Source organism: Ancylomarina subtilis (genome assembly GCF_004217115.1).
Taxonomy (GTDB): Bacteria; Bacteroidota; Bacteroidia; order Bacteroidales; family Marinifilaceae; genus Ancylomarina; species Ancylomarina subtilis.
On record NZ_SHKN01000002.1, the window covers coordinates 57,672 to 115,342 of the forward strand.

Genomic DNA, 57,671 nt, shown 5'->3' on the forward strand with positions numbered 1-57,671 from the left:
TAATTTGTTTAACCAAGCCTTTTCGAAAGGAATGTGACCGATTTTTAAATACAAGGATGATTGAGACATTTCCTGCATTTGTTTCGGAGTTGGCTCATAGCTAGCCGGACTTGCTCCTGGAGGAATAAGTACATTTACTTTGAAATCTTCTCCGGCAATACGTTCTATAAAGTATTTTTGAGGAAGAATACTGACCGAAATCAGCTTATTATCAACTTTGTTTTGTTTAGAATTACAAGCCTGAAATCCCAAAGAAATCCCCAGGCATAGTATTAGTAGAGTGATTTTGTTCATTTGATTTTGATTCTTCAATTTAGAATAGTTTCAAATAACAAATGTAAAATATTTTACTCAATTAGCAATCGCAGAATCTAATTAAAGCAACTCTTCCTTAAGAAATTTTGCTGTAAAGGATTCTTTGCATTTTACGACTTTCTCCGGAGTGCCGTAACACAAGACTTGACCTCCATTTCGACCGCCTTCGGGTCCAATATCAATAAGGTGATCTGCGACCTTAATTACATCCATATTGTGCTCAATGACGATTACTGTATTGCCTTTGTTTACTAAGCGATCAAGGACCTCAAGCAGGACACGTATGTCTTCAAAATGCAAACCCGTTGTGGGTTCATCCAGAATATAAAGGGTCTGACCTGTATCGCGTTTTGCAAGTTCAGTGGCAAGTTTAACGCGTTGTGATTCGCCACCGGATAGAGTTGTAGATGGTTGTCCTAATGTGATATAGCCCAGGCCAACGTCCTGCAAAACTTTTAGTTTAGGCAGAATAGCCGGAATGTTTTCAAAGAATTTAACCGCTTGATTGATGGTCATATCTAAAACATCGCCAATTGATTTTCCTTTGTATCTGACTTCAAGGGTTTCGCGGTTGTAGCGTTTTCCGTTACACTCATCACAATGAACGTAAACATCAGGCAGGAAATTCATTTCGATGGCACGAACGCCAGCTCCCTGACAAGTTTCGCAACGTCCACCTTTTACATTAAATGAAAATCGACCCGCTTTATAGCCTCGAATTTGAGACTCGGGTAGTTTCTCGAAAAGCTTACGAATATCACCAAAAACATTGGTGTAGGTTGCCGGATTTGAACGCGGGGTTTTCCCCAATGGCGCCTGATTCACTTCCACAACCTTGTCGATATGCTCTATCCCTTTAATTTTCTCGTAGCTTAAAGGATCTTTAACTGATCGGTAAAAATGCTGAGAAAGAATAGGTTGCAGGGTACCATTAATTAAACTCGATTTTCCACTTCCCGAAACACCTGTAACACAGATGAATTGTCCCAGTGGGAAACTAACATCCACATTTTTTAGGTTATTTCCTTTACAACCCATTAGTTTGATGGCTTTACCGTTTCCTTTTCTACGCTCTGTCGGAACCTGAATTTCTTTTTCACCGTTGATGTATTGCGATGTTAAGCTATTTCCTTTTAGCATTTTATCAGGCGTACCGGCAAAAACAACTTCTCCGCCATGTTTTCCCGCAAATGGCCCCATGTCCACAACATAGTCTGCGGATTGAATCATATCCTTATCGTGCTCAACCACGACAACAGAATTCCCGGAATCACGCAGTTGGCGTAGGGATTGAATCAATTTTTGATTGTCCCTCTGGTGTAAACCAATACTGGGTTCATCGAGAATATAAAGAACATTTACCAGTTGGGAACCGATTTGTGTTGCCAGTCGGATTCGTTGTGATTCACCTCCCGAAAGGCTTATTGAACTTCGGTTTAGTGATAAATACTCCAAGCCGACATCAAGAAGGAACTCCAGTCGATCGCGGATTTCTTTTAAAACTTCACTCGCTATTTTGAGTTGTTTGCTACTTAAGTGTGCTTCTACTTCAGAAAACCATTCGCTCAAAAGACTCAGATCCATTTGAGCCAAATCGGTAATGTTCTTATCGTGTATTCTGAAATAAAGCGATTCTTTCTTTAAACGTTGCCCTTCACAAGTTGGACAAAGGGTATTCTTTATGAATTGTTCGGCCCACTTTTTTGCCTTTTTCGAAGTGGTACTGCTTTCCTGATTTGAGATATATTTCAGAACCCCATCAAAACTTAAAAAGTAGTTTGAAGAACTTCCCAGAGGTGTATTTTCAAGCTTGAATGTTTCACTTGAACCATCAAGAATAATGCTTAAAGCTTCTTCAGGAATATCTTTGATTGCGGTTTTTAAATCGAAATTGTACTTGCGGGCAATGGCTTCAATTTGCCAAAATATCAAGCTATTCTTGTATTTTCCCAATGGAACAATTCCGCCTGAATGGATGCTGATACTGTCATCTGGAATGATTTTTTCAATATCGATGGCACTAATTCGACCCAGGCCCTTACATTTTGGGCATGCTCCGTGTGGGGAATTGAAAGAAAAACTGTGTGGTGCAGGCGTGTTGTATGAAAGTCCTGTGCTTGGGCACATCAGTAAGCGGCTGTAATATTTAACTTCTTCACTATCCTTGTCCATGATCATGGTAATGCCTTTACCATGTTTCATAGCTGTCTGGATCGATTCTTTCAGACGCTTGTCACCAACTTCATCCACCACCAATTTGTCAATTAGAATTTCAATGGTGTGGCTTTTATAGCGATCCACTTTAAAACCGTGAAGCAATTCCACGATTTCGCCATCGACACGAGCATATAGAAATCCTTTTTTTCTAATTTGCTCGAACAGTTCTTTGTAGTGACCTTTTCGTCCCTTAACAATCGGGGCCAGAATATAAATACGTTTTTCGTTGAATTTATTGTAGATCAGGTCGATGATTTGCTCATCGGTATACTTGACCATTTTCTCGCCTGTTTCGTACGAATAGGCAACACTGGCTCTGGCAAAAAGTAATCGAAGAAAGTCGTAAAGCTCCGTGATGGTACCGACTGTAGAGCGTGGGTTTTTGTTTGTCGTTTTTTGTTCGATGGCGATAACAGGACTCAGCCCCGTTATTTTATCCACATCCGGGCGTTCCATTCCACCAAGGAACTGACGCGCATAAGCCGAGAAGGTTTCGATGTATCGGCGTTGGCCTTCTGCATAAATTGTATCGAAAGCCAATGATGATTTTCCACTACCGCTTAAACCGGTAATAACCGATAATTGGTTACGTGGAATGCTAACATCAATATCTTTAAGATTATGAACTCTGGCTCCAAGAACATCAATGTTCTCTGTTTCCAAAATTTCATTTGAAACGGTTTGCTTAGCTTTATCTTTCAATCTACAATCTCCTTATGCTTTATATGGTCTCAATTCTCTCAAGGCTAGGTAAACTCCATTGGGTCTAAATTGCCACCCTCTAGTTCTTTTTTTCTTGAGACGTTTTGTATTCAGAAAATGCAAAATTAATATATCCTTTGGCAGGAAGTGTAATTTCGTACTCTTTTTTATATTTATTTGTGAGATAGGGCTTTCTAAGCCAGGGATTAAAGAATTTCAAAAGTTTGTAATTGACCCCATTTTCTTTAGCAAAAAGAGCAAAATCCTTAATCCCGGTTTTAATTTTAAGCTTGCGGGTCGGAATATTTGGGTATAGATCACACTCGCGAAACTTGAAGCCGAAATTCTGAGGATTTTCCATAATGAGTTTTGCAGCTACAATTCGGAACATGTAACGAGCCGATTCCTCGCCTAGTAATAAATCGTAATAATTTCCTGCATCCTGAAGTTTCATTTGTGATAAAATATGCGAACGTCCTGCATTATAGGAGGCCGCAACCAAAGACCATGAACCGAATTTTTCGTAAGAATCTTTTAAATATTTACAAGCAGCATAGGTTGATTTCTCAATATTGTAACGTTCGTCAATTTCTTTGTTCACTTCCAGTTTATAGTCTTTAGCCGTTGGAGCCATAAATTGCCACACACCAACAGCGCCAGCTGGAGAAACAACTGTAGGTATTAAGCCACTTTCAATTAAGGCTAGATATTTAAAATCGTCGGGAACATTTTCTTTTTTAAGAATGGGTTCTATTATTGGGAAATAGCGGTTGGCTCGTTTTAAAAACAGTAGGGTTTGCGATTGCCAATAGGTGTTTACGAGTAATTCTCTATCAAGGGATTCTTTTACATCCCAGCGATCAAGAGGAACTTCTTCCTCTGCAAACTGAAGCTGGTTGGGAATTTGGATCGCATAGACATTATACTTGTCCATATATTCAGTTCCAATATGTTCGTTATTGTCATCTGACAATATTGAGTAATTAAACAACTGAGCCACGACATAACCACAGGCCAGCAGGGCAAGGGTAAGTAATATATTTTTTGTGATATTATTTTTGAACATGGTTTGATTTTTTAAGGAGTTTGTCAGAAAATCTGCTTTAATATTGGTCTAGAATTGATCGAAATATTGTTTGAATTTATCAGGGGCTACCGATACGCAAATTCGTGCGTATTGGGCTGCTTCTTCCTTTTTGTATCTCGTAAAATAACTTAGCGATACAGATCCAATTCTTTTTTCTAAGAGTTCCTCCTCAGATTTGTTTAAAATGACAAAGATGCCAATTGCCTCGCTTTCATTATAAAATTCAGATGCGAGGAGTCCTTTCTTTTTTAGATAATCTATATTCTGACGGATGCCGTCAACTGTAACTTGTTTGAAATTTTTGCTGGCCAGTTTGCCTTTTTCGGATGTCAATAGGCTTGCGACCAGAAGTTGTGAAAAGGCATTGATCCCATTGGTTGCATACATTAAACGAATGCTAAGTTCGGTGTTGAATTCCGAATTTGTAGAATGAACAAAGCCCAATCTCTGACCACTCAGACCTAGAGATTTGCTAAAGCTTTCAACAATGATTACATTTTTAAAGGCCAGTAATTCCTGATAGAATTCGTCTTCCTTATCACAGAAAATTCTTCGGTAAGGACAATCGATAATAACAGTTGTTCCATTTTCATTAAGAATTCTGATGATTCGAATGAGTTCAGAATCTTCAATTTTATTCCCAATAGGGTTATTGGGATCACAGATAATGACGGCAGAATTTTTAATTTGGCTTAAGCGATCCTCTAAATCGTTAAAATCGCTATAACTTCCAGCCTGCATTCCACGAATGGTCATCACCTGAAAGTAAGATCCCCAATAATACTCGGGTAAAAGGATTTGATCAACCTCAAGTGTCTGGAATGTTAGATCTAGAGCTGACATACCTCCACCGCTAATGCTGATATTTGAAAGTTGACTTTTGTTGTCAAAATAGTGTTGATTGATCGCCTCCCGTAATTCTACGCGGCCTTGGGCGGGCGGATAAACCTGCATGGCATTGCTGTTAAAATCCATATCCTCAACAACAGAGCTTAAATCGATATTGCAAACTGCATTGACACCACGATTGAGCAGTAAATATTCTTTCCCAGTCTCAATACTCTTATTTCTAATCTTCTCTCCAATGCCAACTATGGCCGAATATTTGGCTCCGCTCTTTCGTATTTGCATGATTTTGTTTGTGTATATAGGTTTTTCTTAAGGCTTATTTAGAATAATTCAAAGATAAGAATATCTGTGAATCTGATCATGAGATCGCTGGTAATTTAGACGAAGAAATCGGAATAATTTGATACCCGAATTCAGAAGTCTGATACGTTAATGTTCTATATGCTTTAGAACGAAAAGCGCCCCAAAACATTGTTTTGGGGCGCTGGATAAATTGTATGTTGTGATTTGAAATTAAGATTCAAACCATTTTATTAGAACATATAGTCCCAAACAGGTAGTTGAATTGGCTTGCTGTCAAGAGCTTTGATAGCCTTTTCGTTTAGGTACTTTTTGTTGATAACTACACGGAACATGTATTCACTAAACCATTCATCAGTGAAAGTGATGTAACCATTGTGTCCTGAACTTGTTCCCCATGAGTTTTCGAATTCCCATTTTACGGGCACTTCGTTTTCATCCACATCCACTCCAATCAGAGTCATAGCGTGAGACGAACCTGATTGACGAGTTAAGACACGTGCTTTTTTATCCATATCGAATTTAACACCAAATAAAGAAGCGTAATCGTAGGTGTTGATATCCATCACACCTGCTTTGCGATTATGCTGTTTCCCAACATCGCAAGATGCATACATGGCCTGGTTGTTCTTGATAGAAGCCATGGCAAATGTTTTGATATCATCATTTGGCAAGTTAAGATAGGTCCAATTCACCCCTTCGGTAAGATTACGGTAGTTTTTAATTTCGTAAACTTTATAATATTCACGAGTTGGATCGTTCATGATCATCACCATTTCGTCTTTTGCAAAATCAGGTGCTACCAGATTCATAAATTCAAGGGGAGTGTATTTTTTAGCCTCGCTTACTTTTCCATCCGCATCTTTGTATCTCCAGGTGAAATCAACAGGAGGTTGACCAAGAGAAAGAGCTAGAATTCGATAAACGTCCTTTAGAACCTCTACTTTAGCATTCTGAACTTTTTTGCTGTTCCCTTTTTTAGCTGCTAATTGGCGAATTTTGTAGGCTTCACCTCTTAGTTTTTCTTTAAGGATACGGTTAAGTTGTCCGGTATTATTAGAAATTGCTGTTTCAGGCATAATTTCAGTTGGAACAACGCCATATTTTTTAGCTACATTAAAAAATGAATTCCAAACACCACCATCATCAACAGGGCTTTTGAAGTATTGAACCACTTCACGATCCCCCATATCTTTATCAGCTGTTGCGATAATATTTTCAAGGAACAAGTTTGATTTTTCGAAAAGATCCCAGAAGTAGTTGTAGTTGTGAGAAAAGTCGAATGAGCTTAAATTAAGATCTTTAATAACATTTGGACGAATGGTGTTCATTGAGGTGAACATCCAGCAACGCCCCGAACTTTTCTGGTTGGTAATCCCTTTTACATCTACTCTGTATTTAAAGAAATGGTCAGTTTGGCCAATCTTTGAGCGGTTAAGTGCCAGCTCACGAATGCTTTTACTGTTTGTAATTGCATTTTGCAAGGCTTGAGTTGAAGCATCAGCATTGAAACTGCTGCGTATTTCATTAAGCGTTTTGCTGTCGATAGCACCTTGAGTTTGTGCCATGCTTGAACCTGCAAAAGCTAAAGCCAGAACAGGAAGCATTAAAAATTTAAAATTCATGTGTTGTGTTTTTAGTTTGTCATTACTAATGAGCACAAACATAAGAAAAGTATGGGAGTTTGGCTAAAAGGATTGCCTATTAGAGAACAGAAAACCCGAAACAGATTTATGATTTAAATCATAAATCTGTTTCAGTTAGGGTTTGATTTTTTTTTCTTTTTGTACCAATCTGAGGCTTTCGAAAAAGTCGACCAGTTTTCTAAGTAAGTCAGCCCAAAGCATTCCAAATAGGAGGGCAGTCCCTATCCAAATAACAAGGAGATTGAACCAATAGGTGTCGATATAAAAGTTTCCAATCCTTTTTACAGGGGCATAAAAGTGAGCTCGCCCAAATCGTGAGTCCGGATACATGAAGATGGGATCTTTCTTTTGAATGAGTCTCTGATCAACTTCAATCATTTTGTTGACTTCTGTTCGGTTCAAAACCAAGTCAGCTAATGCTTGATTGTAAAAACTTTGTTTGAAATCGTAAACCCCGTTACGTCCCAACGAGTCTACAAGCTGTGAATACTGGAAGTCTTTTTTGTAACTCGATTCACTACTTAGCCCCATAAAATAAAGCTTAATTCCATCGAGATATTGTCTGGTTTGTTCAAGTATATTTAGGTTAAAATCCAGCATATTTAACTTGTGCAGACTTTCGAAAGGCTTAAATCCGGCCTCTTCGGATAATTCAGAAATTTCGTTTCTAAGAAGGTGGAAATGGTTTCTAGTTTCCTCTGAGTTTTTTTCGAATTCGATATTCCTTTCACAATCGATTAGAATTGATTCAATTTTAGGAATTAGGAAAGAGCTTTTGAAAGCTGCATCGCTCACTCCTTTTTCAAAATCAAAGAAATATTTTTCAAATTGATTATCCTTGAATTGAGTGACTGCCATAGCTTCGTAGGCCCAGCGAGTTGTCATTAAGTCACCAATAACAGGAACATATATCTTATTCGTGATTCCACTGTGTAAGTCATCGAATTTTATCATGGCTCCTCCTAAAAGCAACTGAGGAACCAAAATCAGAGGAATAAGGATGTATATTGTAATAACAGAATTCAGTCCGGAAGAAATATTCAATCCAACCATGTTTGAAAAACAGGATGTTGTGAATAAAACGAGCCAAAAAGAGAGTGTCATCCCCTGAACCTCGAGCACATAGTTTCCCAATAGGACAAAGCTTAAGGTTTGTATGGCTGAGAGTAAAAATAAGAAGGTTATCTTTGAAAAGAGATAGGCATTTCTTGAAAGGTTTAGAAACTTTTCTCTCTGAAGAATCTTTTTATCACGAATGATTTCCTCAGCACTCACACTCAGTCCAATAAACATTGAAACAACAACCGCCATAAATAGAAAGACGGGGTAGTTCTTATTCTCACCAAACACGTAACCTGATGCAGAAGTGTACTTGGTGAAATAACCCAGAATGAAAGCTAAAAGTGGTGCTTCAAACAGGTTGATGATTAAATATTGCTTATTGGTTAGTTTAGAAAGAAGGTTTCTGATCCAAAAGATTGAGAATTGTTTTATTCGATTAGGAATCTTAAAGTCACTCTTTGGTAAACTGCTTTCTGATTTGACGGGTTCAACAGGCGCATCAATATTTTTTCGATATTTTTCGTTCCATTGCTTAGGACTTGTTCTTCTTTCACGAGTTGGCTTTCCGTTTTCATCAATCTTTCGGGTCTCAACAATTTGAAGAATCTGTTCCGGATTGACATTACCACAAGTCACACACTCACTTTCTGAAGCGTTAACCTGAGAGTTTTGTGTCTTAAAATAAACAATAGAATCAATTGGGTTTCCCGTGTAAATAGGGTAGCCTCCCTTATCCATAATCCAGAGCTTATCGAACATTTTAAAAATCTCCGATGAGGGCTGATGGATGTTGGCTATAACGAGTTTTCCCTTAAGTGTCTGCTGTTTGAGCAGATTCATGATCATTTCAGAATCCGTAGATGATAAGCCCGATGTGGGTTCGTCAACCAAAAGAATCGCAGGTTCACGCATCAGTTCCAAGCCAATATTCAGGCGTTTACGCTGGCCTCCACTGATGAATTTGTTTAGCGGATTACCCACTTTTAGATTTCTAACCTCGTAAAGAGCCAAATCGTGAAGTAGGGTATGAACGGTTTTTAGAATTTGACGTTGGGTATATTCTTTAAAGCAAAGTTTAGCGTTGTAATAGAGGTTTTGTAATACCGTTAATTCTTCTATCAAAAGGTCGTCTTGTGGCACAAAACCTATAAGCCCCTGAATGGCTGATTTGTTGCGATGTATTTCAAAATCATTAATGAAAATCTCACCCCTGTTCAGAGGCAGATTGCCATTAAGGACATTGAGAAGGGTGGATTTACCAACACCACTACCTCCCATAATTCCAATAAGCTGTCCACTTTTTTCGGAGATATTGAAATTATGAATCCCATTGTTTGAATTTCTAAATCTGAACATGACATCTTTTACCGTAAAAACGATATTTTCCTGATTGTCTTCTTTTAGAAAGATGCTGGCCAGATCGGAATAATAGATGGAATTAATATTGGGACCTTTAATAATTGAACCGTGTTTCAATCGGTAGCTTTGGCCTTTTATAATTTTGTTTCCTTCAAGGTAAAGATTTAATTCGCCAAGATATCTGAATACGATAAGGTTGGCAGAAGGAAAATAAAGTGCGATTAATTTCCCATATAAATTTTCGCAATAGAGATGTTTTGTTTGATCGTGATTGGTTTTCTGATCTTTTTTCATGAACCAGGAAAGGTTCTCTGACCATTCGGTAATCTGATTGTTGATAATCAGAAATTTGTTTTTGTCATATTTATCCAGGAAATCTTCGCCTATAATAAAGACAATCGCATTCTGAAATTCATTTCGTTTGATGTTGAAATTTTCAGCAACAATGCTAATGAATTCAAATTCTCCTTCGCTTACGATTCCATCTTCGTAGATAAATTCCAATAGGCGTATCAGAACGATAAGTCGTTCCTCCTGAATGAGTTCTGATCGGATTTTGACACAAACGCTGGCCGCCTCAGATAGGGAAATTATATTGGTGGTTTTGTCATGAACATTGGCTTGATATTCCATCTCTCTATGGTAGAACTCATAGTAGTTTAGGAATAAATTCATGTACTCTTCTTCATCTTGTGCACTCACATATCGCTTCAGGAAATTATCAACAATATCTTTCCCTTTGGTGGAAACACCTTCTTCTTTGGCATTGGCTACTATGGCAAAAAGGTGCATCAATGCATTTAAGATAGATTCTCCCATTTTAAGCGTTGAGTTTTTTTAGATTTGATTTTAGAGTAAAAGGTTTTAATTGTGATTTTCGCACAGATTTAAAAATACAATTTATTTGTCAGAAATTTTAAAAGGCATGCAAAAACAAAGCATAAAAAAACTGCAATTCGTTTGAATTGCAGTTTTGAATTTATTCTGAAGATTTTAAACCGAAATGGTTTATTTTACAATCGCTTCTCTAAGTTTAACAATACTTGCTGTAATTTCTTCAAGCTGAGGCTTAGTCATGCTTCCTTCAATTTTATCGTAACTTGCTTTTAAACCATTGAAATCATTAATCAATGAAGCAATATTTGGGTCCTGAGACTCAGGCTGAAGAACTTTTAGTAAACGTTCCAATGAATCTTTTTGATCGTAAATCACTTTTACAATTTCAGGATTGGTAAATGTGTTGTCTGAAATATGAGTTGCGATATACAAGCCCTCAATAAAACTACCACTTACAACAAAAAGGGATAAGTTCGCTTTGCCATTCTTGTTTAAGAAAGCATAAGTGTCGTAAAATGAGTTGGTGATAATTTTGATCAACTCTTCCTTCTTGTCCAGATTTTTCTCAACATCACTAACTAAAGTTTCGTTGTATGCAGAGGTGATTTCCAGGTTGTCAATTATTTTTTTAGATGCTTTTAGAAACAACATGGTTTCTTGTTTTCTGTGGTATGTACTTGCATAACTCAAGTCTGCACTGTAAATACCAAGATTTAGCGCTCTTGATTTTTCAGTAAAATATTTGTCTGCGTTTTCAGTTGAATTTGAAATGCCAATAATGTAATCTGCTCCAATTCTATTCAGCATTGAAGTTAATTCAAAGGTAGTTGGAAGTGGATAAACCACATCCTTCACCTCTTTTGCGATGGCTTTCTTAAGCAAAGGTTTCTCTGTTTGAGTTTCTTTTGTAGCTTTTTTGTCTACAGGCTTACAACCTGTGATATTAATTGCGAATATTAATCCTAAGATTACTAGGCTATAAGGAGATGTTGTTAGTCGTTTCATTTAGTTACAATTTTATAGATCAATATATATTCAAGTTTTCAGTCTAAATTTAGCAAAAAGCCTGTAAATACGAACTGAATTTGAATTATATTTTTTTGAGGTTTGTTGACTGGCACAAGTCTGTTTAAAGACTTATGAGTTCGATTCTTTTTATGTTTTATTAAGATGATTCCAGAAGCATCAAATTAGCCCATGTGGATTTTTTGTAGGAATCCTTGTTTGTAGTTGTTGCCAATGGGTAAGCTGTTATTTGTCATATGAACCATATTACCTTCTATTGATTTTATTTTAGCTAAAGCAACAATGTAGGATTTGTGTACGCGGTAAAATTTTTGAGTTGGCAATAATTTTTCAATCCCCTTTAAAGACTGATAGGTAACGATGTGTTCTGAATCGGTATAGATTTTCACATAATCGCCAAGGGCTTCGATGTATTGAATACGATCTAAACTTACATTTATTGTTTTTTTATTGGCTTTTACAAAGATGTATTCCATATCACCCCTAACTTCTTCCTGTTGCTCAGTTAGTTTCATTCGTTCTTCTGCTTTCTGAATGGCCTGTAGAAAACGCTGAAAAGCAAAGGGTTTTTTAAGGTAATCGAGCACATTAAGTTCGTAGCTTTCTACCGCATACTCGGTATAAGCACTTGTGATGATGGTTAGTGGCGGATTTTTATATGTTTTAAGAAAGTTGATTCCGTTCAATCTAGGCATATTGATATCTAAAAAGATTAAATCGATTTCTTCTTTTTTGAGTACTTCCATCGCCTCAAGAGCATCGCTGCACTTTCCAACCAAATCCAATCCTGATAGTTCAGCAATGTATTTTTCTAACACACGTTGTGCTAAGGGTTCATCATCAATTATTAAGCATTTTAGTTTCATGTCAATCTCTTTTTCTATCTAAGACTTAGTGGTTAGTCTTAATGTGATGGGAATAGCTTACCAAATTAGTCATTTTTTCCAACAATCAGGAGAGTTCAATATTTAGACTGATTTTGAATGTCTTTTCACCTTTTTCAATATCTAATTTATGCTTCTGAGGATAAATGAGTTCAAGACGTCTGACGACATTCTCAATACCAATTCCTCCACTTTTCTTTTTAGTTTGATCCCAATTGGGATCGTAACTGTTTTCAATCACAAGCTCCATTTGATCATTTTCATCAAAGTTGAAAGTGATGTTTATGAAACTATCCAGGTCCTTTCCGTATAAGCCATGCTTGAAGGCATTCTCGATAAAGGGTTCGAATAGGAGAGGAGCTATCTTGTGTCCATCAAAATGACCATTAACGATAAAATTGATGGGGGTGGTTTCATCCAACCTAATTTTATGTAGGCTGATATAGTTTCGGGTGAAGTCAAGTTCTTTGTTAATATCGACTAGCCTTTCATTGCAATCGTAAAGAATGTAGCGCATTAAATCGGATAGTTGCAGGACGACAGTTGCTGTATCATCTGATTTATCAAGAGCTAAAGAATAGATGTTGTTTAGGGAATTGAATAAAAAATGGGGTTTGATTTGTGTTTTTAGCACTTTAAGTTCCGCTTCGAGCTTTTCTTTTTCAATATCTTTTAATTGACTTGATATTTTTTGTAGAATAAACCATTCGCGGGTTAGAGAGAATATACTTGTGACTCCCACGTAAATAAATGAAAAGAAGGCAAAGTTTATCCAATCAGTAAAAACAAATGATTTGAATCCATCATTTTCTGTCAGAAAACTATTTAACGGATAGATGAGTAGAAATTGAATTAAAAGTGCTGAAAGCCCTACCGTTATAAAAAGAGATAGAAAGAATAGGAAAAAGGCCTTTTTTTTGAAAAAAGCTGGTATTAATATTCTTAGGTTTGTATATACTGCGGCTGCAAAACAAATATTGAAAGCTATTGCTAATGAAATGATTTGGTAAGTGAGGACATTTTTGTATTCACTCGCCAGAAACAATGAAAATAGCCAAAAAAGGACTGAGACAAACCAAAATATAATGTGGTAGATGTTTTTGCTTCGTGTCATTAGTATTGGAGTTGCCATATAGATAATTTCAAATTGCTGCATGAAAATAAAAAACAATATGCAGTATACGAAACAATTGTCTAAATAAGATTGATTATGGCTTTGGAGCAGGCTGTTTTGTTCGATTTTTTGTAGCTTCGTTAGAGTCTAACTAATCAATTGATATGTTTAAAAAAGAGCTTTTGTTTTGGAATGTGGATACGCAGTTCGATTTTATGAATCCAGCGGGGAAATTATATGTGCCGGGTTCTGAGGTGATTTTACCCCTGTTGGAGCGTTTGACATTATTGGCAAAAGAGTGTAATATTCAGGTTGTTAATACAGCTGATCATCATTTCCCGGATGCAAAAGAGTTGTCAGAAACGCCTGATTTTATTACAACTTTCCCACCGCATTGCATGGCCAACTCTAGGGGTGCTAACTATGTTGAAGAAACACAACCTGATACACCTGAGTTTGTTCATTGGGATAGGGTTTATTCCGAAGCTGAGATTCGTAATCTGACAGCTTCTCGAAATATTGTTGTTTTAAAAGATGTGTTCGATGTGTTTGAGGGGAATCCTAATACGCAAAAACTGGTGAAGGCATTAGCACCCAGGAAAGTTTTTGTTTATGGGGTGACTACTAATGTTTGTGTTGATTGTGCTGTTTGTGGATTGGCTAAGCAGAATATTCAGGTTTTCGTAATCGAAGATGCTATAAAGGAGCTACCCAATATCCCACTTCCTTTCGAAAAATGGGATGCTTTAGGTGTTCAGCGAATTAAATATGCTGATATTACAAGTTATATGTAAGGCTTGATAGGAGTTTTGGAATGTTATGCATTCCAAAGTTCTTTAACCTTTTCGATTTTCTCTTCGAGTGGCATAAAACCATCCAACCAATGGATTTCGAATCCGCTGCGTTCCATTTTTCTAAACCAGGTCATTTGGCGTTTGGCAAACTGATGAATGGCAATTTCCAATTGAGAGAACATTTCGTCGTAAGTCAATTCTCCAATCACGTATTTGGTTAAAAATTTATATTCCAATCCGTAGTAAATCAGATCTTCGGGACTAACACCCGATTTGATAAGGCCTTCAACTTCTTCAATCATCCCAGATTCGAGTCTCTCTTTTAAACGAAGAGAAATGCGATTGCGTCGTTCTTCTCGGTCAAATTTGATTCCAATAAGCAATGGTTTTAGCTCAGGATGTTTCATCTCAATTTCTGGATGTGAAGCGTAATAGCGTTCAATCTCAATGGCTCTTATGGCACGTTTCTTTGTTTCCAGATCGGAATTGTTGTGAACTGTTTTGTACGATCGAAGGATCTCTCCAAGTTCATCAAGACTCTTATCCAGAAGCGTATCCCGAAATTCCTGATCTTTAGGAACCGCAATGAGTTTATAACCTTTAAGGCAGGCTTCAAGGTACATACCAGTGCCACCACAAACAAGAGGTAAATTGTTTCGTTTCTGAATGGCTTCGAAAGCATCTACAAAATCTCGCTGGAATTCATACACATTGTATTTGTATCCGGCATCAGCAATATCAATCAGATGATGAGGGATTTCCTGTCCGTCAATCGTATATTCTTCAATGTCTTTACCCGTCCCGAGGTCCATACCACGATAGATTTGTCTGGAATCAGCGCTTATGATTTCCCCGTTTAAGGATTTTGCCAAATTGACAGCTAAAGTTGTTTTGCCCGTTGCAGTGGCACCTAATACGACTAATAGATTGTATTGCATAAGATTTGCTTTGTAGTTGAATCGCTACAAAATTACTCTAAGTTTTCAGAATAATAAAAATCATTGTCTATTTTTGATTTTCCATTTAAGATGTAGGTGAAATGATTTGCTTTGTGACTAAGGCAATAACTGTTCGTTAATTAATACTAACTTTGCGGGTAATAAAATACGAGCTTGTTGTTTATCGAAACAGTAGGGTGTTTTCCAATTGGTATTGGGACGGAGTTTAAATAGAATAGAAAATGCAAAAAATCAACATAAGAAATAAGCGTGCCAGTTTTGAATATGAATTTATTGAGAAATTTGTTGCCGGCATTCAGTTGTTTGGAACAGAAATAAAATCGATTCGCGCAGGGAAAGCCAGTTTGGTCGATTCGTATTGTTATTTTACGAACAGTGAATTGTATGTGAAAGGCATGCATATTGCCGAATACAGATTTGGTAGCTATTACAATCATGAAGAAAAACGTGAACGTAAGCTGTTGCTTAATCGAAAAGAGCTTGATAAGTTGGAAAGAAAAACGAAAGAGTCTGGTCTTTCTATTGTTCCCGTAAGCTTATTTATTACTCAAAAAGGCTTTGCAAAGCTTGAAATTGCACTATGTAGAGGTAAAAAGAACTACGATAAACGTGAAAGTTTAAAACAAAAAGATCATAAACGTGATATTGATCGATTGATGAAGAGGTAGTTAGGCTGGAAGGCCCATTTTTATTGAAAAAATGGATCTTTTCAAGTCGGTTTTTAAACGAATTAGTCTATATTTGCAGTCCCGTTTTCGTCAGGAAGCGGGATTTTTCATCTCCAATAATTTAGTAAAAGTCAAACAAAATAAAAATTGACTTACAGACTGGATATTAACAAGATATCAACAATGTTGATAAATTGTTAATAACTTTCAGGTACCCCTGTTTTACTAGCTTTAGACTGTTGATAACTCAAAAATACGTTTTGTATTGGGAGACTTATTAACAATTCCGGACTGCCTACTTATCAACGATTCAAAAACTTATCAACATTTCTAATTTAGAATAGGATTGAGTTTATTCAGGTTAACTTATTATTTGTAAGTGATTATAAATGTGCCGTTCTGTTTTGTGAAATCACTTTGTTTTCAGGTGTTTGAGTTTTTAGTATGTGAGAAATCTTTTTGAAAGAATGAGTTATTAAATAAAAATATCAGTAATTGATGCCTACTCATTCAGGTATCGATTCAATACTCGGAAATGAAAATGCGACCATAAATTGATATTTATGATCGCATAGTATGAGCAGGATAATCACTTAGTATTCGAAAGTACTCCCGCCTAGAAATTCCCTCATGAGTGAATTTTTTGGAATTTCATTATCAGCAATAGGAATGAAATAGCTGAAGAATTTCAATAATCTATTTGCTTCGGAATATTCAGGTTGATTGGGTTGTACTTGTCTCAATATGGGTTCGGCATGGCTTTTAAGTACGCCGAGTTCATAGGGTAAGGCTGAATTAAACATCACATCAGCATTTTCCTGATAAGGAAAAATATTTCTCTCTTCTCCATTTCTCACACTTGGCCAACGTTTGATTGTATTCAGAGCTGAATAACTTCGGTAACGATAATCGCGAATGATTCTGCGAATCAGTCGATTATCAGTCGAATGAATTCGGTTGTGACCATCAATCGAGATAGATGTTAGGGCTGAGATATAGATTTTAAATTTGACTTCATCAGAGATTAAAGACGTTAGTTTGGGATTTAAGGCATGAATACCTTCAATGACCAATACATTTTTCCCATTAATCTTTAGTTTATCTCCATTGTAAGTTCGTTTCCCTTTTTCGAATGAAAATTTGGGGAGTTGGATTTCTTTACCATCCAGGAGTTCCTGAAGGTTTTGATTGAACAGTTTGACATCCAGTGCTTCAATGGATTCAAAATCGTATTCTCCATTTTCATCCAGAGGGGTGTGCTCCCGGTCCACAAAATAATTGTCCAGAGACAGGTTTATGGGTTCAATACCAGCTACTTTGAGTTGGATGGCTAATCTTTTTCCAAAGGTTGTTTTTCCTGATGAGGAAGGACCTGCAATTAAAATGATTTTAATTTTTTTCCATTTTTTGCGAATGCGATCTGCAATTTGCGAGATTTTTTTCTCGTGCATGGCTTCATAGATCTTAATAAGCTCTGAGATCTTTTTTTCTTCCACACTTCGATTTAAATCGCCGACATTTGAGATTTTTAGAATTTTTCCCCAACGCTTATACTCACTAAAGATTTGCAACATTTTTTCTTGTTGCAGAATTTGCTTGGCTTCATTTGGATTCTTCTTATCCGGAGGCAACAGCAACATGCCGTTGTAATAATGTTGCAGATCAAAGACCTCTAATAATCCGGTACGTGGAAGTAAGAATCCGTAGAAATAATCAACCGTTGTGTCAAGTTTGTAAACCGATGTGTAAATATTTCCCCGGGTTAGAAGCAGATTTGTTTTCTCATGCAAACCTTGAGATTCAAATAGCTCAATGGCTTTTTCGGTTTCCATTTCCTGTCTTTCGAAAGGGATGTCTGCCCTTACAATCTCAAGCATTCTGAGCTTTATTTTTGCAATGTTTTCCTGGGTTAGTATTGTGTTTTTGTCTTTGATTCTGCAATACAAACCATTCGAAATAGAATGCTCAACTCTAAAACCAACATTGGGTAATACGTCCTGAATCGCTTTGTAAAGAATGAAAGTAAGCGAACGCATATACATTCTTTTACCAGCAGGATCTGTGTAGTCTATAAATTTAACATTCTTGGGTTTGTATATTTCGTAGGTCAGTTCTTTAAGTTTATTATTGACGATCGCTCCTAAAACCGTCATGTTGAGTTGTGACGAAACGTCATCTAAGATGGTCTGCAAACTGGTTCCCAAGGGATAAAATCTTTTTTCGTCCAGATCCTCTATGTATATGCTTATTAGTTTTCCCATAAATTAGATATTTGTTCTTTTTCGAACTTTTAGTCTATCTAAAGATAGTATTTATCAGTTTTGAGAAAACGATTTTGTTGTTAAATAAAATCAAAAAAATAATTGAGGATGCGCGATGACCTAATTGTTATATTTCAATAAGAAGATTAATTTTTAGTCTTTTTCTTGTTAAAATAGTTTAGCATCAAGAGACTAATAGCGATGACGGTCATCCCCAGGATTGAAATAAGATCCGGATTTTCGTTGGGTAAAACCAACCAGCTGATACAGGCTCCAAATATGGGAATTATAAATTTCCATGTGTTTAAGTTGGAGACTTTAACACCCTCACGCCCCAAAAGGCCAAACCAGATGGTAATTGCCATTGCAGATACGATTGCTAACCATCCTAAAGCATAATAATACTCATTGGGGTGAATTTCCCACTTGGGATGTTCCACAGGAATAGAAATTAGAATCAGCATGAGACCGCCCAGTATCATTGAAAATGAAGCGAGGATTCGTGGAGGAATGTCTCGGGTGTCACGGGCAACAATCACATTTCCCATACTACCAACAATGTTGTTGAGGACTAAAATTCCAACACCTAGTGGAATGGTGGTGGTTAGTATAAAATCGGCTCGTCCCAGACTGATGATACAAACGCCCAGCATGCCCAAAAGAATAGATGAGACTTTAGATAAAGTCATCTTATCATTTTTCATCATCAAATGTGCCATGATAGCGGCAAATAGGGGTTGTGCTCCAATCAGCATAGCACCTAAAGCTCCCGGCAGGTAATTGATTCCTGTATAAAACAAGCCGTAGAGAAATGTTGTTTGTAGAAGAGCTACCTGAATAATCAATTTCCAGGATTTGGGACTTAAAGTCCGAAGTTTTGTTCGGAATTCAGGGATGAAAGGCAGAATTAACAGACCGGAAATAAAGAAGCGAATTCCTGCAAAGTTCAGAGGAGTTGTGTATTTCAATCCAATTTTGATGGCAGCAAATGGTGTTGCCCAAAGCAGACAAGCCAGTATGGCTAAAAATGGGATTGAAAGAAGATACTTTTTCATTCGTAACTTTATTTTGATCTATAAAAAATCCCTTCGTGATGAAGGGATTTATTGATTTGTATATCTTGAAAAACGGATTGATGAAACAATTAGCTTCTTAGAAATACATTATTCTTTTTTTCGTGTCCGATAGTCGTAATAGGACCATGACCAGGATGTACTGTGACATCATCATCCATAACCAGAAGTTTGGTTTTGATACCTGTGATAAGATCTTCGAAATTACCATAGGGTAAATCGGTTCGGCCAATACTTTCGCGGAATAAGACATCACCAGCAATCACAAATTTTTGGGCTTCGTTATAGAAAACAACATGTCCTGGTGAGTGACCTGGAACGTGAAGGACTTTCAGTTCAGAGTTTCCAAATCGGATGATATCCCCCTCTTTAATGGCATCTCCCATTGCTGGTGGTTCAACAACATTTTCAAGGCCTAAGCGAACGCCGTAGTTTGGAGCTTCTGCCAATAAAAATTCATCAGCTTTATGTGCTTTGGTTGTTAGGCCGAATTGATCTTTCATGAATTGATTTCCAAAAACATGGTCGATATGGAGATGTGTATTCAATAAATGAACCAGTTTAAGTCCCTTTTTTTCAATGATATTAATAAGTTTTTTTCCCTCTTCCTGATAAAAAACGCCACAGTCAATAAGGACCGCTTCTCCTGTCTCATCGTATAATAAATAGGTGTTTTCTTGCCACTGATTAAACACCAAAGTTTCTATTGTAATCATATCTTTAAATTTAGTCATTCAAGTTTCAAATTTAAGTTTAAAGCTTTAATCGACAAAAGAAATATCTGACTTTGCATGAATTAGAAATATGATTTTATTTTGATATGTCTTTTTTGTTGAATATTTAGTGGAAATAAGCCTGTTCTCGTTTCGTAAAAAACCGCTATAATGCTTATCTTTATTCTTGTTGATTCGTCATAAAAATAGGACGATTTACGATTCAGAGATTAAGACAAAAAAACAAAATAATTAATTGACTTTGCTATGAACACAAATAAGAAAATTGCAGTGGTATTATCAGGTTCGGGTGTGTATGATGGATCTGAAATTCATGAGGCGACACTTTCATTGTACGCAATTTCTAAGAATGGGGGAGAATATCAAATTTTTGCTCCCAATATCGATCAGCATCATGTTGTGAATCATCTTACGGGTGAAGAGATGAGCGAAACCAGAAATGTTTTGGTTGAATCGGCAAGAATTGCCAGAGGTCAGATTAAAGATTTAACAGAATTTGATGCCAATGATTTTGATGCGATTTTATTCCCCGGGGGATATGGTGCGGCTAAAAATTTGTGTTCCTTAGCTTTTGACGGGGCTGATTGTAAGGTGAATTCAGGCGTTGAAAAAGTTTTAAAGGCCATGCATGCAGCCTCAAAACCAATTGCAGCCCTTTGTATTGCTCCGGCTTTAATTGCAAAAGTGATTACTGGTGCCGAAGTAACTATTGGAAATGATGCAGGAACAGCTGGGGCGATTCAGGTGATGGGCTCTCATCACAAACAAGCCGGTCATGGCGAAGTGGTTATCGATGTAAAGAATAAGATTGTGACTACGCCTTGTTATATGCTCGACGCGACCATTGCTCAAATTGGTCAAGGGGCTGAGAATGTTGTGAAAACGATAATGGAAATGTAATTTACCCGATACAGAATAAAATGAACTCCCCATTTGATTACGTATCAGTGGGGAGTTATATTTGAGGTTTGTTTAATTTAAGATTGATGAAAAATAGAAATACCAAAGACGTAGGAGGAAACCACATTTACACCTTCATCTTTTCGAATATAGCATTGTTTGCAGGCGTCTTTTTCTCCTTGAATTCAGCTCCACAGGTTAGCGCAATTCTTTATTCATTGAGCTTAAATTTGTTCCTGACCTGGCTTGTTTATTATACTTCAGTTAAAAAGAAATTAAAACATCATTCTCAGTATTTCAATGATCTGACCATTGGGATGGGGATGCTTTCTGCCTTTATTTCTTCGGTAATTTTTAGTTTTTTGATGTTGTTTTTATCCGATGACCTGTCTTTTGGAACTTTAATTTTATTCTTTGCCTTTTTATCTCTTTTGATTCAAGTTGTCATCATGAAGGCTTATTCATGGGAAAAGACTTTTGAAAAAAAGCTAATTGGTTTTAGAATGACAATTCAGGATGAAAAAGAAGCGAATGGGCAAGTTCTTTATGATTTTCTGAAAGGAAAGGATATGGATGAGGCTTCTGATTATTTGGATAAAATTGGATTGTTCGATTCCGAAGTTGATGCGATCATAGGAAAACTAAGAACAGAGATGTAACTACTTTTTGTCTTTCCCTGATAGCTCTTTTTCAATGTTGAGTTTTAGCTTGCGTGGCGGTGGTATTTCTCCATTTTTCATTCTCTCAAGAATTTCCTCAACCATCCAATCCCGACCTTCGGGTTTGTATTCCGATTTAAGCGATGTGCCAAACATACTGGCAATTGTTTGCCAAAAGAAAGCCGTGGTTGATCCTTTCAATTCTTTTAAGTGATAGTAGGATGTGCTCCCGGTTTCCCGATCAATAAGTTTCATCAAGAGTTTCCCTTGCGAAATTTTTAGTTGCATAAGAGGCTTTTTATAGGCTTTCATCAGCCCCTTATATTCCTGTCTAATCAATTTTCGTCTTTCTCTTTTTGAATGAATATGTTTTAAATCTTCGTTAAGCTGACTGATTGTTTGATTAGCCTTTTCGGCATAGGGATATACAATCCGAAGATTACGAACGGTTCGCCAATACCTGCGAGAGGATCGGTAATATTTTCTTTTGGATCGTTTGTGCCCTCTTATTTTAATCTCTTTAAGATTGACATGCAGATTGGAATCCTGAACAGCAACAACTCTTTGTTTTTGTTCCTGAACAACCTGTCCAAAACCATTGGTGTGTCCCCCAAAGATGAAGCTTAAGATAAGAATGAAATATATATGAATCTGTTTGTGCATCGCAATAAAGGCTTGGAATTTTAATTTGTCTTTTTACGAAAATACGCATTAGATTTCGTCTATGTTTAAGAAATGGATTCAAAAATTGAATGTGAGATTTTAGAGTGCGTTAATAATATTGATTATGAAACTTTTTAATGCAATGTGATGTCTCGCTGATATTGTTTTGTCAAGAGGACTAAAATAATCTATATAACAGTAATTTTGCCTTATTGATTTTGTCCTAAGTGTTTAGCTTAGAGATAAAAGGTCTCTTTTTTGAAAAATGAGCCTGAGAAGAAAAAAATCTTTGCTGCAATCCTTTTCAATGCCCTTTATTTTTCTTTCATTTGCAAATTATTAATAGAATTGTACGACAACAAACATCAGTCGTTTAACGACTAGAATTAAAACATAATAGGGCATGACTAAGTACGTAGAATTAGATGTTCGATCAGAAATTGGAGAATTGGAAGGGGTGATCCTTCATACACCAGGATCGGAAGTTGAGAATATGACACCTGAGAATGCTGAACGAGCTCTCTATAGTGATATTCTTAACCTTTCAGTAGCGCAAAAAGAATACAAGCAATTAAGTGGATCATTGAATGAAATCACTCAAACCTATCAGGTAAAAGAATTATTGGCGAATATTTTAAAAGACGATAAGGTTAAAGAGATCGTTATAGATAAGGTTTGCAAAATTGAGCCAGAACTCGCAGTAAAAGGAAACACTTACTGTATTAAAGATATTCTTTTGGATCAAACGGCTGATGACTTGGCTTCATTATTGATTGAGGGAGTTACTTTAACCCGCGACAACTTGACCAAATTTTTAAGCAAAGAGCGTTATGCAATGCGTCCGCTTCACAATTTCTTTTTTACTCGTGATGCTTCAATGTCTGTTGTTGATGAGGTTTTAATTGGTAAGATGGCCAATGCGGTTCGTGACCGTGAATCATTGATTATGCAGGCTATTTTCGATTATACACCAGGATTCAAAGCAAAAACGGTTAATCCTATCGATAATCCAAACATGGACCCTAACTGTATGATTGAAGGGGGAGATGTTTTAATCGCTCGTGAAGATATTTTGATCATTGGTAACGGTACGCGTACGACAACTCAAGGGATTGACTTTATTTTAGCTCAACTGCTTTCGCAGAAAGAAGAGAAACAACGTCATATTCTGGTACAGGAATTGCCATCGCATCCAGAGTCGTTTATTCACCTTGATATGGTGTTTACTTTGCTAGATAAGGATAAGTGTATGGTTTACGAGCCATTGATTATTCGTCCAAACAAATATCAAACGGTTCATATTACCATCCAGAATGGGAAGGTTGTTAATATCAAGAGAGAAAACAATTTGTTGCAAGCCCTTAAGAAGCTTGGTATGGAGTTGAAACCAATTTATTGTGGTGGAACTAAAGAACCTTGGAATCAGGAAAGAGAGCAGTGGCATTCAGGTGCAAACTTCTTTGCTGTAGGACCAGGTAAGGTGGTTGGATATGCTCGTAATATCTACACCATGGAAGAAATGAACAAGAATGGTTTCGAAATTATTCCTGCTGACGACGTGATTAGCCATAAGATAAACCTGGCTGACTACGAAAAGTATGTGATTACACTTGATGGATCAGAGCTGCCTCGTGGTGGTGGTGGTGCACGTTGTATGACCATGCCTATCCGTCGTAAAGCGGTTAACTGGTAAGCCAAACGATATATTATAAAAGAAGCCTTGCTGATCTGCTGATTTGCAAGGCTTCTTCTTTTATGATCTTGGCTAAGATTCGCATGGGATTAAACCTTTAATTTTTATTCCAGCTTTTTAGTATTAAATTCGCGCACACAAATAAATATATTAGATCAAGATGAGGAAGTTGAAAAACAGCGAGCTGAATCGCAAAAGTATTGATGAGTTTAAAACGGCAGAGAAAACACCCTTTATTATTGTGTTGGACAATGTGCGCAGCTTAAACAATATTGGTTCGGTCTTTCGTACTTCTGATGCCCTTTTGGTTGAGGCCATTTATTTGTGTGGTATTACGGCGACACCACCGCATCGCGATTTGCATAAAACAGCTTTAGGTGCTGAAGATTCTGTGGCCTGGAAATACTTTGAGAGAACAGAAGATGCTGTTGCTGACCTTAAGGCAAAGGGGTTTGATGTTTATGCGATTGAACAAGCCGAGAACTCAATATCTTTACCTGATTTTCAGATTGAATCGGATAAAAAGTATGCCTTTGTTTTTGGAAACGAAGTAAAAGGGGTACAACAAGCTATTGTTGATGCTTCAGAATCTTGTATCGAAATTCCGCAGTTTGGTACCAAGCATTCGTTCAATATCTCAGTGAGTTGTGGTATTGTACTTTGGGATTTATTTTCGAAGTTGAGGTTTTAATCAATTATCTCTGAGTCTGAATTGAAAAGTACAATTCAGACTTTCTGTTTAGACATTGAATTCTAAGGTTACAATAGTCCCTGGGAACTCTTTGCGCGTGAGTTTAGAGAACTTGCGGTGCTTCACTTGTTTCCATACGCCATTGCCTGATATAATCTGAATTTTACCATCGTTCTGCTCAATAAACTGGCGAATGGTAAACAAACCCATCCCATTGTGCTTGAAAGGTTTTGATGTTGAGCCTGACTCAACGGCCCATTTAATCGCACCCATCCCATTTTGAGCTTTCTTTAGTGCAGAAGTTGCCAGTTGTTGCATGTTTGCACCCTTGTTCACGATACTGATGATTAGCTTTTTGTTGTGAACCGATACGTAATGCGAAATGAAAACCTCCTTACGATTGCTGTGTGCAAAAGCATTTCGGAATATCTCGGCTACGCATAACTCGATTGCCATTTTCAGTTGAGGGTTAAGGGCAACGGCAGGTCGTTCAGGGAAAATTTTATTTTCGAGGTAATCTGTCAATTGTTCTTCATCAGGACTTGAGAAGAATTGGCATTTGATCAGACTTTTCCAAACATCTTTTTTCATCCCGCCTTTTACCATCTTTTTGGTGTAGAAGAGGTTAAGAATGGAATCCTGAAAATTTATAAGACGTACTTTATTGCGGCGTCTCTCAAGATCCATAATAAGACTACCTAAAACTGCAAACAGATTGGATTCTATGAGTTTTGTTTCCTGAAAATCGAATACGATTTCAGTTTTAATCAACTGCTTTGTAGAAGCTTGTAATTCAGTAAAGAATAGATAGCTCTGGTAGTTATTTGTTAGTTTTTTAGGGATGATGATTTCCATATTGCAGGTGTGTTGAATTCAATATTAAAAAAGATGATGCTTCTTCCAGAGTTTATGTGTCCAGCTCTTTTATTTCAAAAGTATCATAGTTTACAAAATGGAGAAATTTCAGTGGGGCTAAGATATAAAATATCCTTCAGATCTATCTATACTTTGTCTAATTTTAGATGGATTGATGACGAATGGATATTAACCTATCAAGTTTATAAACCAAAAAAACGGCCCTAAAGAGAGCCGTTTTTAATATGCTTTGATTTGAGTTTAATTACTCAACAATCGCTTTAAATTCTTCATTTTCAAAAACAGTATAGAATTCAAGGTCAGACTTAGCGAAAGCTTTTAAAGAAGCATCCTTAGCCGTAGCTGATTTCAAGTTAGAGAAAATTAAGTTGTTGTTGTTAGTTCTTGCACCAACAATTGCTTTTAGGTAATCAACCATAGCGTCATCACTTGTGTTCTTGTTCAATTTCTCAAGAGCAACAGTGTATTTTCCAGCTAAGATGTTTGCTAAAGCAGAATTTACAGCATAGCACTCACCAAACTGCTGAGTTGCTAGGTCGTACTGAGCTTTCATGATCGCAACAATACCCAAGTTGTAGTTAACTTCTTTACCAGCACCTGTAGCTGCACCGAATAAAACTTCAGCTTCAGCAACGTTACCTTTAACCAATTCAACAGCACCTAGGTTGTTTTTTACAACAGGGTTGTTAGCTGAAAGTTGGTCTGCTTTATCGAAGTTAGCTTTAGCTTCGTCAATTTTACCCATTCCGAATAAAACCATACCAGCATCGTTATGAGCTCTCCAGTCACCAGCAAATTGTTTTTTAGCTGTTGAGTAGATTGCTAATTTCTCACTTGCTACTTTGGTAAGAGTTGCAGCATAAAGCAATTCTTCAACGTTTAGTTCTGCAGGATTGTTTTTAGCTAGATCTTTAATTTGATCATCTGATTTACCAATGTTATCAACGTTTACAAGAAATTTAGCTCTTCTCAATTTAGGAAGAATTTCTTTTTTAACTTCAGTGAAAGCAGCAGAAATGTTCTTGATCTCTTTTTCACGTACTTCAGGATCTGAGTACATAGAAAGAACACGTAGGATCAATTCCTTATCTCTGATGTTAGACGCTTGCATTAATTTTTTGAAACCATCCCAGTCTTCAGGAGTTACCTTAGATTTGAAGAAGTCTTCGTTAGTATAATCAGAAAGTTTCGCTTTCTTCATTGATTTTTTGATATACTTTGAAGAAGTCACCTCACGCTTGTTCGCTAACTTCTCATTGAAGTCTTCAGCTCCATCAGGTGATGCATAAGCAGAAACTTCGATACCTTTGTATTCTTTTTTCGCGTCAGCTTCAACAGCTTTGAAATATTCGCTAAGCGCTTTGATATCTTCACTTTTCATTTCTGACCAACGAACTTTAGAGCTGTTGATTAGGTAATGAAGATCAGCCTCTTTAGTTTCTGCAATAATTCTTTGGAAAGCATCCTTACCAATAATATTAGCAGGTTTGTTTTGTACAAGAGTTGCAGTTGCTTTTACTCCCTGAGCAATTTTTACAGGATCAAAATCCAATGACTTTTCACCTTTTTGAGCTGTCATTCTAACTTCAAGATCAGAAATACGCATTGCCTTTTCGTAATCGATACTTCCTTTATAAGTAATGGTTTTACCAGTTTCGTATGGTACTACCGTTGCATTTCCTTGAACTTTCTCACCTTGAAGAGTTTTAGGAGCAAAAGCTTTTTCACCACCTTCAAATTTTAAAACCGGAGTTGCAATTAAGGTTGCTTTTTTGTTGAAATAGTTAGCTGGTATTCTAACGCTAACTTCAACATCAACTTTCCCAGCGTGAGTTTCAAGAATTTCAGGTGTTACATTGTAATCAATGTCACTTGCATTTTTTTTCATCTTACTCATTCCGGCACAACCAGAAAGTAAGGCTCCTGCTAGTAGCATAGCTGCTACGTGATTAAGCTTGATTTTTTTCATGATAATAACTTAAATATGTTGTTGTAATTAATTAAAACGGATATGCTAACAAATTTAAGAAAATTTATTCAGCTCCATGTTATCCTCTTAACTATATTTGAATAGTATATGTTAGATTATGACTCTGTTGAGTCCCTTTTCACACTTAGTGTTGAAAATCACATCACAGATTTTTAAATAATCAGATTCATTATTTATGAAATCGATCTTATTCGTATCTATAACTAAGAAATTGAGATCTTGTTGTTGTTTGAAGAAAGAAAAATAACTGTTTTGAATTTTCAGAAGATAGTCAGCAGTGATATCCTGTTCGTAATTCCGTCCACGTTTTTTTATATTCTCCAAGAGTTTTTCTACATCCGAATGCAGATAGACATATAGGTCAGGTTTGGGTAAAGAGTTGTAGATGATATGGAAGAACTGGCTATACAGCTTGTATTCATCATCCTGAAGTGTTTGCTTTGAGAAAATCAAAGACTTCATAAAGTAGTAATCAGAGATGGTGAACGACTTGAACAAATCTTGTTCACTTAACTCATTTTTTAATTGATTATATCTATCGGCGAGGAAAGACATTTCAAGAGGGAAAGAGTATTTCTCTGGCTCCTGATAAAATTTAGGTAGGAAAGGGTTCTCTGCAAATTGCTCAAGGATAAGCTTTGCATTGAATTCTGAAGCAATTTTATTTGATAAAGATGTTTTTCCGGCACCTATATTTCCTTCGATGACGATAAAATTATAATCCATTAAATGTGTGTTTCTGATTTGGATTCGTAAAAATATAAAATGAAGCGTAAATAATAGGCTTTTTTAAAAATAAGAGTAGCCATTGTTGATAAAAAAATCAAAATGACTACTCTCAGAAATTGAATTCAATTTTCTTTGAATTATTTAATATCCGGACTGATATTCATATTGTAAAAAATGAATGACCAAATATCTGCATATTCTTCAATTTGCTTTGAAGTCGGCATACCTGCTCCATGTCCGGCTTTTGATTCAATTCGAATTATAACGGGGTTATCTCCTGTATATTTCTCCTGAAGCGTGGCTATATATTTAAATGAATGTGCGGGAACCACACGGTCATCATGGTCAGCCGTTGTCACCATTATAGCCGGGTAATCCAGATCCTTTATTGTATGAACAGGTGAGTAGTTATACAAATATTTAAACATCTCTTCGCTATCAGCACTGGTGCCATAATCGCCAGCCCAAGCCCAACCAATTGTGAATTTATGGTAGCGCAGCATGTCCATCACACCGACTTCCGGAATTGCCACCTGAAATAAATCGGGACGTTGATTGATCACCGCACCCACAAGCAGGCCGCCGTTTGATCCGCCTTTAAGTGCGAGTTTCTTTGGGTTTGTATATTTATTTTGAATTAAATATTCGGCAGCAGAAATACAGTCGTCGAATACATTCTGTTTATTCATTTTAGTTCCAGCCTGGTGCCAATCTTCGCCGTATTCACCACCCCCGCGTAGGTTTGCAACCACATAAACACCGCCATTCTCTAACCACACCAAGCGTCGAGGCGTGAAATATGGCGTTAAACTGATGTTGAATCCACCGTAACCATAGAGTAAGCACGGGTTATTTCCATTCAGTTTTGTTCCTTTTTTATAAATGATAAACATGGGAACCTGAGTGCCGTCTTTGCTGGTATAAAATTTTTGTTCGGTAATAAAATCTTCCGGATTAAAGTTGATTTTGGGTTGGTATAAGATCTCTGACTTTTTGCTTTTGAAATTATACTTGTATGCAATCTCAGGTGATGTAAAGGATTCGAAACTGTAGAAAGCCGTATCTTCATCTTTTTTGCCAGAAAAACTACCAGCTGTTCCAATTCCCGGTAATTCAAAATCGTAATTGAAACTGCCATCCATATTCAGAATTTCGATTTTTGAATAGGCATCCTGCATGTAGGATGCTATAATTTTACCTCCTGCGAGTTTCACCCCATTTAATACATTTTCTTTTTCAGGAATAAGCTCGGTCCAATTTTCTTTTTCCGGCTTATTGATGTCAACAGAAACCAAACGATATTTTGGAGCGCCATTGTTGGTGTACATCAATAATTTCCCATTTATATCATCAACTACATTGTGATCGAAGCTCATTTCGTCAGTAATGAGTTTAAAATCAGAATTCTTTTTGTCAAGTTCTTTAAAATAAAGAGCATTCCCATGAGAGGCTGACATTGCCGATAGAATCAGATATTTTTCATCATCGGTAACCGAAGCTTCGTATAAGCGCTTAGGAAATTTGGAGTCCTGATAGATCAGTTTATCTTCGGATTGCTGATTGCCAAGTTTGTGGTAATAAACCTTGTGGTATTCGTTTGAATTTGAAAGCTCAGTTCCCGTTTTTGGAGCATCATAAGCGCCATAAAAGAAACCATCCTTATACCATGAAACGCCCGAGAATTTAATCCACATCAAATGATCACTGATATCCTTACCAGTTGCAATATCCTTAACGTAAACTTCGTTCCAGTCGGAGCCGGATCTGGCAATCAGATAAGCTAAATATTTGCTGTCGCTTGAAACTGAAATGCCGGCAAGAGCCACCGTTCCGTCATCAGAAAGTTGATTGGGATCAAGTAAAACGCGGGCTTCATCTTCGAGTTTCGATTGAACAAAAAGTACCGATTGGTTTTGCAAGCCATTATTTCTGTAATGAAAATACAATTCACCTTTTTTGAAAGGGACACCTACTTTAGGGTAATTCCAAACCTCAGTCAAACGTTTTTTTATTTTTCCTTTGAAAGGAATTGTATTCAGATAAGTATCAGTCACTTTATTTTGTTCGATAACCCAGGCTTTTGTTTCGTCTGAATTATCATCTTCGAGCCATCGGTAAGGGTCGGCAACTTTTGTGTTGAAATACACATCGGTTGTGTCTACTTTTTTTGAAATAGGATAGTGCATTTTTGTTCTTTTTTTTGAACAGGAAACCATCACTGAACAACAGAGTAATGGTAAAATGAGTTTTTTCATGCTTCGATTTTAAAAATTAGAAAGGATAAAAACTGAATCCTTTTCGTTTTTTATTTTTTGTATAAAAAACGGAAATTTTAAAGTTAATAAATTAAAATCGAATTGTTTAGTTGTATGAATCGGGTTTAAAAATACCGATTTCAGGCTGATGGATTAAATTTGTTTGCCAGATCGTTTTTGGTAGTTGTCTTTTCGTGCGCCTAAAATATTTCCTATAACCATGCCGATACCTGCGCACATGAAAAAGATATGAGGATTGAATGAATAAAAAGTCCCGTAGCTTAAAAGTAGACCTAAGGCAACTCCAACTAAGGTGTAAATACCCGAATAAGTATATGTGAAATGATAGGCCTGATAGATATGATGATCATCTTTGAGACGTTTGATCAATTTTTCGACACGTTTTTCGTATTCTTTACGGCTAACCCCGCATTTGTTGATCAAACGATCCAACTCATTCACGATTTTTTCCAGTTCTATTTTATCGTGCTTACAGTTTAAGCAATGGGATTTTTCTTCCCTGTCAAGTATAGCAGCAATACGCTTTAACTTTTCAATTTGATAAAAGCGATAATCTTTAACAGAGATATATGCGTCAATTTGATTATCTATATTTTGATTGATACTGTCGAGCCAGGAAGTTTGCATAGAATAAAAATATTTTGAGCAAATTTAATGAAATAATGAGATATACAATTACAGATTGTCTATGGGATTTGTGGGCATTTATATTCGGATGCAGATAGAATTTAGGGATATGCTTTTACCTAGTTGTATGATTGGGATTTACCTGCTACCTTTGTCCATTCAGAAAAATAGAATAATAAGAAGATAAATGGCAAAGCAAAGACAAGAAATGTTGTTCGGAATCAGAGCAGCAATGGAAGCAATTAATAGCGAAAAAGAAATAGAGAAAGTGTTGATTCGTAAAGGTCTTGCTGGACCCTTGTACAATGAATTATTCGATCTAATTCGTGAAAAGGATGTGCAGTATCAATTTGTTCCAAAAGAAAAGATTGATGCAATGGATCAAAGAAACAATCAAGGTGTGATTGCTTTGATCGCTCCAATTCCTTATCAGGAAATTGAGGATGTTTTGCCACAGATTATGGTAGGAGGTAAAATTCCTTTGATTTTGGTTCTCGATCAGATTACTGATGTGAGAAACTTTGGTGCAATTGCTCGTTCTGCTGAATGTGCCGGTGTACAGGCGATTGTTATTCCTTTCAAGAATTCAGCTAAGGTGACTCCTGATGCAATTAAAACATCAGCTGGTGCTTTATACAATATTCCTGTTTGTCGTGTACAAAACCTGAAGACCTTAGTTCGTTCTTTTAAGAAAGAAGGTATTCGCATTGTTGCTGCTACTGAGAAGGGGGATAATTTATATACCGAAGCAGATTTCACATTGGCGACAGCTATTATTATGGGATCAGAGGATGTTGGTATTGACGAGGCTCTTTTGCGTCTTGCTGATGAGCAAGTGAAGATTCCAATTCTTGGATCTATTGAGTCGTTAAATGTATCGGTAGCTGCTTCATTAATGATTTACGAAGCGGTACGACAAAGAAATTTATAAGCGCTTAGATCATTCATTTTCTAAGTTGAATAATACAAAAAAAAGGCCATTCGAAATCAGTATCGAATGGCCTTTTTTATATATCTGAATCAGTATTAAGCTTTTTGCTTGTTCTTTTGGTATTTGTAATAGGCAAATGTGCTCAACACAATTAATATTCCAACAGTATAATACACCCATGATGGAATTGGAATTGGATCACCCTTGGCATAAGAATGAAGCCCTGCAAGATAATAGTTCACACCAAAGTAAGTCATGATAATTGAGCTGTATGCCCAAACTGAAGCCAGATTAAAATTGAAAGTTGACTTCAAGCCAGGAATGTAGCGCATGTGCAGAACAAAACTGTAGACCAAGACACTGACTAGTGCCCAGGTTTCTTTGGGATCCCAACCCCAATAACGGCCCCATGACTCGTTGGCCCATACACCACCCAGTATTGTGCCGATAGTCAGACTGTATAGCCCAATAATCATCGTCATTTCACTGATTCGACTGAGTTCTGTTATGGTTGAGTCAATTCTGAGAGCATTCTTTGTAGTTCTCAAAATCATTAGGGAAAGGTTGATCATACCCAGAAGTGCAGCCAGGGCAAGAAAACCATAGCTACCTGTAATGATGGCAACGTGAATCGTAAGCCAGTATGATTTCAAAACAGGAACAAGATTGGTAACCTCTGGATTCATCCAGCTCAGGTGTGCCACAAATAAACTTAAGCCCGCTAAGATTGATGTTGCCGGCAAGGCAAATTTAGATTTACGTGTGAATAAAAATCCAGCGAGAAGACAAGCCCAGGCTACATATGTCATCGATTCAAAACCATTACTCCATGGCGCGTGGCCTGAAATGTACCAGCGTGCACCTAAACCAATGGTGTGCATCAAAAAGGCGACACTTAGAATCAGAAAGGCAATGCGAAACAGCCATTTTACAGACATTTTGGGTGAAATGATTTGAGCGACCAGAGCAAAAATCAAGATAAACCCAATAATTAAGTAGTAAGGGAACAGTTTTTTGAAGATATTGATCTTATTGTAAAGAACTTCTGTTTTTAGCTTTGTTTCCGATGGCATCACTTCTTTACCATAGGTGTTTTGATATTTTTTGATTCCATTGATGTACATATCAGCAGAATCATAATCTCTGGCTTTCATGGCCTGACTCAACATCAAAATAGATTTCTTAATGAATAATGAATCTTCACCTTCGAATTTGATTACAGATTTGGGGTGATACCAAGCTACATTTTTATCTTTAGGGTCAGGGAACAGTTTTAGAAATTCACCTGTGAAAACCATATAGCTGACGTTTACTCTTTCATCAACAGAGATAATCTCTTTGTCGTAAGCTGATCGTTCAGAAGGTTTACGAGAATAGGCATCTTGTACTTTTTTTGCCAATTTATATTGTCCTCGCTCATCTAAAAAGTTGGCGAAACTTGCGTATTTACCCGAAGCACCAATTTCTCGAATTAAATCAGAATTACTAACCTTGATGAAGGGCATCTCTTCCCAATTTTGAGGATCGATGACCATACCCAAAAAAACCTGATCTGCATTCAAGCCATTAATACGGCTCTTCTTACTGATTTTACGAATCACCTCGCTAGCTAATGTATTGACTGGTTCAAAACGACCGCTGTTATCCTGTATAACCAATTGACCAAAACTCGTGGCTTGTTCTATAGGAACCTCAATTGCTTTTCCTGATTGTGCATAAGAGGATACACTTCCGCCCAGAGCAAGAATTAAGACCAGAATGGTTTTGAGGCTTTTCGTTTTTTGTTGACTTAAGTATTTAAAACGTGTGCCTGAAGCGATCAATGACCACACCATGCCTACTATCATTAGGAAATAACCGAAATAAGTTACCATCATTCCCCATTGGTCGTGATTTACAGAAAGAATGGTACCTCCTTCGTCACTATCGTACGATGACTGATAAAAGCGAAAGCCTTGATGTTTTAAAATGTTGTTCATATAAATGCGGTAATCCTTTTTTATGGAACTTAAGGTATCGATAAGAGTCACTTCACTTGCAAAAGAAGATGGACTTTTAGATCCCGGATAACGTTCAAGCTGAAAATCGTTGAGTTTAATGATGAAAGGAAGGGGCAGTAATTTTGAACCATAAGTTAATGACACTTTTAAGCCATTTAGGTTAATGCTCTCAGCTTCACCGACAAAATCTTTGAAACCTTTTACAATGACTTCTTTTTCTTCCTGATCACTTTTGATATCAAAAACTAAAATACTGGCAGCCTTTGTATCCTGACTGTTGACATATTTGTATTTGGCAGAAGGGTAGAAGTTTTTGATGATGAGTCGGATGCCGTTGAACTCGTATAGTTTTCGTGGACTAATTGTATGCCACTTACCACTTTCCATTTCAGATGATTCATTGCCCATCATACTTAATTCTTTAATCGGGTAGGGGCTTTTAATTCTCAAACTATCAGTGTACGAAAAGTTGGTCGCCTGCTTGGTTTCTGTTGGACCGAATGAAAGCAAATTTTCGCCTAGCATTTTATTACTGTCATAATCAAGGTAGAAATTTTGCATGCCTTGCATTGGGGTATTGGGGGTTGCAACAAAATTAATTACAGGTGTACCGCCAGCTTCTTCAGTCAAACTTGTCGTTGCATGAGGAATATAATGCTTAAGCTTAACATGAACCGATTTATCATCCAGATTTAGTTTCTCATTAACATTGACTGAGTTGAATGCAGTTATATTGAGTTTTTTCGACTTTGAAACTTGTTGTCCATCTTTCTCAACAAGAATGTCAACATAGCTGTCGATGCTTGTAATTTGGTTGCTCGCTTTACCCTCACGGATATGCATGCTGCCTTCGTAGCCAATATATCGCGTGATTCCTGAGCCTACTAGAATAATGATAAAGGCTGCATGGAATAGTCCCATAGACCATTTATCTTTTTTGTAGAGTTTGTATCGATAGATATTGGCTGCCAAGTTTACCGTAATTAACAGGAGTAAAACTTCGAACCAGGTGGCATTATAAACAATAGCTTTGGCAGCCTGTGTGCCAAAATCATTTTCTATAAATGTTGCTGCAGCAATCGATAGGGCAAATAGGGCGATGAGCGTACCCATCATTTGCATTGAGAAAAGAAAATTCAGAAATTTTTTCATACAGTTTAGAGTGAAATAGAGTCTTTTAAACTTATTGTGGATGAGAATGTCTTTTACTATTATCGTGTTGAAGATAATATTTTCTCAATAAAATGGACTACAAAAAAACGAGAATTCGAGTAAAATACCCCTTGTTTAGAATGGGCTCTTCTTGTTGTTGATAAATTCCTTATTAAGAACGGAAATAAATTGCTTTGTAGTGTGTTTGAGTCCTTTTTATTAAAAGGCTTGATTATCAAGGTTAGAAAAAGAGAAAAAGGTATTAATATTTAAAAATAATAAGTTTAAATAGTCTTTTATTATTGAAAAAGATCTTTATCCTCTTTAATATTGCAAGTATAAAAAATATTACAAGCTTGAATAATAGTTTGTTGGGTTTAAGTTTCGAATTGAATTTTGTTTTAATTGTATTCTTAAATCAAGTTTAAATTCTTAATTTAAATGAATAGTTGAGCGTAAATATTTTGAATTTTCAGCCATATAGCTTCCTACCCAGTTGTTATTAGTCGTGTTGGATATTCAATGGCAAAATTTTAAACTAAATCATAATCAAATGAAAAAACTACTGCTTTTGTTGGTTGTTGTTATTGGAGCACTTCTGCCTAATACCCTAATGGCCCAGCTAAAATTTACTGGCGAAATGCGACCACGTACTGAGTATCGTAATGGATTAAAAACGCTTTTTAATTCTGATGATGATGCCGCATTTTTTACTTCACAGCGTACACGCTTAAATCTTAATTATTCTGACGTCAAGTTTAAAGTGGGTTTATCTCTTCAAGATGTCAGAACATGGGGTGATGTGGCACAGCTAAACATGTCTGATAATAATAAGTTGATGTTGCATGAGGCCTGGGGAGAGTTGCTGTTCACAGAGAATTTTTCATTAAAAGTAGGGCGTCAGGAGCTGGTTTATGATGATTCAAGAATTTTAGGAAATGTGGGTTGGGCTCAGCAAGCCCGAAGCCATGATTTAGCCTTATTAAAATTCAAAACGGATGAGCAAGGCCAACTGCATATCGGTTTGGCTTATAATAATGAAATGGAAGTTTTGAAGGATCAATTATATACAATTTCCTATAAGAGTATGCAGTTTGCATGGTATCATAGAAACTACGATGATTTCAATTTTAGTTTGTTATTCTTGAATAATGGTTTGCAAAGACAAGATGGAGCAGACCTGAAAACTTATTATAGTCAGACCTTGGGAGCTCATGTGAATCATAAGAAGGAAAAGTTGGGTTTAACGGCTTCCGCTTATCTTCAAACCGGAAAGGATGCAACTGATCGAGATCTGAATGCTTATCTTTTTTCAGTAGGGGCGAACTATGCTTTAACAGAAAATTTTAAAGGAAATATTGGTCTTGAAATTCTTTCGGGAACGGATTCAAATGCAACAGGTGATAACAAATCATTTACCCCTTTATACGGAACCAATCATAAGTTCAACGGACACATGGACTATTTCTATGTTGGCAACCATACAGGTAATGTTGGTCTGGTTGATGCTTTTATAGGTGGTGTTTATTCTAAAGATAAAATTACGCTTGGAGGGACCTTACATCGTTTTGCAACACATGCCGACCTGGTGGTAGCAGGAGACAAGCAAGACAACTATCTGGGAACAGAACTGGATCTGTCTTTTGGATACAAGTATTCCAAATCCGTATCATTTAAATTGGGCTACTCACAAATGTTTGCTTCTGATTCCATGGAAGTTCTTAAAGGGGTTACTGATGCAGAAAACGCACCTTGTTGGGGTTGGATGATGCTCGTGTTTAAACCTAATTTTCTAAAATAATACAATCAGTAAGTTCTGACCATTAATTAATGGTTTCAGTTACTTATACTAATAAAAGAGCCAATGGTAAAACTATTTAGATTGTTAACGCCTCCTCCCCAATGGAGAATTCCGGTGATGATTGTCTTGGGTGCTTTTGTCGGGTTGGGAGTGCATGTGCTGTATTTGTCAAAGGCACTGTCTTACCTGTCTGATGATCCTAAAACCTGTGTCAACTGTCATGTTATGGCACCTCAGTATGCGACCTATCAGCATAGTTCGCATCGCGAAGTTGCCACATGTAACGATTGCCATGTACCGCACAATAATGTATTTAATAAATACTTTTTTAAGGCAAAGGATGGTTTGAGGCATGCAACAATATTTGCAACAAGGACAGAACCTGAAGTGATCTTTATTTTGGAAGAAGGTCGTCAGGTTGTGCACAATAACTGCATCCGCTGTCACAGTCAAACGTTGACTGATCCCAAGTTGGCAGCAAAAGTGCCTAATCATGCACACAATACTCAGGATAGAGTTTGTTGGGAGTGTCACAGAGAGGTTCCACACGGAAGAGTCAATAGCCTTTCGAGTGTTCCCAATGCCCGAGTGCCAGTACCTTCAAGTCCAATTCCGGATTGGATGAAAGACTATTTAAATGAAACCGATATCAAATAAAACTTAAATAAATAAACTATGAAGCCTATAAATGAATCAGTGAATAGAAAACCCATGTTGGGGTGGCTTATTTTCTTAGCTTCTTTAATTGTTGTTTTCTTATTGGGAATTCTAGCTTCTTCGATTATGGAGCGAAGAGCAGAATCTGTTTTTGCCTACACACCACAGGTTGAATATGGTCAGTGGGAGCCTCGGAACGAGGTTTGGGGTGAGAATTTCCCTCGCGAATTTGAATCCTATTATAAAACTGCAGATACCAGTTTTAATAGCAAGTATAATGGGAATGCCATGATAGATATGTTGGAAGTAGATCCTCGTTTGGTTGTGCTTTGGGCAGGTTATGGATTTTCAAAAGACTATAATCAAGGTCGCGGACACTATTATGCTGTTGAAGATATTCAGAATACTTTAAGAACTGGCGGTCCCAAGAATGAAAAGGATGGTCCTATGCCAGCAACTTGCTGGACTTGTAAAAGTCCGGATGTACCTCGTTTGATGAACGAAATTGGTGTGGCTGAATTTTATAAGGGGAAATGGGCAGGTAAGGGACACGAAGTGGTGAATCCTATTGGATGTGCCGATTGTCACGATGCGAAAACCATGAATTTGAGAGTCACTCGACCCGCTTTAATTGAAGCTTTCCAACGTCAGGGTAAGGATATCAATCAGGCGACTCATCAAGAAATGCGTTCATTGGTTTGTGCTCAGTGTCATGTTGAGTATTATTTCGATAAAAGAAATCCTGAGAAGCCAAATTATTTGACTTTCCCTTGGGATAAGGGAATGGATGTTGAGTCAGCTGAAGCCTATTACGATGAGCTTGAATTTAAGGACTGGACTCATAAGTTGAGTAAGGCACCCATGTTGAAAGCTCAGCACCCGGGTTACGAAATATACCTTAAAGGGATTCACGCGGATCGTGGTGTTTCTTGTGCAGACTGTCATATGCCATACAAATCAGAAGGTGGACAGAAATTTACTGATCATCATATTCAATCACCTTTGAACAATGTTGCTAACTCATGTCAGGTTTGTCATCGAGAGGAGACCGAGAAATTGATCAAGAACGTTTATACACGTCAGGATCAAATTATCGGAAATCGCGATAAGCTTGAGGAATTGTTAGTTCGTGCTCATGTTGAGGCTAAAAAGGCATGGGATCTAGGTGCTGATGAGGCAACAATGAAGCCTGTGTTAAAATTGATTCGTCATGCACAATGGCGTTGGGATTATGCTGCAGCTTCTCACGGTGGATCTTTCCACGCACCAACTGAGATCAGTCGAATTATTTCGACAGGTATTGTTCGTGCTCAGGAAGCAAGATTGGAATTGGCTCGCATTTTTGCCAGTAAAGGTTTCAATGAAAAAGTGGCTTATCCGGATATTGCAACCAAAGCGAAGGCTCAAAAATTCATTGGTTTAGATATGGAAAAACTGGAAGCTGAAAAAGCAGAGTTTAAGAAAAACATACTTCCGGAATGGAAAAAGAAAGCGGATAAGCGTGAGAGCGGTTATCAGGTTAAACTTTAATTTTATTGCATTCTGAAATAGAAAATGCTGTCCATTTAGACAGCATTTTTTTATGCTTTTGATTATTATTCGTACTTTCAAGTCTTTTATTATGAGAAAAGATGTTTTCATGATAAAGCGAATGAGGAACCCTATTAAGCCTAATTATATACCTATATGTCTATAAAGAAACCGATTTGGCAGCAGCCATGGGGGTATGCTGAGAGTTTTATTATCTCATTTGGTGTTTTGTGCATCGGATTTGGATTGGAGTTGGTGCTTCCCGTCAACCAATCAACCCTGATTTTTCCATTCAACTTAATACTAGGAGCAAGTTTTATTATTTTACTCGTATTGGCTCATGTTTTGTTTCGAAAGACAAAAATTCATGCATTTTTATCGGGTATTCCATTGACTATAAGTTTGGTTTCTGTCCTAAGTTTCATGGTGATTATCATGGGAGTTTTGCCTCAGATTCCAAGTCATCAGAATGGATTTGTTCAGCAATTGGGATTAAACCGGATGACAAGTTCTTACCCATTTTTACTAATTAATCTGTTTTTATTGATTGTTCTTGGTCTTGTGAGTTTGCGAAAGACCTTTCCATTTAAGTTGAAGAATTGGGGTTTTGTGTGTAGTCATTGGGGCTTGTGGCTTGTTATTTTTACCGGCGGTCTGGGCTCAGGTGATTTGCGCCGATTGAGAATGGACATTTACGAGAACAAGACTGAATGGCGTGCTTACGATGATAATGGGCGTTATTTTGAAATGCCCTTAGCCATTAAACTGAAGGATTTCCTGATCGATGAATTTAATCCGAAGTTGGCTATCGTTGAAAATGAAACAGGTGAGTTGTGTGAAGCTCAAAAGCCATCGATGATAATGATAGAAAAAGATTTGAATTGTCGTTTACAAGATTGGCAAGTTCAGGTTGAAGAATTTTATATGACCTCCGGGAGGGCAGGAGACCGATATTATCCCTTAAGTGATTTTGGAGCAGCTCCGGCTGCTAAAGTTAGGGTGGTGTCGCCTCAGAATGATACCCTTCAGGGCTGGATTTCCTGTGGGAGTTTTAATCGTCCTCACGAGTCTTTAAAATTGAATGAGGCATTTTCTTTAGTGATGACGGTGCCCGAACCCAAGCGGTTTTCATCAGAAGTAACTTTTTTTACTCCGGAAGGGAAAAAACAGGATGCGACACTTGAAGTGAATAAATCGGTGACGGTAAATGGCTGGAAGGTTTATCAGCTGAGTTACGATGAAAAGAAGGGGCCTTATTCCGATAAATCGATTTTGGAGGTCGTTCGTGATCCATGGCAGCCCTATGTTTATTTGGGGATTTTTATGATGATGATTGGTGCCATTTATATGTTCTGGAAAGGACGCGAAAGCATCAACGATTAAATTTGTTTTGTTCTTTGACATTGTCTCATCTTCAAATTATCACATTAATAAATTAATATTTCAACCATGATTTGGTCCAACTTTATATTCGTCTTATTAAGTAGTAGTTTACTGTGGTTTCTTGCTCTAATCTTTTATAAGAAGGAATTATTGAAACGTTTATTTATTGTTCTAGGAACAGTTTGTATTGGTGCTTTTATCGCTTTTTTGTGGGTGAAGTTGGAACGACCACCACTACGTACATTAGGTGAGACACGCTTATGGTATGCTTTCTTTTTGCCAGCTATTGGCATGATAACCTATTTCCGTTGGCGTTATAATTGGATGCTTTTTTATAGTTTGGGGCTTTCCCTCGTGTTTTTGGTGATTAATTATATTCATCCTGAGAATTTTTCAAAAACATTGATGCCGGCTCTTCAGAGTCCCTGGTTTGTCCCTCATGTGGTGGTGTATATTTTTGCTTATGCCTTTTTGGCTGCCTCCTCTCTAGTAGCTGTTCGGGGTTTGTATCAGCATTACAGCCAAACCCTCGATCGAAAAATTGTGCGCATGGCAGACAATTTGGTTTACCTGGGCTTTGCTTTTCTAAGCTTAGGCTTGCTCTTTGGAGCCTTATGGGCTAAGGAGGCCTGGGGGCATTATTGGACTTGGGATCCCAAAGAAACCTGGGCGCTTATAACTTGGTTGGGCTATTTGATTTACATACACCGTCGTTATCATATGCCAGCTAAATTACAATCGTCGCTTTGGATACTCGCCTTAGCTTTTGTGATTCTGTTGATTTGTTGGTTTGGAGTGAATTATTTACCATCAGCTCAATTCTCGGTTCATACCTATAGCCAGACTCCATAAAATTTTGGATATTTTTTATATAATACAAAAGCGACCACCTCTTGGCAGTCGCTTTTTTGTTTAAAAAGTAACTTGAGATTTATCTTAATCCTGCTGGTCCTTCATATTTAGCTTCTCCTAATCCAAGTATGGGGTAGCAAATGAAGGGTAAGAAGATTAAACCTAAGGTGAATCCTGTTCCTTTGCCAAAACTTTTAGCTAGTAAATTAACCATCATTATTGCAAATACAATATTGACACCTGGTATAAGCATCATCAGTATCCACCACCATGGTTTTCCAATAATTTCTAAATTCACTAGGGTTCCATATATTGGAATTAAACAAGCCCATCCGGGTTTGTCAGCTTTAGTGTTAATTTTCCAAGCTGATACAATTAGTAGCGTAATAATCGCTACATACATTAATGATCCTATTACCATTTTTTTTATGTTTATTATAATTCCTACTCTTTGGATTTTCGGGGACTCCCTATTTTATGATATGGAGTTTAGTCTCCATGTTTTTAACAAAAACGGTGTTAATATAATAAAATATAGAATGTGTAGGATAGCCTGTATAGCCTGTTTTTACTGACTTGCTTGATATATAAGTATTTTAAGATGGTAATATCTTATATTATAATTAGTTATAGATTATAACTAATTTTTTAGTATAAAAAATAAAATCGCCGTTTCAATAAAGAAACGGCGATATAAATCTATAATGAAGGAAGATTTAGCCTTCAATTTTGTGTAGAATCATTTTCTTAGCTGTGCTGATTGCTGCATCGATACCCTGAGGATCTTTACCACCTGCAGAAGCAAAGAATGCCTGGCCACCGCCACCACCTTTAATTTCTTTAGCAGCTTCACGAACAATCGCTCCGGCATTTAAATCGTATTCTTTAACCAAATTGTCAGAGAACATGATGGTTAGGTTGGCTTTGCCATCCAGGTCTGCACCAGCAATAAACACTAGGTTTTCAACCTCAGATTTTAATAAGAATGCAATATCCTTAATATCTCCAGCTGATTTCACATTCATCTTTTTGCTGATGAAGTTTACACCTTTGGTTTCTGAGATTTCAGATTTCAAAGCATTTTTTACAAGCTTAAGTTGTGCTTTTTCAAATGCCTCAAGACCTTTCTTCATCTCAGAGTTCTCTGAAATTAGGGCTTCGATATTTTTCAAAAGATTTTGGCTTGACTTAAACGTGCGTTCAATCTCTTTAAGCGTATTCAACTTGTCGTTGATGTACTTTTCTGCTTTTACAGCTGTAATGGCTTCGATACGACGAACACCAGCTGAAATAGCACCTTCAGATGTGATCTTGAATAAACCGATCTGTCCTGTTGCTTTAACGTGAGTTCCTCCACAAAGTTCAACTGACTCGTTTAGCTTCACAACGCGAACCAAGTCGCCATATTTTTCACCGAATAAAGCCATCGCTCCTAAATCAACAGCTTGCTGCATCGGAATGTTGTTTTTGATTTCGGTAACTGCATTCTCACGAATCTTGTGATTCACAATTTCTTCAACTTTAGCAATTTCTTCTTCGCTTAATTTCTGGAAGTGAGAAAAGTCAAAGCGTAAATGATCAGGATTAACCAAAGAACCTTTTTGCTCAACATGATCACCCAAAACTTCGCGAAGGGCGGCATGCAACAAGTGAGTTGCGGTATGGTTGTTGGCAATTAGTTCACGCTTACCTGCATTTACAACAGCTTTAAATGTTAGCGTTGGATCGCTTGGTAATTCGTTTGTGATATGAATAATAAGACCAGTTTCTTTTTTAGTATCAACGATTGAGATTTTCTCGCCATTCGCTTCAATATAACCAGTGTCACCAACCTGTCCACCGCTCTCACCATAGAAAGGTGTGATGTTGAATACCAACTGGAATAAATCTTTCCCCTTAATATTCATTTTGCGGTAACGTGTAATCTTCACATCAGTTGAAAGGTAATCGTATCCTACAAATTCTTCCTTGTCGTCTTTTAATATCTCAATCCAATCGCCTGTTTCCATAGCAGTAGCTGAACGTGAACGATTTTTCTGAGCTTCCATCGCTTCGTTAAACTCTCTGCGGTTGACAACAAGACCGTTTTCCTTAAGAATCAGTTCCGTTAAATCCAATGGAAAGCCGTAAGTATCGTAAAGTTCAAAAGCAACCTCACCCTGAACGACTTTAAAATCGTCAGCTTTGGTTTTTTCAATGATTTGATCAAGTAATTTGATACCGTTTGCCAAAGTTCTTAGGAAAGAATTTTCTTCTTCTTTTACCACTTTCTCAATAAGTTCTCTTTGTTTGATTAGTTCAGGGAAATGTTTTCCCATAACCTCGATCAACACTTCAACTAAGCGGTACATGAAAGGATCCTTTAAGTCAAGGAAAGTATAACCATAACGTACCGCACGACGAAGAATACGTCGAATTACATAACCCGCCTTATTATTTGATGGTAATTGACTGTCAGTAATCGCGAATGAGATGGTTCTGATATGATCGGCAATAACGCGTAAAGCGATATCAACCTCTTCGTTTTCGCCATAAGTTTTGCCACACATTTTGGCAATAGCCTGAATAATTGGCTGGAAAACGTCAGTATCGTAATTCGACTGTTTGTTTTGCATAGCCATGCAAAGACGTTCAAACCCCATTCCTGTATCAACATGCTGATGAGGTAATGCTTCAAGAGAACCGTCAGCCTTACGGTTGAATTGCATGAATACCAAATTCCAGATTTCAACAACCTGAGGGTGATCCATATTGATTAGATCTCTTCCGGGAATACGTTTTCTTTCATCTTCGCTTCTCAGGTCAATATGTATTTCGGAGCAAGGGCCACATGGTCCGACATCACCCATCTCCCAAAAGTTATCTTTTTTATTGCCATTGATGATATGATCAGCAGGAAGGTGTTTTTCCCAGTATCCTGCAGCTTCATCATCGCGTTTCATATTGTCTTCTTCGCTACCTTCAAACACACTGGCGTATAGGCGATCGGTAGGGAGTTTTAAAACATCTACCAATAGTTCCCAGGCCCAATCAATAGCCTCTTTCTTAAAATAGTCGCCAAAAGACCAGTTTCCCAACATTTCAAACATGGTATGGTGATAGGTATCGTGTCCTACTTCCTCTAAGTCATTATGTTTACCGGAAACTCTCAAGCATTTTTGAGAATTGGCAATACGATTATATTTGATTGGTGAATTACCAAGGAAAATGTCTTTAAACTGGTTCATTCCAGCATTAGTAAACATCAATGTTGGATCATCTTTAATCACCATTGGTGCAGATGATTCGATCTTATGTTGTTTGGATTCGAAGAAATCCAAAAAGGTTTGTCTGAGTTCGCTAGAATTCATATTGTATTATGTTTTAAATCAATGGGATTTTGATACTTAGCTTGCAAAGTTAGATTATTTCCTTAATTTTGCTCACATGTGCGTAGAAAAATGTATGTTTTTCTAAAAAAAAATATAGAATAATAACCTATGGCAAAAACGAAATATCGGTTTAATCCTGAGTCTATTAGTTACGAAGAAGTTGAAGTTAGCTTAAAGACCCGTGCATTAGATTTTTTAAAACATGTGGCTTCAAGTTTGGTGTTAGCTGTCATAATCGTTGTCGTTTTATTCTTCTACTTTGGTTCTCCTAAGGAACGTGCTCTTATTCGCGAGAATCAGGAATTGCTGTCCCATTACGAAAGATTAAACAACGAATTTAATAAGATGCAAGTTGTTTTAGGCGATCTTGAACAACGTGATGATAATATCTATCGTGTCATTTTTGAGGCAGAACCCATTCACAATAATATCCGAAAAGCAGGCTTTGGTGGTGTTAATCGCTATGAAGACCTGGAGAATCTTAAAAACGCGGATTTGGTTATTGCAACATCCAAGAAATTGGATCAGCTATCAAAATCGATTTATGTTCAGACTAAATCGTATGATGAGGTTGAAATAATGGTTAAGAATAAGTTTAAACTTTTAGCTGCTATTCCAGCTATTATGCCAATCGCGATTAAAGACTTTAATCGAATTTCTGCAGGTTATGGCTGGCGTGTGCATCCTATCTATAAAACAAGAAAATTTCATGATGGAATGGATTTTACAGGCAAGGTAGGAACCCCGCTATATGCCACTGGAGACGCTGTTGTTAAAAGTGTCGGAACCATAAGAGGTTACGGTAAAACAGTGGTTCTGGATCATGGTTATGGTTATACAACGCTTTATGCGCATTTAAATGGCTACAACGTAAAACGAGGTCAAAAAGTTAGACGTGGGGAAGTGATTGCTTTTTTAGGGAATACCGGGAAATCGACAGGACCTCATTTGCATTATGAGGTTAGAAAATCAGGTAAGACCTTAAACCCAATTAACTATTACTTTAATGACCTTACTGCTGACGAATATGATAGCATGGTCGCCTTCGCTGCGAACACTGGTCAAACAATGGATTAGTTTCACCAAAAAGATATCGGCAACTATAAAAAAGTGCTTGTGAAGATTTAACTTCGTATTGCTTTTTTGTTAATTTAGTCTAAGCTTATAAATTAAGCTCCTGTCATTCAGTTTGAAAACGCATCTGCTGTGCCATATCGAGAAACGAAAATAGAAAAACTTTACTACTCCATTGGAGAAGTTGCCGAGATGTTTTCGGTGAATACCTCACATATCCGCTATTGGGAAAAAGAATTTGATATTATAAAGCCCAAAAAGAACAAGAAAGGCAATCGTTTTTTTACTAAAGCTGATATCGATAATTTTCATTTGATTTATCATCTGGTGAAAGAGAGAGGGATGACTCTGAATGGTGCAAAATTGAAATTGAAGGAGAATAAAGAAGATACTCAGAATAACTTTGATGTTGTTTCAAGACTTAAGGATATTAAGAACCTGCTTCTTGAAATGAAAGAGATGATCTAGAAGTCCCAGATGGGATACAACTCATAAATTTTATAGAATTGAAAGTAAAAGATATAGTCGCTGTAATAGAAGAAATAGCACCCTTATCTTATCAGGAGTCCTATGATAATGCTGGTTTAATAGTTGGGCGTTATGATTGGGAGTTGACAGGTGCATTAATTTGTTTGGATGTGGTTGAGGAAGTTGTTGAGGAAGCCATTGAGAAAGGGTTGAACCTGATTATTTCACATCACCCTATTGTTTTCAAAGGATTGAAACGTTTTAATGGCAACAGCTATGTGGAACGTACGGTGATGTTAGCCATTCAAAATAATATTGCGATTTATTCTGCACATACCAATTTGGATTCAGTAAAAGGTGGTGTGAGTGATAAAATGTGCGATGTTCTGAATTTGAAGAATCGTAAGATTTTGGAACCTGTCAGTGATGATTTGAAGAAATTGGTGACCTATGTTCCATGTGATAAAGCTGAAGTGCTTCGGAACTCATTGTTTGAAGCTGGTGCTGGCCATATTGGAAACTATGACTCGTGCAGTTTTAATTCAAGTGGGGAAGGTACTTTTAAAGCCAATGAGGATGCAAGTCCTTATGTGGGAGAAAGGGGAGAGTTACATTATGAAGCAGAAACTCGTATCGAGACGGTTTTTCCTAAGCATCTGCAGGGGAAAGTTATAAATGCATTACACAGAGCGCACCCTTACGAAGAGGTTGCCTATGATATTTATTCTTTGGATAATAAAAATTGCCAAGTTGGTTTGGGAATGATTGGTGAATTGGAGATGCCTATGGACACTTTAGCGTTTTTGAAAAAGTTGAAGGATGTGTTTCATTGTGGTGCGATTCGTTATACCCCAATTGTAAAGGATCAAGTGCAAAAAGTTGCGCTTTGTGGAGGAAGTGGCAGTTTTTTACTTAGTAAGGCCAAGGCTGCTAAAGCAGATATTTATATAACGGGAGATTTCAAATATCATGAATTTTTCGATGCCGAAGGAAAGCTTATCGTTGCTGATATCGGACATTATGAAAGTGAACAGTTTACTAGAGAAATTTTTTATGAGATAGTTACAAAAAAATTCCCTAACTTTGCAGTTCGTATCTCAGAGATAAATTCGAATCCAATAAATTATTTGTAAACATATGACTACACAAAATCCAAAAGCTGCAGATTTAAAGGATATTTCAGTTGAAGAAAAGTTGCGTGCACTGTACGAAATGCAAAGTATTGATGCTGAGGTTGACAGAATTAAGACGCTACGAGGAGAACTTCCTTTGGAAGTTCAGGATTTGGAAGATGAAATTGTTGGGCTTGACACCAGGATTAGTAATCTTAACACAGAAGTGAGTGAGCTTGGTGATACCATCACTAAGAAAAAACAAGAGATTAAAGAAGCTGATTTATTGATTAAAAAGTACGAGGCTCAACAGTCTAACGTTCGTAATAATCGTGAATTTGATTCAATCTCTAAAGAAATTGAATTTCAAAAGCTTGAAATTGAGTTGTGCGAGAAGCGTATTAAAGAATTCACTGTAGAAGTTGCTAATAAGAAAACTCAGATTGAAAAATCAGATGCTGTTTTAGCAGATAAAAAGGCTGATCTTGAAGCTAAGAAGAGTGAGTTGGATGCTATTGTTTCAGAAACTCAACTTGAAGAAAATAAGCTAAACGACAAATCAGCGGAGTACAAAAACAGAATTGAGGATCGTTTGATTAATGCTTACACTCGTATTCGTAGTAATGCTCGTAACGGGTTAGCCGTTGTTACTGTAGATCGTGATGCATGTGGCGGTTGTTTTAATAAAATTCCACCTCAGCGTCAAATGGATATCCGTACACGTAAGAAGATTATTGTTTGTGAATATTGTGGTCGTATTTTGGTTGACCGTTATATTGTAGATTACGATAATAGTCTTGAAAAAGCTGATATTGAAGCTGCTGAAGCTAAGCCAAAGAGAAGAGCTCGTAAAACGAAAGCGTAATCTTCATCAGATATTTAAAAAGGCCGTCGATATACGACGGCCTTTTTTGTATGCCTTGTTTTTTTAATAATAGAACAACTTATTGTATTGGTGTGATTAAGCCATTTTCACTAATCTTTAATTTTGCTTCAGGAATATCGGTCTGAGTCAGTTCCTTTAATTTTAGAGCTGATTTGTTTAGTTTGTCAATTCGTGTACCTAAACCTTTGATTTGTTTACACGAAATAACTTCTGCTTTCTTGAATTCTCCCTTTTTGTTGGTGAAAACTTTTAAAATAGGAGCCAATCCGTTTATACCTGAAACTTTCATACGACTGTAGGTGCAAAAATTCCCCAGGCTGTAGATAATGAAACGATCTTTGTAAAGATCTACAGCTCTTAAAACGTGGGGGCCATGTCCCAGAATGACATCGGCACCAGCATCAATCATTTTTCGAGCAAATTCGTATACATTACCCCTGTCTTCACCCAGAAAAATTTCTCTTTCTCTGGTCAGATGTTCATATTTTGATCCTTCAGCTCCGCCATGGAATGAAACAACAGTGATATCACATCTATCATTTAAAGAGCTGACGATTCGTTCTGCTTCTTTAAGATCATTAATATCGCAGGTTCCCTTAATAGGGGCAAAGGCACAAAATCCAAATTTGATACCATCACGTTCGATAACGATGCTTGGATATTCCAATAAACCAACATGGCTCAGACCTGCCTTCTCGATTTGTTCTATGGTGTTTAATCTGCCGGCAACACCAAGATCACCCGAATGGTTATTAGCCATGCTTAATACATCGAAACCAGCATCAACGATATGTTTAAAAAGAAAATCAGGACTTCTAAATGCATAGCAATTCGCCGTATCCTGACATCTCTTTGTTACCGCTAATGTATCCGAAAAAGCACCTTCCAAATTGCCAAAACTGATTGTTGCATTGCGTAAGTATGGATAAAGTGACTTCATCAAATTATCACCATTTTGCGGTGGCAGATATTTTGGATAAGGAAAATTTGTTCCCAGCATGATGTCGCCCACTCCAATAATACTGACAAGCTTTTCATTATCTGTTTTCTGAATTGAGTCCATTGACTTAATGATGCAGTCTTGTTTAGGGATCGAATCAGTCGTTTCCTGAGCTATAAGCAGGGATGGGCTGGTAATCAGAAAAAAAACAAGTTGAAGTAAAGATACTTTCATAGATAAATGTTTATAAAGAATGCTTAAAATTACCAGGAACCTCCGGCGCCACCGCCCCCAAAACTTCCACCGCCAAACCCTCCGAAGTCGCCAAAGCTGCTGCCTCCGCCAAATCCACCTGATCCGGAAGAGAAATCGTTAAATGAGCCTCCATGTGATCGTGAACCAGAGCCCATCATTCCAAGCAACATCCAGAAAGGAAGGCTACTGCCACTGCTTCCCATTGTATGATGACCACGAGAACGAGAGCGTCCAATAAATGAGAAGATCAGGATGATGAAAAGAGGGATTAAAAAGCCAAAGGAGCCACCTTTGCCTGAACGGGAGTGTTGTTTTGCATATTGCTGATGATTGAATTCACCTTTAGCCAAGCCCATTAAGACACTGCTTGCCTGATTGATTCCTTCGTAGATTTGCCCTTGTTTAAAGTAGGGAATCATTTCGTTATCGATAATTTCGTTGGCAGTAGCATCGGGAATCGCCCCTTCCAAACCATATCCGGTAGCAATAAAAACCTGACCTCTGCTATCAAGGGTTTTGGGTTTAAAAAGAATCACGATACCATTATCAAAGCCTTTTTTACCGACCTGCCATTTTTCACCAATTTCATATGCAAAACTTGAAGCATCATAACCATTCAGGCTTTTTACTGTAACCAGAGTGATTTGATTACCTGTATTGGCATAGAATTGAAGTAATTTTTGTTCCAGGGCATTGGATTCTGAGTTTGTCAGAACATTTGCAAAATCGTTAACTAGAGTCTGATTTTTAGGTCTTTCAGGAATCTCCTGGGCTTGTGATAAGCTGGATATTGCCAGGGCAAGTATTAATAGTATCTGTTTAATATATCTCATTGCTTTATTTTTAGTTATCTCCAAATGAGATGTCATCACTTAACTCATTTACATCATCAGCTTGATAAGGGAAATGGGTTTTTAATTGTTGGCCAGCCATCTTAATACCTTCTGAGAGGCCTTTGGCAAATTCGCCTTGTTTGAAATAACCTAGAATTTCTTCTTTGGTATGATTCCAAAAAGATTCTGAAACTTTAGCATTAATTCCGGCATCGCCCAAAATTGCGAACTTATGATCTCGAATTGCAAGATAAAAAAGAACACCATTTCTCAATTGTGTTTTTTGCATTTCCAGTTTTGCAAAGATATATGCGGCTCTGTCCATGACATCATCAGGACAACTGTTCTCTATGTGAACACGTATTTCGCCTGAGGTATTTGTTTCGGCTTCAGCAATGGCGTCCTTTATTGCTTTTTGTTCTTCTTTACTAAAAAAAATGGCAGCTGATTTCATATTATAATGTTAGTTGTGAGTATGATGAAATGTGAGCTGAGTGTTTGGGATGACTCAGCTCATATAGCTATGATCTCATGCTAGAATTTAACTTCAGGTGCTTTCTCAGCGCCTTTAGTTGATTCGAAATAAGCTTTCTTTTGATAGCCGTAAAGACCAGCAAAGAATGAATTCGGAAATTTCTGGATATAAATATTGTACTGTCTGGATGTTTCGTTGAATTTCTTACGTTCAACTGCAATGCGATTTTCAGTTCCTTCCAGTTGTGCTTGTAAGTTCATAAAGTTTTGATTGGCCTTTAATTCCGGATAACGTTCAACACTTACCATTAAACGAGACAAGGCTGAGCTTAAACCATCTTGTGCCGCCTGAAACTGTTTCATGCCCGCAGCATTTAAATTACCTGGCGTGATGTTTACGGATGTGGCTTTTGCACGCGCTTCAATTACACCGGTAAGGGTTGCTTTTTCATGCTCAGCATAACCTTTTACGGTATTTACCAAATTAGGAATTAAATCGGAACGACGTTGATAAACATTTTCCACCTGTGCCCATTGACTGTTGACATTCTCGTCCATGGTTACCATATTGTTCTTAAACCCAACAGACTTGCTGATTCCCCAGATAGCAATAAGGGCTACCACTATAAGGATAATGATTGATTTTTTCATGTGTTACTTTATTTGTGTTTTACTTTAATTTTAAATGAATGGTTTCAAATTTGTTATCATTTTTAATACTCTTACGGTATTGAAATGACAATATGAATCTACATTTTTTCTTTGATATAGAAATGAAACTGTTGGATATTCGGCAAAATGTATGCCTATTGGGATAAGTAGACAAAAAGCGTCGTTGTAATGACAGGCTGGCAGAATTTAGAAACTATTTTCGTGGAATTACCAATAGGATTCAAAATCCTTGTTTCAATATTGTAATTTTGAAACAAATAAGACTAAAGTTGAACTCTAATATAAAGAGAGACCTTGATCTCCCTTTTTATATCATACAATATGCAAATTAAATCATTAAGAGAAATTGAAGTATTAAAGGCTCAACACGCTACTTTTTGTGTTTATTTCTCATCTCCTAATTGTGGTGTTTGTCAAGTTTTGAAACCCAAATTATTAGACTTCTTAAATGAAACTTATCCTAAAATAAAAGTTTGTCAGGTGGATACGGCAATATATCCGGATATTGCTGCGCAATTGGGTTTCTATACCAATCCCAGTTTTATCGTTTTTCTAAATGGACAAGAATTTTTAAGACGATCTCGTTCAATCAGCCTAAAGGAGATTGATGAGAGTTTGGCTCGCCCATATAACTTGATGTTTTGAATTTAATAGGTTCCTACGTTTAACATGACTAGCGGACAAGCCTGTTCTGTGATGATGCCATTAGCACGGGCTTTTATTTCGAATTCAGGATTTTCAGTTCCTGGAGGGAATAAAATGCGTTGGGGTTGTAAGCTAATTATATAGTCGTAATAACCCTTTTGGTTTTTGGCTGATAGATAAATTGCAACCGTGTTTATATCCGTATAATGTGGGAAACCCGTTTCAATATCTACCTTATAGGCAGTACCGGCTTTATTGCCGATTGCATAAGTTTTTATTTTATGTTCTTTCAAAAGCTTGATGCATTTGTTCGAATAGCGTTCAATATTTGTACTTGCGCCAATAACCAGAGTTGTTTTCATTTTACGGAAGCTTAATCGTTAGTATTCTGTTTCAACTTGAATATACAAAACATTTAGCATAAGTTGAAAAATGGGAATGCGAATGTTTGAAATAAAAAATTATTGTTTTTGAATAAGGACAGTTGCATAAGCTGAAACGCCTTCTTCTGTGCCTACAAAACCAAGTTTCTCAGTTGTTGTCGCTTTTATGGCCAAATCTTCAATGTCAATTCCCATAACACGGGCAAGCGTTTTTTGCATTTCATGAATATGAGGATTAATTTTTGGTTTTTGCAACGCGATTGTTGAGTCAATATTACCAATGATAAACCCTTTTTTTGCTATTATTTCAACGGTCTTTTTCAATAGTATTTTACTGTCAATTCCTTTTAGTTCGGCTGATGTATCAGGAAAATGATAGCCAATATCTCTCATGTTTGCGGCACCTAATAAGGCATCACAGATAGCATGAATTAAGACATCGCCATCAGAATGTCCAACGCTTCCTTTATGATGATCTAATTGAATGCCTCCTAACCAAAACTCTTCACCTTCGGCTAGTTGGTGAACATCGTATCCAAATCCTACTCTAATTTTCATTGTTTGTTTTTTCTTTTAGACAGAGCATTGTACTTCTATTTTATGCGATGTCTGTAAATCTGTGAATACAAAAAATCCTCACGTGTGATGAGGATTTTAAAGGTATATATTTTTTTAATTTATCTTCTATTCGATTTCAGGTCAAGGTTTGCTGAAATTGAAACGCGTAAAGTGTTTTGAAGCGGATTGCTCTGGCTTGAGGGGATTAGATATGAAAAATCTAAATCAAACATGCTCAGCTTAACACCCACACCAGCGGTATAGAACTTACGGTTTCCTTTATCTTCATTTTCATAGAAGTATCCGGTACGAACGGCAAATTGATTCTGATACCAATATTCAAGACCTAAACTCCAGGTTATTTCTTTAAACTCTTCGCTCATGCCATTGGGGGCATCTGAAAATGAATTAAAAATACCGGATATAACACTTTTATCAACCTGATTTGAAGCCAAATTGTCGTTGTTTTCGTCAATTTTTCTTCCGGATGAACTTGGAACAAGTAATTTATTCATATCGACAGAAACAGTAATTGAATTGTATTGATCAATTTGGTGTTTGTAAGATGAACCGATTCTTAAATTTGTGGGGGTAAACTCCTTTTCGCTGTCATCAGAATAGCTGATTTTGGAACCGATATTAGAGACGTTTACTCCCCAAGCCCACACTGAGGGATTGTGAGAAGAACCGTATTCTTTTCTGTGATAGACTGAAATGTCTGCCGCGAATGAATTGGCCGTTTTAGACTGGTTGTCGTAACCCCCTTGTGAAATATCGGAGAAGATATATCTGAAAGCAATTGCTCCTGAAAAGTTGTTCCCCAAACGACGAGAGTAAGCTACATCAAAAGATAATTCGTAAGGGCTCTTCTTGATAGGAATATCATCAGCCTGCTGCTGTAAAAATATATCACCAAGAGAAAAGTATCTGAAGGATGCTGCTATAGTTTGATATTTATCTAAGCTGTAATAACCCGAAAGATACGATAAGCTCATGTCGTCGATAATATTTCTTAGCCACGGTGTATAAGAAGCTCCAATACCTGCTTCACTTTTTGTGAAACTGTATTTGGCCGCATTCCAAAACATAGAATTATGATCGGGACTGGTTGCAACCCCTGTGTTTCCCATAGCACCAGCACGTGAGTCGGGAACGATTGTTAGAAAAGGAACGGCCGTTTGAATATAATTTGCACCGGTTACTGATGTTTCCTGAGCTTCGGCTTTGTTCGAAAAGATAAAAAGAGCAATAATGCAAAGTGCTCTGGATAAGATTTTTTGAATATTCATAAAGTAGAAATTGATTCGATCTGCAAATATATTATAATAACTTTAATTCTTAATTTTTATTATTTTAGGATGACCAATTTTTGAAATTTATTTGCCGTTTTTCCATCTTCCGTTCTTAGTTTGACTCTATAAAAATAGACTCCTCGCCCAATCGAGTCGCCAAAGTCATCTTTCCCATCCCAGTTTATAGGACCGACTCTGAATCCAGACGAGTTCACCGATGTTTCGATGGTCTTAACTAGCTTTCCTGAAACTGTTAGTATTTGGATTAAGATTTCAATTTCGCCATTTGCCTGATTGTGTTCAAAGTAAAATCCTGTGTGGGTGGTAAACGGATTGGGATAATTGAGTAGGTGTTCAATTGCTAATTTCGCATTTTTAGCCACAATAAAATCGATTTGATTCTCGGAAGGATTATTCAGGTTATCCCAAATTTTCAGATTAAGCTGATGTTCTCCTTTTTCAAGGTTTGATAGCTGGTAAGTAATTTTACCCTTTTGATAACTATCTATTTCAGCTTGATAATGATCATTTAGCTCAATAGTATTATCCGTGTCTTGATCAATTGTTGCTATAATGTTGTGATCTGAATTAGCCCCGAGGGTGTTGATGCCACTTGAATCCTGAACGATTGCCAGAAGGATAGGAGATTCGCTGGTTGCTCCACCATTGACAAATTGCTCATCATTCATGTAGAGTTCTATTTCCGGACCAACCTTATCGTCAATATTATTAATGTTTGATCCCCCCACAATAATGGTGTTATCAAACCCACTGGCCGTAGTGGCTTCATTTTTTGCGTAGTATTGAATTTTGCCTTTACCAAAGTCCGCGGCTATATCTTTAGGGACTAAAAAACTAAAGCTGAATTCGCCATTTTTAATGCTTGCCTTTCCTGAGTATAGAGCGTTGTTTTGTTCTTTATATTCAAAGGGGCTTCCATCATTACCAAGCGTGATTTTATCCGAGAATTTATCGAAAACCGTAGCGTGAAGAATTCCGTTAAATTGAGAGAGTTTTTGAGAATTTTGATTTTCAAGTTGTCCGGAAAGTGTAATTGTGCTTAAAGCTTTAAGAGTGTCCGTAGCTTGGTTGATATCAACCTTGTTGAGTTTTAATGTGGTTATATTTTCTTTGGGATAGTTTAGTTTTAAGGCTGGATCTCCCAATAAAGTGAAGTTGCGTTTATTGTTACTTGATCCACTCGCATTTTTTGTAAGCCTCATAATATCGCCTAAGCGTAAGCTTTCATTCTGATTATTTGTTGAAAAAACGTAGTTGTAGAAATTCTGATTTAAATAGAAGTTGGGTGTTGAAAATACCAATCGTGTTGTCGTAAATAATCCAATGCCACCACCATTGTCTCTGAGAAGGATGTTTTCACCAGCCGATCGTTTTTGATATTGATCGAATCGGCTGAATTCACAGGTTGCAGTCATAAATAAGGGAAGGTATTTTTCATTCTTCCAAGACTCAATATCTTCATTCATCATTATCTTTTCATGAGCCAAGCCATTTTCATTGCCATGTCCGGTATAGTTCACAATTAAGCAGCCTTTGTTGATGTTATCCTCAATTTTTCTGTTGACTTCGGGGTAGCGATCACCGGCCGAAGTGGTTTCTTGTTTAAAGGCATCTAAAAATATGCGATGAATCCTGTATTCAGGATTATTGTTCTCAAGCTGCATGGCCAATTTATTGGCATCGCGCATATGGACGTTGTTATCTTCATCATCACCAATAAAACAAACAGAGGTTTGCCAACTGCCAAGGTTTTCATTCTTGTTGTAGTTTAATAGTTTTGATGTGACAATTTGGGCTTCACCCGATGAATTGACAGGCAATCGACCTATGCCAATATCGACCAAACCCGTGGCACCTCCCTCGTTGTCGTCGAGTAAACCAAAAAAATCATCGGTTACAAATGATTGTGTTGGCGATAAAGAATAGCTTGACTGATAGGTTGGTATTTTGTTTGTGTTGCTGCTACTAGCTAATTTATTGTCGTAAGAACCGTCACCAAAAAGAAGCAGATATTTGGGCATTTCGTCTTCTGTTGATGCTCTGTCATAAAACATTTTAACGAAATTACGGATTGCGGCTGCATCGACCGTACCTGATGAAAATTCATTATAAACACTTTCGGTACTGACTAGTGAAACCTTAAGTTGATCCTGAGTTTTGTGAAATTCTGCCAGTTGATTTGCATACGTTAAAAAATCGGGATGACTGACAATAATAAGATCGCTGGCAGATAGTGCGTGCAAGTTTTGATTTTGTACAACTCCCACATATTTGGGGCTGGGAAATTTTGAATTGAGATCGAAAGCAACCAATTCTCTTAATTTGTCCTGAGATACATTAATATTTGCTGTATTTCCACTAAGCTCTATTTCAATTTGTTTGACCTGTGAAGTTTGTGTCACATCCCAAACCATGGTGTTCGAATTGGCATTTTTAAGCTTAAAACTTGCAATATTGCCCGTACCAATGGATTTTGTGTCGCGAAAAGCCAATTGTTCTCCTTCAAAAATGAGTTGGCACCTTGCATTCAATCTCATATAATCCAGCCAACCGATTGAGGATGCTGATCCTTTTTCGTATTTAATTTTAATGTTGAACTGATCCTGAGTTGCTTTAAAGTTGGTAAAGCGTTCTCTTATTTGTGAGGCATAGGTTGCCGTATAGCTACTGGTATTTACTGATGAGATATCAATTTCACCAATTTGGGTTTCATTAGAGCTTAAGATAAACTTTGTGTTTGAAGATGAACGCCCGGCAACATGAGTGTTGATACTAATGTTCTCATTCGTATTTAAGTTCTGAAAATAAAATGGGATTGAATAAGACGTCGTGATGTCGAAGATTTGTCCAAACCACAGTTGACCTGATCGGAGAAGATTCTTATTATCAAGATCGACGACTCTGTAGGCATCAAAATCGTTGACTGTAAAATTTGGGTTTGGATTGTTTGCGACTAGTGGTATTAATGGAGATGCTGTTTTATCTGATGTCAGGAAATAATGAGATGTGTTGCTGTAAAGATGATTTTGATGAATGAACTCTTTGGTTTCATCATCATACTCCCAGGTGCGAGGTCCTTTGGCATAAAATAAAATGTAATCACCCGCATTGAATATGCCATCGCTACCTTTTGACATATAAATAGGATTTAGAATCAAGTCATCATTTCTCTCTTCATTGTTCATTTCAGGAAGCATACCTCCTCCTGAACCATATACCCTGACAGAAGCCGGGTTTTCGATCCCCATGTCAAGTAGTTGTTGATAGCTTATTTTATGAATGGCTGTTGTATCAACACTTATTTTTATCCATTTACCGCTTGATAATACGGACGTGTTGGTGTAAAAGGCTTTGTTCTCATTTTTAGTTCTCTTTATAGAAGCTTGAGAT

Annotated in this window: 47 protein-coding genes (2 of these 47 cut by a window edge); 17 read left to right on the forward strand and 30 right to left on the reverse strand. The window is 37.0% G+C overall.

Going from position 1 to position 57,671, the window contains the following annotated elements; translation table 11 throughout:
* The 9 genes from EV201_RS11210 to EV201_RS11250 form a co-directional block, all read right to left on the reverse strand.
* Positions 1–294 carry the 5' portion of a metal ABC transporter solute-binding protein, Zn/Mn family gene (locus EV201_RS11210; protein WP_130307746.1) on the reverse strand. The gene continues 576 nt to the left of window position 1, outside the view, so the window shows 294 of its 870 coding nt (coding positions 1–294); its start codon is at positions 292–294; its stop codon lies beyond the left edge, outside the window.
* A gap of 81 nt (positions 295–375) precedes the next feature.
* On the reverse strand, positions 376–3,234 hold the full coding sequence (gene uvrA / locus EV201_RS11215; RefSeq protein ID WP_242610483.1) for an excinuclease ABC subunit UvrA: 2,859 nt from the start codon (positions 3,232–3,234) through the stop codon (positions 376–378).
* A 79-nt stretch (positions 3,235–3,313) separates the two neighbouring features.
* The gene (locus EV201_RS11220) at positions 3,314–4,300 is read right to left on the reverse strand and encodes a lytic transglycosylase domain-containing protein (RefSeq protein ID WP_130307747.1); all 987 of its coding nucleotides are present in this window, start codon (positions 4,298–4,300) and stop codon (positions 3,314–3,316) included.
* A gap of 48 nt (positions 4,301–4,348) precedes the next feature.
* Positions 4,349–5,452 (reverse strand): pyridoxal phosphate-dependent aminotransferase, encoded by a 1,104-nt coding sequence (locus EV201_RS11225; RefSeq protein WP_130307748.1) that lies wholly within the window; start codon positions 5,450–5,452, stop codon positions 4,349–4,351.
* Between the two features lie 251 nt (positions 5,453–5,703).
* Positions 5,704–7,095 (reverse strand): C1 family peptidase, encoded by a 1,392-nt coding sequence (locus EV201_RS11230; RefSeq protein WP_207224471.1) that lies wholly within the window; start codon positions 7,093–7,095, stop codon positions 5,704–5,706.
* Positions 7,096–7,230: 135 nt separating this feature from the next.
* On the reverse strand, positions 7,231–10,356 hold the full coding sequence (locus EV201_RS11235) for an ATP-binding cassette domain-containing protein (protein ID WP_130307749.1): 3,126 nt from the start codon (positions 10,354–10,356) through the stop codon (positions 7,231–7,233).
* Between the two features lie 189 nt (positions 10,357–10,545).
* Positions 10,546–11,379: a hypothetical protein gene (locus EV201_RS11240; protein ID WP_130307750.1), complete on the reverse strand. Its 834-nt coding sequence runs from the start codon at positions 11,377–11,379 to the stop codon at positions 10,546–10,548.
* A gap of 185 nt (positions 11,380–11,564) precedes the next feature.
* Positions 11,565–12,266, reverse strand: coding sequence for a LytR/AlgR family response regulator transcription factor (locus EV201_RS11245; RefSeq protein WP_130307751.1), 702 nt, complete (start codon positions 12,264–12,266; stop codon positions 11,565–11,567).
* An 85-nt stretch (positions 12,267–12,351) separates the two neighbouring features.
* Positions 12,352–13,416 (reverse strand): sensor histidine kinase, encoded by a 1,065-nt coding sequence (locus tag EV201_RS11250; protein ID WP_165389641.1) that lies wholly within the window; start codon positions 13,414–13,416, stop codon positions 12,352–12,354.
* Positions 13,417–13,562: 146 nt separating this feature from the next.
* On the opposite strand from EV201_RS11250, the gene EV201_RS11255 reads away from it, so the two are divergent.
* Positions 13,563–14,192, forward strand: coding sequence for a cysteine hydrolase family protein (locus tag EV201_RS11255; protein ID WP_130307753.1), 630 nt, complete (start codon positions 13,563–13,565; stop codon positions 14,190–14,192).
* A 23-nt stretch (positions 14,193–14,215) separates the two neighbouring features.
* On the opposite strand, the gene miaA is transcribed toward EV201_RS11255, so the two are convergent.
* The gene (miaA, locus tag EV201_RS11260) at positions 14,216–15,130 is read right to left on the reverse strand and encodes a tRNA (adenosine(37)-N6)-dimethylallyltransferase MiaA (protein ID WP_130307754.1); all 915 of its coding nucleotides are present in this window, start codon (positions 15,128–15,130) and stop codon (positions 14,216–14,218) included.
* 242 nt (positions 15,131–15,372) lie between these two features.
* On the opposite strand from miaA, the gene smpB reads away from it, so the two are divergent.
* Complete coding sequence (smpB, locus tag EV201_RS11265) at positions 15,373–15,819, forward strand: SsrA-binding protein (RefSeq protein ID WP_130307755.1); 447 nt, start codon at positions 15,373–15,375, stop codon at positions 15,817–15,819.
* Between the two features lie 593 nt (positions 15,820–16,412).
* Here smpB and EV201_RS11270 read toward each other — a convergent pair.
* The 3 genes from EV201_RS11270 to EV201_RS11280 form a co-directional block, all read right to left on the reverse strand.
* Positions 16,413–18,080: a nucleoside kinase gene (locus EV201_RS11270; protein ID WP_130307756.1), complete on the reverse strand. Its 1,668-nt coding sequence runs from the start codon at positions 18,078–18,080 to the stop codon at positions 16,413–16,415.
* A gap of 146 nt (positions 18,081–18,226) precedes the next feature.
* Positions 18,227–19,135, reverse strand: coding sequence for a DMT family transporter (locus tag EV201_RS11275; RefSeq protein WP_130307757.1), 909 nt, complete (start codon positions 19,133–19,135; stop codon positions 18,227–18,229).
* A gap of 89 nt (positions 19,136–19,224) precedes the next feature.
* Complete coding sequence (locus EV201_RS11280) at positions 19,225–19,887, reverse strand: MBL fold metallo-hydrolase (RefSeq protein WP_207224472.1); 663 nt, start codon at positions 19,885–19,887, stop codon at positions 19,225–19,227.
* 246 nt (positions 19,888–20,133) lie between these two features.
* Between EV201_RS11280 and elbB the strand changes: the two genes are divergently transcribed.
* Both elbB and EV201_RS11290 read left to right on the forward strand, forming a co-directional pair.
* The gene (gene elbB, locus EV201_RS11285; protein WP_130307758.1) at positions 20,134–20,787 is read left to right on the forward strand and encodes an isoprenoid biosynthesis glyoxalase ElbB; all 654 of its coding nucleotides are present in this window, start codon (positions 20,134–20,136) and stop codon (positions 20,785–20,787) included.
* 86 nt (positions 20,788–20,873) lie between these two features.
* Positions 20,874–21,446, forward strand: a complete 573-nt coding sequence (locus tag EV201_RS11290) for a hypothetical protein (RefSeq protein ID WP_130307759.1) — start codon at positions 20,874–20,876, stop codon at positions 21,444–21,446.
* Here the strand turns inward: EV201_RS11290 and EV201_RS11295 are convergent, their stop codons facing one another.
* Positions 21,447–22,109, reverse strand: coding sequence for a DUF4294 domain-containing protein (locus tag EV201_RS11295; protein ID WP_130307760.1), 663 nt, complete (start codon positions 22,107–22,109; stop codon positions 21,447–21,449).
* A gap of 403 nt (positions 22,110–22,512) precedes the next feature.
* Here EV201_RS11295 and EV201_RS11300 point away from each other — a divergent pair, with 403 nt between their 5' ends.
* Together EV201_RS11300 and EV201_RS11305 are read left to right on the forward strand one after the other, a co-directional pair.
* Positions 22,513–23,802, forward strand: a complete 1,290-nt coding sequence (locus EV201_RS11300) for an arginine deiminase (RefSeq protein WP_130307761.1) — start codon at positions 22,513–22,515, stop codon at positions 23,800–23,802.
* Between the two features lie 160 nt (positions 23,803–23,962).
* A complete protein-coding gene (locus EV201_RS11305) occupies positions 23,963–24,493 on the forward strand; it encodes an RNA methyltransferase (RefSeq protein WP_130307762.1) in 531 nt (176 codons plus the stop codon).
* Between the two features lie 48 nt (positions 24,494–24,541).
* On the opposite strand, the gene EV201_RS11310 is transcribed toward EV201_RS11305, so the two are convergent.
* The 5 genes from EV201_RS11310 to EV201_RS11330 form a co-directional block, all read right to left on the reverse strand.
* Entirely contained in the window at positions 24,542–25,348 is an 807-nt protein-coding gene (locus EV201_RS11310) for an ATP-binding protein (RefSeq protein WP_130307763.1), read from the reverse strand.
* Between the two features lie 265 nt (positions 25,349–25,613).
* Positions 25,614–27,338 carry a tetratricopeptide repeat protein gene (locus EV201_RS11315; protein ID WP_130307764.1) on the reverse strand — a complete coding sequence of 575 codons (1,725 nt, stop codon included), beginning with the start codon at positions 27,336–27,338 and terminating at the stop codon, positions 25,614–25,616.
* 111 nt (positions 27,339–27,449) lie between these two features.
* Positions 27,450–28,085 (reverse strand): deoxynucleoside kinase, encoded by a 636-nt coding sequence (locus tag EV201_RS11320; protein WP_130307765.1) that lies wholly within the window; start codon positions 28,083–28,085, stop codon positions 27,450–27,452.
* Between the two features lie 140 nt (positions 28,086–28,225).
* Positions 28,226–30,343 carry a prolyl oligopeptidase family serine peptidase gene (locus EV201_RS11325; RefSeq protein ID WP_130307766.1) on the reverse strand — a complete coding sequence of 706 codons (2,118 nt, stop codon included), beginning with the start codon at positions 30,341–30,343 and terminating at the stop codon, positions 28,226–28,228.
* A 153-nt stretch (positions 30,344–30,496) separates the two neighbouring features.
* Positions 30,497–30,991 carry a hypothetical protein gene (locus tag EV201_RS11330; protein WP_130307767.1) on the reverse strand — a complete coding sequence of 165 codons (495 nt, stop codon included), beginning with the start codon at positions 30,989–30,991 and terminating at the stop codon, positions 30,497–30,499.
* A gap of 187 nt (positions 30,992–31,178) precedes the next feature.
* Between EV201_RS11330 and rlmB the strand changes: the two genes are divergently transcribed.
* Positions 31,179–31,922, forward strand: a complete 744-nt coding sequence (gene rlmB, locus EV201_RS11335) for a 23S rRNA (guanosine(2251)-2'-O)-methyltransferase RlmB (RefSeq protein ID WP_130307768.1) — start codon at positions 31,179–31,181, stop codon at positions 31,920–31,922.
* Positions 31,923–32,017: 95 nt separating this feature from the next.
* Here rlmB and EV201_RS11340 read toward each other — a convergent pair whose 3' ends face one another.
* Positions 32,018–35,074 (reverse strand): cytochrome c biogenesis protein CcsA, encoded by a 3,057-nt coding sequence (locus tag EV201_RS11340; RefSeq protein WP_130307769.1) that lies wholly within the window; start codon positions 35,072–35,074, stop codon positions 32,018–32,020.
* Between the two features lie 553 nt (positions 35,075–35,627).
* On the opposite strand from EV201_RS11340, the gene EV201_RS11345 reads away from it, so the two are divergent.
* The 5 genes from EV201_RS11345 (at position 35,628) to ccsA (ending at position 41,297) form a co-directional block, all read left to right on the forward strand.
* The gene (locus EV201_RS11345) at positions 35,628–36,875 is read left to right on the forward strand and encodes an alginate export family protein (RefSeq protein ID WP_130307770.1); all 1,248 of its coding nucleotides are present in this window, start codon (positions 35,628–35,630) and stop codon (positions 36,873–36,875) included.
* A 63-nt stretch (positions 36,876–36,938) separates the two neighbouring features.
* Complete coding sequence (nrfH, locus tag EV201_RS11350) at positions 36,939–37,532, forward strand: cytochrome c nitrite reductase small subunit (protein WP_130307771.1); 594 nt, start codon at positions 36,939–36,941, stop codon at positions 37,530–37,532.
* A gap of 18 nt (positions 37,533–37,550) precedes the next feature.
* Positions 37,551–39,062 (forward strand): ammonia-forming cytochrome c nitrite reductase, encoded by a 1,512-nt coding sequence (gene nrfA, locus EV201_RS11355; RefSeq protein ID WP_130307772.1) that lies wholly within the window; start codon positions 37,551–37,553, stop codon positions 39,060–39,062.
* 156 nt (positions 39,063–39,218) lie between these two features.
* A complete protein-coding gene (locus tag EV201_RS11360) occupies positions 39,219–40,445 on the forward strand; it encodes a cytochrome c biogenesis ResB family protein (protein WP_130307773.1) in 1,227 nt (408 codons plus the stop codon).
* 66 nt (positions 40,446–40,511) lie between these two features.
* The gene (gene ccsA / locus EV201_RS11365; protein WP_130307774.1) at positions 40,512–41,297 is read left to right on the forward strand and encodes a cytochrome c biogenesis protein CcsA; all 786 of its coding nucleotides are present in this window, start codon (positions 40,512–40,514) and stop codon (positions 41,295–41,297) included.
* Positions 41,298–41,376: 79 nt separating this feature from the next.
* Here ccsA and EV201_RS11370 read toward each other — a convergent pair whose 3' ends face one another.
* Positions 41,377–41,718, reverse strand: coding sequence for a DUF5684 domain-containing protein (locus EV201_RS11370; protein WP_130307775.1), 342 nt, complete (start codon positions 41,716–41,718; stop codon positions 41,377–41,379).
* A gap of 295 nt (positions 41,719–42,013) precedes the next feature.
* Positions 42,014–44,647, reverse strand: coding sequence for an alanine--tRNA ligase (gene alaS / locus EV201_RS11375; RefSeq protein WP_130307776.1), 2,634 nt, complete (start codon positions 44,645–44,647; stop codon positions 42,014–42,016).
* Positions 44,648–44,776: 129 nt separating this feature from the next.
* Here alaS and EV201_RS11380 point away from each other — a divergent pair, with 129 nt between their 5' ends.
* The 4 genes from EV201_RS11380 to EV201_RS11395 all read left to right on the forward strand — a co-directional run bounded on the left by EV201_RS11380 (position 44,777) and on the right by EV201_RS11395 (position 48,187).
* Positions 44,777–45,745: a M23 family metallopeptidase gene (locus EV201_RS11380; protein ID WP_130307777.1), complete on the forward strand. Its 969-nt coding sequence runs from the start codon at positions 44,777–44,779 to the stop codon at positions 45,743–45,745.
* Positions 45,746–45,874: 129 nt separating this feature from the next.
* Positions 45,875–46,210: a MerR family transcriptional regulator gene (locus EV201_RS11385; RefSeq protein WP_129252402.1), complete on the forward strand. Its 336-nt coding sequence runs from the start codon at positions 45,875–45,877 to the stop codon at positions 46,208–46,210.
* Positions 46,211–46,248: 38 nt separating this feature from the next.
* Positions 46,249–47,343: a Nif3-like dinuclear metal center hexameric protein gene (locus tag EV201_RS11390; protein WP_130307778.1), complete on the forward strand. Its 1,095-nt coding sequence runs from the start codon at positions 46,249–46,251 to the stop codon at positions 47,341–47,343.
* Positions 47,344–47,347: 4 nt separating this feature from the next.
* The gene (locus tag EV201_RS11395; RefSeq protein ID WP_130307779.1) at positions 47,348–48,187 is read left to right on the forward strand and encodes a zinc ribbon domain-containing protein; all 840 of its coding nucleotides are present in this window, start codon (positions 47,348–47,350) and stop codon (positions 48,185–48,187) included.
* 79 nt (positions 48,188–48,266) lie between these two features.
* Here the strand turns inward: EV201_RS11395 and EV201_RS11400 are convergent, their stop codons facing one another.
* From EV201_RS11400 to EV201_RS11415, 4 genes are all read right to left on the reverse strand, one after another.
* Entirely contained in the window at positions 48,267–49,382 is a 1,116-nt protein-coding gene (locus EV201_RS11400; protein ID WP_130307780.1) for a CapA family protein, read from the reverse strand.
* 29 nt (positions 49,383–49,411) lie between these two features.
* Positions 49,412–50,236: a TPM domain-containing protein gene (locus EV201_RS11405; RefSeq protein ID WP_130307781.1), complete on the reverse strand. Its 825-nt coding sequence runs from the start codon at positions 50,234–50,236 to the stop codon at positions 49,412–49,414.
* 10 nt (positions 50,237–50,246) lie between these two features.
* A complete protein-coding gene (locus tag EV201_RS11410) occupies positions 50,247–50,690 on the reverse strand; it encodes a TPM domain-containing protein (protein WP_130307782.1) in 444 nt (147 codons plus the stop codon).
* 80 nt (positions 50,691–50,770) lie between these two features.
* A complete protein-coding gene (locus tag EV201_RS11415; protein WP_130307783.1) occupies positions 50,771–51,361 on the reverse strand; it encodes a LemA family protein in 591 nt (196 codons plus the stop codon).
* 342 nt (positions 51,362–51,703) lie between these two features.
* On the opposite strand from EV201_RS11415, the gene EV201_RS11420 reads away from it, so the two are divergent.
* Positions 51,704–52,027 carry a thioredoxin family protein gene (locus tag EV201_RS11420; RefSeq protein WP_130307784.1) on the forward strand — a complete coding sequence of 108 codons (324 nt, stop codon included), beginning with the start codon at positions 51,704–51,706 and terminating at the stop codon, positions 52,025–52,027.
* A 2-nt stretch (positions 52,028–52,029) separates the two neighbouring features.
* On the opposite strand, the gene EV201_RS11425 is transcribed toward EV201_RS11420, so the two are convergent.
* The 4 genes from EV201_RS11425 to porU all read right to left on the reverse strand — a co-directional run.
* Entirely contained in the window at positions 52,030–52,389 is a 360-nt protein-coding gene (locus EV201_RS11425) for a CoA-binding protein (RefSeq protein WP_130307785.1), read from the reverse strand.
* A gap of 99 nt (positions 52,390–52,488) precedes the next feature.
* The gene (ispF, locus tag EV201_RS11430) at positions 52,489–52,968 is read right to left on the reverse strand and encodes a 2-C-methyl-D-erythritol 2,4-cyclodiphosphate synthase (protein ID WP_130307786.1); all 480 of its coding nucleotides are present in this window, start codon (positions 52,966–52,968) and stop codon (positions 52,489–52,491) included.
* A gap of 119 nt (positions 52,969–53,087) precedes the next feature.
* Complete coding sequence (porV, locus tag EV201_RS11435) at positions 53,088–54,257, reverse strand: type IX secretion system outer membrane channel protein PorV (protein ID WP_130307787.1); 1,170 nt, start codon at positions 54,255–54,257, stop codon at positions 53,088–53,090.
* Positions 54,258–54,316: 59 nt separating this feature from the next.
* A protein-coding gene (gene porU / locus EV201_RS11440; RefSeq protein ID WP_130307788.1) for a type IX secretion system sortase PorU crosses the window boundary here: on the reverse strand, positions 54,317–57,671 show its 3' portion. The gene runs 434 nt beyond the window's last position; the window shows 3,355 of its 3,789 coding nt (coding positions 435–3,789); its start codon lies beyond the right edge, outside the window; the stop codon is at positions 54,317–54,319.

Excerpts from the sequence above, each read along its gene's own strand:
- EV201_RS11220 (WP_130307747.1), bottom strand. The coding sequence starts at position 4,300 with ATGTTCAAAAATAATATCACAAAAAATATATTACTTACCCTTGCCCTG.
- EV201_RS11225 (WP_130307748.1), bottom strand. The coding sequence starts at position 5,452 with ATGCAAATACGAAAGAGCGGAGCCAAATATTCGGCCATAGTTGGCATT.
- EV201_RS11230 (WP_207224471.1), bottom strand. The coding sequence starts at position 7,095 with ATGAATTTTAAATTTTTAATGCTTCCTGTTCTGGCTTTAGCTTTTGCA.
- EV201_RS11235 (WP_130307749.1), bottom strand. The coding sequence starts at position 10,356 with ATGGGAGAATCTATCTTAAATGCATTGATGCACCTTTTTGCCATAGTA.
- EV201_RS11240 (WP_130307750.1), bottom strand. The coding sequence starts at position 11,379 with ATGAAACGACTAACAACATCTCCTTATAGCCTAGTAATCTTAGGATTA.
- EV201_RS11245 (WP_130307751.1), bottom strand. The coding sequence starts at position 12,266 with ATGAAACTAAAATGCTTAATAATTGATGATGAACCCTTAGCACAACGT.
- EV201_RS11250 (WP_165389641.1), bottom strand. The coding sequence starts at position 13,416 with ATGGCAACTCCAATACTAATGACACGAAGCAAAAACATCTACCACATT.
- EV201_RS11255 (WP_130307753.1), top strand. The coding sequence starts at position 13,563 with ATGTTTAAAAAAGAGCTTTTGTTTTGGAATGTGGATACGCAGTTCGAT.
- miaA (WP_130307754.1), bottom strand. The coding sequence starts at position 15,130 with ATGCAATACAATCTATTAGTCGTATTAGGTGCCACTGCAACGGGCAAA.
- smpB (WP_130307755.1), top strand. The coding sequence starts at position 15,373 with ATGCAAAAAATCAACATAAGAAATAAGCGTGCCAGTTTTGAATATGAA.
- EV201_RS11270 (WP_130307756.1), bottom strand. The coding sequence starts at position 18,080 with ATGGGAAAACTAATAAGCATATACATAGAGGATCTGGACGAAAAAAGA.
- EV201_RS11275 (WP_130307757.1), bottom strand. The coding sequence starts at position 19,135 with ATGAAAAAGTATCTTCTTTCAATCCCATTTTTAGCCATACTGGCTTGT.
- EV201_RS11280 (WP_207224472.1), bottom strand. The coding sequence starts at position 19,887 with ATGACTAAATTTAAAGATATGATTACAATAGAAACTTTGGTGTTTAAT.
- elbB (WP_130307758.1), top strand. The coding sequence starts at position 20,134 with ATGAACACAAATAAGAAAATTGCAGTGGTATTATCAGGTTCGGGTGTG.
- EV201_RS11290 (WP_130307759.1), top strand. The coding sequence starts at position 20,874 with ATGAAAAATAGAAATACCAAAGACGTAGGAGGAAACCACATTTACACC.
- EV201_RS11295 (WP_130307760.1), bottom strand. The coding sequence starts at position 22,109 with ATGCACAAACAGATTCATATATATTTCATTCTTATCTTAAGCTTCATC.
- EV201_RS11300 (WP_130307761.1), top strand. The coding sequence starts at position 22,513 with ATGACTAAGTACGTAGAATTAGATGTTCGATCAGAAATTGGAGAATTG.
- EV201_RS11305 (WP_130307762.1), top strand. The coding sequence starts at position 23,963 with ATGAGGAAGTTGAAAAACAGCGAGCTGAATCGCAAAAGTATTGATGAG.
- EV201_RS11310 (WP_130307763.1), bottom strand. The coding sequence starts at position 25,348 with ATGGAAATCATCATCCCTAAAAAACTAACAAATAACTACCAGAGCTAT.
- EV201_RS11315 (WP_130307764.1), bottom strand. The coding sequence starts at position 27,338 with ATGAAAAAAATCAAGCTTAATCACGTAGCAGCTATGCTACTAGCAGGA.
- EV201_RS11320 (WP_130307765.1), bottom strand. The coding sequence starts at position 28,085 with ATGGATTATAATTTTATCGTCATCGAAGGAAATATAGGTGCCGGAAAA.
- EV201_RS11325 (WP_130307766.1), bottom strand. The coding sequence starts at position 30,343 with ATGAAAAAACTCATTTTACCATTACTCTGTTGTTCAGTGATGGTTTCC.
- EV201_RS11330 (WP_130307767.1), bottom strand. The coding sequence starts at position 30,991 with ATGCAAACTTCCTGGCTCGACAGTATCAATCAAAATATAGATAATCAA.
- rlmB (WP_130307768.1), top strand. The coding sequence starts at position 31,179 with ATGGCAAAGCAAAGACAAGAAATGTTGTTCGGAATCAGAGCAGCAATG.
- EV201_RS11340 (WP_130307769.1), bottom strand. The coding sequence starts at position 35,074 with ATGAAAAAATTTCTGAATTTTCTTTTCTCAATGCAAATGATGGGTACG.
- EV201_RS11345 (WP_130307770.1), top strand. The coding sequence starts at position 35,628 with ATGAAAAAACTACTGCTTTTGTTGGTTGTTGTTATTGGAGCACTTCTG.
- nrfH (WP_130307771.1), top strand. The coding sequence starts at position 36,939 with ATGGTAAAACTATTTAGATTGTTAACGCCTCCTCCCCAATGGAGAATT.
- nrfA (WP_130307772.1), top strand. The coding sequence starts at position 37,551 with ATGAAGCCTATAAATGAATCAGTGAATAGAAAACCCATGTTGGGGTGG.
- EV201_RS11360 (WP_130307773.1), top strand. The coding sequence starts at position 39,219 with ATGTCTATAAAGAAACCGATTTGGCAGCAGCCATGGGGGTATGCTGAG.
- ccsA (WP_130307774.1), top strand. The coding sequence starts at position 40,512 with ATGATTTGGTCCAACTTTATATTCGTCTTATTAAGTAGTAGTTTACTG.
- EV201_RS11370 (WP_130307775.1), bottom strand. The coding sequence starts at position 41,718 with ATGGTAATAGGATCATTAATGTATGTAGCGATTATTACGCTACTAATT.
- alaS (WP_130307776.1), bottom strand. The coding sequence starts at position 44,647 with ATGAATTCTAGCGAACTCAGACAAACCTTTTTGGATTTCTTCGAATCC.
- EV201_RS11380 (WP_130307777.1), top strand. The coding sequence starts at position 44,777 with ATGGCAAAAACGAAATATCGGTTTAATCCTGAGTCTATTAGTTACGAA.
- EV201_RS11395 (WP_130307779.1), top strand. The coding sequence starts at position 47,348 with ATGACTACACAAAATCCAAAAGCTGCAGATTTAAAGGATATTTCAGTT.
- EV201_RS11400 (WP_130307780.1), bottom strand. The coding sequence starts at position 49,382 with ATGAAAGTATCTTTACTTCAACTTGTTTTTTTTCTGATTACCAGCCCA.
- EV201_RS11405 (WP_130307781.1), bottom strand. The coding sequence starts at position 50,236 with ATGAGATATATTAAACAGATACTATTAATACTTGCCCTGGCAATATCC.
- EV201_RS11410 (WP_130307782.1), bottom strand. The coding sequence starts at position 50,690 with ATGAAATCAGCTGCCATTTTTTTTAGTAAAGAAGAACAAAAAGCAATA.
- EV201_RS11415 (WP_130307783.1), bottom strand. The coding sequence starts at position 51,361 with ATGAAAAAATCAATCATTATCCTTATAGTGGTAGCCCTTATTGCTATC.
- EV201_RS11420 (WP_130307784.1), top strand. The coding sequence starts at position 51,704 with ATGCAAATTAAATCATTAAGAGAAATTGAAGTATTAAAGGCTCAACAC.
- EV201_RS11425 (WP_130307785.1), bottom strand. The coding sequence starts at position 52,389 with ATGAAAACAACTCTGGTTATTGGCGCAAGTACAAATATTGAACGCTAT.
- ispF (WP_130307786.1), bottom strand. The coding sequence starts at position 52,968 with ATGAAAATTAGAGTAGGATTTGGATACGATGTTCACCAACTAGCCGAA.
- porV (WP_130307787.1), bottom strand. The coding sequence starts at position 54,257 with ATGAATATTCAAAAAATCTTATCCAGAGCACTTTGCATTATTGCTCTT.